The organism is Parvularcula lutaonensis (genome assembly GCF_014651915.1).
Taxonomy (GTDB): Bacteria; Pseudomonadota; Alphaproteobacteria; order Caulobacterales; family Parvularculaceae; genus Parvularcula; species Parvularcula lutaonensis.
On record NZ_BMXU01000001.1, the window covers coordinates 1301840 to 1357206 of the forward strand.

The 55367-nt window shown below is 63.5% G+C and carries 57 protein-coding genes and 1 tRNA gene (3 of these 58 only partly in view); 26 read left to right on the forward strand and 32 right to left on the reverse strand.

Translation table 11 applies throughout. The annotated features are described in order from the left end of the window. Window positions 1-273 carry the 5' portion of a hypothetical protein gene (locus IE053_RS06295; RefSeq protein WP_189573462.1) on the reverse strand. The gene continues 18 nt to the left of window position 1, outside the view, so the window shows 273 of its 291 coding nt (coding positions 1-273); the start codon lies at window positions 271-273; the stop codon falls past the left edge of the window. A 246-nt stretch (window positions 274-519) separates the two neighbouring features. On the opposite strand from IE053_RS06295, the gene radA reads away from it, so the two are divergent. The 8 genes from radA (at window position 520) to IE053_RS06335 (ending at window position 8727) form a co-directional block, all read left to right on the forward strand. Next, complete coding sequence (radA, locus tag IE053_RS06300; RefSeq protein ID WP_189573465.1) at window positions 520-1869, forward strand: DNA repair protein RadA; 1350 nt, start codon at window positions 520-522, stop codon at window positions 1867-1869. Window positions 1870-1900: 31 nt separating this feature from the next. Further along, window positions 1901-2422: a CvpA family protein gene (locus IE053_RS06305; RefSeq protein ID WP_189573468.1), complete on the forward strand. Its 522-nt coding sequence runs from the start codon at window positions 1901-1903 to the stop codon at window positions 2420-2422. Window positions 2423-2425: 3 nt separating this feature from the next. Further along, window positions 2426-3931 carry an amidophosphoribosyltransferase gene (gene purF / locus IE053_RS06310; protein WP_189573471.1) on the forward strand — a complete coding sequence of 502 codons (1506 nt, stop codon included), beginning with the start codon at window positions 2426-2428 and terminating at the stop codon, window positions 3929-3931. A 241-nt stretch (window positions 3932-4172) separates the two neighbouring features. Next, the gene (locus IE053_RS06315; RefSeq protein WP_189573474.1) at window positions 4173-6152 is read left to right on the forward strand and encodes a heme lyase CcmF/NrfE family subunit; all 1980 of its coding nucleotides are present in this window, start codon (window positions 4173-4175) and stop codon (window positions 6150-6152) included. Next, window positions 6149-6502, forward strand: a complete 354-nt coding sequence (locus IE053_RS06320) for a cytochrome c-type biogenesis protein (protein ID WP_189573477.1) — start codon at window positions 6149-6151, stop codon at window positions 6500-6502. The genes IE053_RS06315 and IE053_RS06320 overlap by 4 nt, the downstream gene beginning before the upstream one ends. Further along, entirely contained in the window at window positions 6502-7104 is a 603-nt protein-coding gene (locus tag IE053_RS06325; protein WP_189573481.1) for a YdcF family protein, read from the forward strand. Before IE053_RS06320 ends, IE053_RS06325 begins: the two co-directional genes overlap by 1 nt. Window positions 7105-7111: 7 nt before the next feature. Then, window positions 7112-7810: a lysophospholipid acyltransferase family protein gene (locus IE053_RS06330; RefSeq protein WP_189573484.1), complete on the forward strand. Its 699-nt coding sequence runs from the start codon at window positions 7112-7114 to the stop codon at window positions 7808-7810. Next, complete coding sequence (locus tag IE053_RS06335) at window positions 7807-8727, forward strand: DUF2125 domain-containing protein (RefSeq protein WP_189573487.1); 921 nt, start codon at window positions 7807-7809, stop codon at window positions 8725-8727. The genes IE053_RS06330 and IE053_RS06335 overlap by 4 nt, the downstream gene beginning before the upstream one ends. Here IE053_RS06335 and hisC read toward each other — a convergent pair. Beyond that, window positions 8724-9818 carry a histidinol-phosphate transaminase gene (gene hisC, locus IE053_RS06340; protein ID WP_189573489.1) on the reverse strand — a complete coding sequence of 365 codons (1095 nt, stop codon included), beginning with the start codon at window positions 9816-9818 and terminating at the stop codon, window positions 8724-8726. The genes IE053_RS06335 and hisC overlap by 4 nt on opposite strands. Window positions 9819-9850: 32 nt before the next feature. Further along, entirely contained in the window at window positions 9851-10603 is a 753-nt protein-coding gene (locus tag IE053_RS06345) for a methyltransferase domain-containing protein (protein WP_189573491.1), read from the reverse strand. A gap of 71 nt (window positions 10604-10674) precedes the next feature. On the opposite strand from IE053_RS06345, the gene gloB reads away from it, so the two are divergent. The 3 genes from gloB to IE053_RS06360 are packed head-to-tail and all read left to right on the forward strand — an operon-like array spanning window position 10675 to window position 12374. Then, window positions 10675-11454 carry a hydroxyacylglutathione hydrolase gene (gene gloB, locus IE053_RS06350; protein ID WP_189573493.1) on the forward strand — a complete coding sequence of 260 codons (780 nt, stop codon included), beginning with the start codon at window positions 10675-10677 and terminating at the stop codon, window positions 11452-11454. After that, window positions 11451-11852 carry a hypothetical protein gene (locus tag IE053_RS06355; protein ID WP_189573495.1) on the forward strand — a complete coding sequence of 134 codons (402 nt, stop codon included), beginning with the start codon at window positions 11451-11453 and terminating at the stop codon, window positions 11850-11852. Before gloB ends, IE053_RS06355 begins: the two co-directional genes overlap by 4 nt. A gap of 9 nt (window positions 11853-11861) precedes the next feature. Continuing rightward, window positions 11862-12374, forward strand: coding sequence for a DUF3429 domain-containing protein (locus IE053_RS06360; RefSeq protein WP_189573497.1), 513 nt, complete (start codon window positions 11862-11864; stop codon window positions 12372-12374). Here IE053_RS06360 and pdeM read toward each other — a convergent pair. Continuing rightward, complete coding sequence (pdeM, locus tag IE053_RS06365) at window positions 12371-13099, reverse strand: ligase-associated DNA damage response endonuclease PdeM (RefSeq protein ID WP_189573499.1); 729 nt, start codon at window positions 13097-13099, stop codon at window positions 12371-12373. The two genes, IE053_RS06360 and pdeM, sit on opposite strands and share 4 nt — an antisense overlap. 158 nt (window positions 13100-13257) lie before the next feature. On the opposite strand from pdeM, the gene IE053_RS06370 reads away from it, so the two are divergent. Next, window positions 13258-14499, forward strand: a complete 1242-nt coding sequence (locus tag IE053_RS06370) for a DUF2336 domain-containing protein (protein WP_189573502.1) — start codon at window positions 13258-13260, stop codon at window positions 14497-14499. Here IE053_RS06370 and IE053_RS06375 read toward each other — a convergent pair. Beyond that, window positions 14496-15281: a class I SAM-dependent methyltransferase gene (locus IE053_RS06375; RefSeq protein WP_189573505.1), complete on the reverse strand. Its 786-nt coding sequence runs from the start codon at window positions 15279-15281 to the stop codon at window positions 14496-14498. The genes IE053_RS06370 and IE053_RS06375 overlap by 4 nt on opposite strands. A gap of 29 nt (window positions 15282-15310) precedes the next feature. Then, on the reverse strand, window positions 15311-16363 hold the full coding sequence (locus IE053_RS06380; RefSeq protein WP_189573508.1) for a 2'-deoxycytidine 5'-triphosphate deaminase: 1053 nt from the start codon (window positions 16361-16363) through the stop codon (window positions 15311-15313). Window positions 16364-16484: 121 nt separating this feature from the next. Here IE053_RS06380 and apaG point away from each other — a divergent pair, with 121 nt between their 5' ends. Beyond that, complete coding sequence (apaG, locus tag IE053_RS06385; protein WP_189573510.1) at window positions 16485-16913, forward strand: Co2+/Mg2+ efflux facilitator ApaG/CorD; 429 nt, start codon at window positions 16485-16487, stop codon at window positions 16911-16913. 104 nt (window positions 16914-17017) lie between these two features. Beyond that, window positions 17018-18223, forward strand: a complete 1206-nt coding sequence (locus IE053_RS06390) for a cytochrome P450 (RefSeq protein WP_189573513.1) — start codon at window positions 17018-17020, stop codon at window positions 18221-18223. 3 nt (window positions 18224-18226) lie between these two features. On the opposite strand, the gene ttcA is transcribed toward IE053_RS06390, so the two are convergent. After that, window positions 18227-19105 carry a tRNA 2-thiocytidine(32) synthetase TtcA gene (gene ttcA / locus IE053_RS06395; protein ID WP_189573516.1) on the reverse strand — a complete coding sequence of 293 codons (879 nt, stop codon included), beginning with the start codon at window positions 19103-19105 and terminating at the stop codon, window positions 18227-18229. A 57-nt stretch (window positions 19106-19162) separates the two neighbouring features. Here ttcA and trpS point away from each other — a divergent pair, with 57 nt between their 5' ends. Next, complete coding sequence (gene trpS / locus IE053_RS06400; protein ID WP_189573518.1) at window positions 19163-20179, forward strand: tryptophan--tRNA ligase; 1017 nt, start codon at window positions 19163-19165, stop codon at window positions 20177-20179. A gap of 12 nt (window positions 20180-20191) precedes the next feature. Here the strand turns inward: trpS and IE053_RS06405 are convergent, their stop codons facing one another. From IE053_RS06405 to pyk, 3 genes are read right to left on the reverse strand one after another with little or no spacing between them, the layout of a single operon-like run. Further along, on the reverse strand, window positions 20192-20755 hold the full coding sequence (locus IE053_RS06405) for a DUF4262 domain-containing protein (RefSeq protein WP_229786078.1): 564 nt from the start codon (window positions 20753-20755) through the stop codon (window positions 20192-20194). Next, window positions 20674-21312 carry a bifunctional 4-hydroxy-2-oxoglutarate aldolase/2-dehydro-3-deoxy-phosphogluconate aldolase gene (gene eda, locus IE053_RS06410; RefSeq protein WP_189573522.1) on the reverse strand — a complete coding sequence of 213 codons (639 nt, stop codon included), beginning with the start codon at window positions 21310-21312 and terminating at the stop codon, window positions 20674-20676. The genes IE053_RS06405 and eda overlap by 82 nt, the downstream gene beginning before the upstream one ends. A 1-nt stretch (window position 21313) precedes the next feature. Further along, window positions 21314-22744: a pyruvate kinase gene (gene pyk / locus IE053_RS06415; protein ID WP_189573523.1), complete on the reverse strand. Its 1431-nt coding sequence runs from the start codon at window positions 22742-22744 to the stop codon at window positions 21314-21316. Between the two features lie 40 nt (window positions 22745-22784). On the opposite strand from pyk, the gene IE053_RS06420 reads away from it, so the two are divergent. From IE053_RS06420 to phoB, 3 genes are all read left to right on the forward strand, one after another. Then, entirely contained in the window at window positions 22785-24233 is a 1449-nt protein-coding gene (locus IE053_RS06420) for an ATP-binding protein (RefSeq protein ID WP_189573525.1), read from the forward strand. A 119-nt stretch (window positions 24234-24352) separates the two neighbouring features. Next, window positions 24353-25066, forward strand: a complete 714-nt coding sequence (gene phoU / locus IE053_RS06425; protein ID WP_189573527.1) for a phosphate signaling complex protein PhoU — start codon at window positions 24353-24355, stop codon at window positions 25064-25066. 5 nt (window positions 25067-25071) lie between these two features. Then, entirely contained in the window at window positions 25072-25782 is a 711-nt protein-coding gene (phoB, locus tag IE053_RS06430; RefSeq protein ID WP_189573530.1) for a phosphate regulon transcriptional regulator PhoB, read from the forward strand. On the opposite strand, the gene IE053_RS06435 is transcribed toward phoB, so the two are convergent. Further along, window positions 25779-27254, reverse strand: a complete 1476-nt coding sequence (locus tag IE053_RS06435; protein ID WP_189573533.1) for a TrkH family potassium uptake protein — start codon at window positions 27252-27254, stop codon at window positions 25779-25781. The two genes, phoB and IE053_RS06435, sit on opposite strands and share 4 nt — an antisense overlap. Window positions 27255-27368: 114 nt before the next feature. On the opposite strand from IE053_RS06435, the gene IE053_RS06440 reads away from it, so the two are divergent. Continuing rightward, on the forward strand, window positions 27369-28511 hold the full coding sequence (locus tag IE053_RS06440) for a patatin-like phospholipase family protein (protein ID WP_189573536.1): 1143 nt from the start codon (window positions 27369-27371) through the stop codon (window positions 28509-28511). On the opposite strand, the gene IE053_RS06445 is transcribed toward IE053_RS06440, so the two are convergent. Next, window positions 28508-28954: a M23 family metallopeptidase gene (locus tag IE053_RS06445; protein ID WP_189573539.1), complete on the reverse strand. Its 447-nt coding sequence runs from the start codon at window positions 28952-28954 to the stop codon at window positions 28508-28510. The two genes, IE053_RS06440 and IE053_RS06445, sit on opposite strands and share 4 nt — an antisense overlap. Before the next feature lie 98 nt (window positions 28955-29052). Between IE053_RS06445 and IE053_RS06450 the strand changes: the two genes are divergently transcribed. Together IE053_RS06450 and IE053_RS06455 are read left to right on the forward strand one after the other, a co-directional pair. Next, on the forward strand, window positions 29053-29850 hold the full coding sequence (locus tag IE053_RS06450) for an undecaprenyl-diphosphate phosphatase (protein ID WP_189573542.1): 798 nt from the start codon (window positions 29053-29055) through the stop codon (window positions 29848-29850). Between the two features lie 186 nt (window positions 29851-30036). Continuing rightward, window positions 30037-30273, forward strand: coding sequence for a DUF1150 family protein (locus tag IE053_RS06455; protein WP_189573545.1), 237 nt, complete (start codon window positions 30037-30039; stop codon window positions 30271-30273). Between the two features lie 51 nt (window positions 30274-30324). Here IE053_RS06455 and IE053_RS06460 read toward each other — a convergent pair whose 3' ends face one another. From IE053_RS06460 to IE053_RS06495, 8 genes are all read right to left on the reverse strand, one after another. Next, window positions 30325-30792: a PTS sugar transporter subunit IIA gene (locus tag IE053_RS06460; protein ID WP_189573548.1), complete on the reverse strand. Its 468-nt coding sequence runs from the start codon at window positions 30790-30792 to the stop codon at window positions 30325-30327. Window positions 30793-30950: 158 nt separating this feature from the next. Further along, window positions 30951-31529, reverse strand: coding sequence for a ribosome hibernation-promoting factor, HPF/YfiA family (gene hpf / locus IE053_RS06465; protein ID WP_189573550.1), 579 nt, complete (start codon window positions 31527-31529; stop codon window positions 30951-30953). A gap of 97 nt (window positions 31530-31626) precedes the next feature. Continuing rightward, a complete protein-coding gene (gene rpoN / locus IE053_RS06470) occupies window positions 31627-33048 on the reverse strand; it encodes an RNA polymerase factor sigma-54 (protein ID WP_189573553.1) in 1422 nt (473 codons plus the stop codon). Between the two features lie 57 nt (window positions 33049-33105). Beyond that, a complete protein-coding gene (gene lptB, locus IE053_RS06475) occupies window positions 33106-33879 on the reverse strand; it encodes an LPS export ABC transporter ATP-binding protein (RefSeq protein WP_189573555.1) in 774 nt (257 codons plus the stop codon). After that, window positions 33879-34352 (reverse strand): LptA/OstA family protein, encoded by a 474-nt coding sequence (locus IE053_RS06480; RefSeq protein ID WP_189573558.1) that lies wholly within the window; start codon window positions 34350-34352, stop codon window positions 33879-33881. The genes lptB and IE053_RS06480 overlap by 1 nt, the downstream gene beginning before the upstream one ends. Before the next feature lie 18 nt (window positions 34353-34370). After that, the gene (gene lptC / locus IE053_RS06485; protein WP_189573560.1) at window positions 34371-35066 is read right to left on the reverse strand and encodes an LPS export ABC transporter periplasmic protein LptC; all 696 of its coding nucleotides are present in this window, start codon (window positions 35064-35066) and stop codon (window positions 34371-34373) included. A 102-nt stretch (window positions 35067-35168) separates the two neighbouring features. Continuing rightward, window positions 35169-35795, reverse strand: a complete 627-nt coding sequence (locus IE053_RS06490) for a ribonuclease D (protein ID WP_189573563.1) — start codon at window positions 35793-35795, stop codon at window positions 35169-35171. 65 nt (window positions 35796-35860) lie between these two features. Next, window positions 35861-36106: a CBU_0592 family membrane protein gene (locus IE053_RS06495; RefSeq protein WP_229786079.1), complete on the reverse strand. Its 246-nt coding sequence runs from the start codon at window positions 36104-36106 to the stop codon at window positions 35861-35863. A gap of 70 nt (window positions 36107-36176) precedes the next feature. Between IE053_RS06495 and IE053_RS06500 the strand changes: the two genes are divergently transcribed. Then, entirely contained in the window at window positions 36177-37091 is a 915-nt protein-coding gene (locus IE053_RS06500) for an NAD(P)-dependent oxidoreductase (RefSeq protein WP_229786080.1), read from the forward strand. On the opposite strand, the gene IE053_RS06505 is transcribed toward IE053_RS06500, so the two are convergent. Continuing rightward, complete coding sequence (locus IE053_RS06505) at window positions 37088-38644, reverse strand: hypothetical protein (protein ID WP_189573568.1); 1557 nt, start codon at window positions 38642-38644, stop codon at window positions 37088-37090. The genes IE053_RS06500 and IE053_RS06505 overlap by 4 nt on opposite strands. 206 nt (window positions 38645-38850) lie before the next feature. Next, window positions 38851-38937 (reverse strand) — tRNA-Leu (locus tag IE053_RS06510). A gap of 125 nt (window positions 38938-39062) precedes the next feature. Between IE053_RS06510 and IE053_RS06515 the strand changes: the two genes are divergently transcribed. Next, complete coding sequence (locus IE053_RS06515; RefSeq protein ID WP_189573573.1) at window positions 39063-40025, forward strand: complex I NDUFA9 subunit family protein; 963 nt, start codon at window positions 39063-39065, stop codon at window positions 40023-40025. A gap of 250 nt (window positions 40026-40275) precedes the next feature. Here IE053_RS06515 and obgE read toward each other — a convergent pair whose 3' ends face one another. The 4 genes from obgE to rplU form a co-directional block, all read right to left on the reverse strand. Continuing rightward, window positions 40276-41334 (reverse strand): GTPase ObgE, encoded by a 1059-nt coding sequence (gene obgE / locus IE053_RS06520; protein ID WP_189573575.1) that lies wholly within the window; start codon window positions 41332-41334, stop codon window positions 40276-40278. Next, window positions 41334-41858, reverse strand: coding sequence for a GNAT family N-acetyltransferase (locus IE053_RS06525; protein ID WP_189573577.1), 525 nt, complete (start codon window positions 41856-41858; stop codon window positions 41334-41336). Before IE053_RS06525 ends, obgE begins: the two co-directional genes overlap by 1 nt. 157 nt (window positions 41859-42015) lie before the next feature. Beyond that, window positions 42016-42282, reverse strand: coding sequence for a 50S ribosomal protein L27 (gene rpmA, locus IE053_RS06530; RefSeq protein WP_189573579.1), 267 nt, complete (start codon window positions 42280-42282; stop codon window positions 42016-42018). Window positions 42283-42301: 19 nt separating this feature from the next. After that, a complete protein-coding gene (rplU, locus tag IE053_RS06535; RefSeq protein ID WP_189573581.1) occupies window positions 42302-42613 on the reverse strand; it encodes a 50S ribosomal protein L21 in 312 nt (103 codons plus the stop codon). A gap of 276 nt (window positions 42614-42889) precedes the next feature. On the opposite strand from rplU, the gene IE053_RS06540 reads away from it, so the two are divergent. After that, window positions 42890-43798: an NAD(P)H-dependent flavin oxidoreductase gene (locus IE053_RS06540; RefSeq protein WP_189574800.1), complete on the forward strand. Its 909-nt coding sequence runs from the start codon at window positions 42890-42892 to the stop codon at window positions 43796-43798. A 245-nt stretch (window positions 43799-44043) separates the two neighbouring features. On the opposite strand, the gene IE053_RS06545 is transcribed toward IE053_RS06540, so the two are convergent. After that, a complete protein-coding gene (locus IE053_RS06545; protein ID WP_189573583.1) occupies window positions 44044-44754 on the reverse strand; it encodes a DUF6445 family protein in 711 nt (236 codons plus the stop codon). 116 nt (window positions 44755-44870) lie between these two features. Between IE053_RS06545 and IE053_RS06550 the strand changes: the two genes are divergently transcribed. After that, entirely contained in the window at window positions 44871-46376 is a 1506-nt protein-coding gene (locus IE053_RS06550; protein WP_189573585.1) for a tryptophan halogenase family protein, read from the forward strand. On the opposite strand, the gene IE053_RS06555 is transcribed toward IE053_RS06550, so the two are convergent. From IE053_RS06555 to IE053_RS06565, 3 genes are all read right to left on the reverse strand, one after another. Further along, entirely contained in the window at window positions 46352-47857 is a 1506-nt protein-coding gene (locus IE053_RS06555; RefSeq protein ID WP_189573588.1) for a tryptophan halogenase family protein, read from the reverse strand. The genes IE053_RS06550 and IE053_RS06555 overlap by 25 nt on opposite strands. Before the next feature lie 123 nt (window positions 47858-47980). Further along, window positions 47981-50743, reverse strand: coding sequence for a TonB-dependent receptor (locus IE053_RS06560; RefSeq protein ID WP_189573590.1), 2763 nt, complete (start codon window positions 50741-50743; stop codon window positions 47981-47983). A gap of 115 nt (window positions 50744-50858) precedes the next feature. Beyond that, window positions 50859-52697 (reverse strand): alpha-amylase family glycosyl hydrolase, encoded by a 1839-nt coding sequence (locus IE053_RS06565; protein ID WP_229786082.1) that lies wholly within the window; start codon window positions 52695-52697, stop codon window positions 50859-50861. A 148-nt stretch (window positions 52698-52845) separates the two neighbouring features. Between IE053_RS06565 and IE053_RS06570 the strand changes: the two genes are divergently transcribed. Beyond that, window positions 52846-54948 carry a glycoside hydrolase family 97 protein gene (locus IE053_RS06570; RefSeq protein WP_229786083.1) on the forward strand — a complete coding sequence of 701 codons (2103 nt, stop codon included), beginning with the start codon at window positions 52846-52848 and terminating at the stop codon, window positions 54946-54948. 58 nt (window positions 54949-55006) lie between these two features. Here the strand turns inward: IE053_RS06570 and IE053_RS06575 are convergent, their stop codons facing one another. Beyond that, on the reverse strand, window positions 55007-55367 hold the 3' portion of the coding sequence (locus IE053_RS06575) for a response regulator (protein WP_189573593.1). 11 nt of this gene lie beyond the right edge of the window; only the last 361 of its 372 coding nucleotides appear in the window; its start codon lies beyond the right edge, outside the window — the gene reads right to left on this strand; it ends in the stop codon at window positions 55007-55009. Beyond that, window positions 55344-55367, reverse strand: the end of a protein-coding gene (locus IE053_RS06580) for a chemotaxis protein CheB (RefSeq protein ID WP_189573608.1). The gene runs 3543 nt beyond the window's last position; 24 of the gene's 3567 nt are visible here — the last part of the coding sequence; the start codon falls outside the window, past its right edge; the stop codon is at window positions 55344-55346. Before IE053_RS06580 ends, IE053_RS06575 begins: the two co-directional genes overlap by 35 nt.

The following is a 55367-nucleotide window of genomic DNA, read 5'->3' on the forward strand; positions in this document are numbered from 1 at the left end:
AGCGGGGCGGTGCTTGCGCAGCCATTCGCGGGCGTCGCGCTGGGCCGCGGCGACCTGGCGGGCATCCATCTCTTCAGTGATCTGCTTGCGGTAGAAGATCGCCTCTTCATTGCCCTGCAGAGCGGCGAGGTTGAACCATTTGTGCGCCGCGACGAGATCGACAGCACCGCCATCGACGCCGGTCGAGGCTTCGATCCCCATACGGTACATCTCGTCGGCGGTCGGAACCCGCTCTGCGTTCAGGATTTCTTCGATACGCGTCTCGATGGACATCTCTGTTCTCCCCGGTTTCGTGGCGCGTTTGCGTTGTTAACTGTCACCGAGAGTGTCGAGGCAGAGTGAAGATCCAATAAACAGCACCTTCACTAGATGTTCAGTGATAGGAAAGTCTCTATTAAAGTCTCCAAACGGAGATTAAGGGTTCGGTTCTGTTTGCAAAGATGAACACGGACTAAATATCCACAGGGGTGTGGAAAGCGGCCGGGCTGGCGCGGCGGCGCGAACAGGCTATGAAGAGCCATGCCGAAGAATGCCCCCTCCTTTGCCTGTCAGGCCTGCGGAAGCGTCTACGCCCGCTGGCAGGGACGCTGCGACGATTGCGGCGAGTGGAACACTGTCGAGCCCGAACAGGACGCGCTCGCCGCGCCGGGCTCGGGAAAGAAGGGAAAGGCCCGCGGCCTGCCCCTCGAGAGCCTTGCAGGAGAGAGCGCACCGCCGCCGCGCTTCAACACCGGCGCGCAGGAGTTCGACCGCGCGCTTGGCGGCGGGCTTGTTCCGGGTTCGGCGCTTCTCGTTGGCGGCGATCCGGGCGTGGGCAAGTCGACGCTCCTTCTCCAGACCGGTGCGGCGATCGCGCGGTCGGGGAAGAAGACGGTCTATATTTCGGGCGAGGAGGCTCTCGACCAGATCCGTCTGCGCGCTGAGCGTCTTGGCGTCGCGAAGGCGCCAATGCAGCTCGCGATCGGCACCGCCCTCAAGGACGTGATGCAGACCGTCAAGGCCGCAAAGCCCGATGTCCTGATCATCGACTCGATCCAGACACTCTGGTCCGACGACATCCCCTCGGCCCCCGGCACGGTGACGCAGGTCCGCGCCTGTGCATCGGAGCTCACACGCTTCGCCAAGAACGCAGGCTGCACGGTGATCCTCGTTGGCCATGTGACAAAGGAGGGCCAGATCGCCGGCCCGCGCGTGGTCGAGCACCTTGTCGATGTCGTTCTCTACTTCGAGACAGAGCCGGGGCGCAGCTTCCGTTTGATCCGTGCCGTGAAGAACCGATACGGCCCGGCGAACGAGATCGGCGTATTTGAAATGCGCGGAGAAGGGCTCGCCGAAGTCTCGAACCCCTCGGCCCTGTTCCTCGGTGATGCCGACGAGGACACGCCGGGCACAGCCGTCTTTGCCGGGACCGAAGGCTCGCGGCCCCTCCTCTGCGAGTTCCAGGCGCTGGTCCTGCCAAGCCAGCTCGCGCAGCCGCGGCGCGCGGTGGTCGGCTGGGACTCAGGTCGCCTGTCCCAGCTCCTCGCCGTTCTCTCGGCACGGTCCGGCGTCGATTTCGGCCGAGATGATGTCTTTCTTTCCGTGGCCGGAGGTTTGCGTATTACCGACCCTGCCGCCGACCTTGCCGCGGCCCTTGCCCTGATCTCGGCCAAGGAAGGCATCGCACTGCCCCAAGGCACCACGGCATTTGGCGAGATCGGCCTTTCAGGCAGGATCCGCCGCGCAGCGCAGGGGCCCCTCCGGCTCGGGGAGTCCGCCAAGCTCGGCTTTGTCCGCACGGCTGGCCCGGCGGACATCGAGAGCGATGCCATCAAGTGCATCCCCCTCGACTCCCTGCGTGCCGCGGCGGATTGGCTGACCGGCACTTGATCGAGAGCGAGAGAGCAGCAAGAGGAAGAGCGTGAGCCAGTTCGACCTCCTCGTCCTTGTCATCATCGGCGTCTCGGCCCTCATCGGCTGGTATCGCGGCGGCGTGCGCGAGGCAGTGACCCTGGGGGCGATCGCAGCGGGGTTCCTTGCAATCAGCCTCTTTGGCGGCATGGCGACGAGCGCTGTCGACGGCACCATCGGCAAGCTCCTCGTGCTGGCCGGTTTGTTCCTCGCCGGAGACACGGCGGTGTCGATTGCGGGCTCCATACTGGTGCGGAAATACCTCGGTCGCGACAAAAAGCGCGGCGACCGAATCGCAGGCGCAGCCTTCGGCATCCTGCGTGGCTGGGTCCTCGCAGCTTTCGTGCTGTTTTCCGTGCTGGTCTACCACGAAGGCGCGCCGCGGCCGCAGATGGTGGAACGAAGCCTCTTCGCCCCGGCGCTGGAGGCGACGGCTGAGGCTTTCCTTCGCAAAGCTGATGTTTCTGTCACGGAATTGTCAAAGCGGTCTTTTCGGTCCATCTCCCTCTCAGCCGAGCCCACCGGGACCTGAGCCATGCAGCATGTTTCGAACTTCCTGCGCCGCGAGCGAAACCGCCAGCGGACGCAACCCCTGTTGCCGCGCGCCCTCAACGAGGAATGCGGTGTTTTCGGGATCATCGGCCATGACGGGGACGCCGCGCCGATCATCGCGCTGGGCCTCCACGCCCTGCAGCACCGGGGCCAAGAAGCCGCAGGCATTACCACCTATCACGAAGGCCAGTTCTATTCGGACAAGCATCTCGGCCTCGTCGCCGAGCATTTCCACGGCGAGGAAGTGCTCTCCAAGCTCAAGGGCAATGCCGGGATCGGCCACACGCGCTATTCGACGACCGGCACCGGGGGCCTGCGCAATGTCCAGCCGCTCTATGCCGATCTTGACCGCGGCGGCATCGCGATCGCCCATAACGGCAACCTCACCAACGCCCGGACCCTGCGCCAGCAGCTGATCTCCAAGGGCTCGATCTTCCATACCACCAGCGACTCAGAGCTTTTCGTGCAGCTGACGGCGCTGTCCCGTGGCCTGACCATGAGCGACAAGGTCATCGACGCGGCCCGCGCTGTGGAAGGCGCCTATGCGCTGACCGTACTTACCCGCGACGCGCTGATCGGCGTACGCGATCCCGTCGGCATCCGTCCCCTCGTGCTCGGCAAGCTCGGCGATGCCCATGTGCTGGCGTCCGAGAGCTGTGCCTTCGACCTCATCGGCGCCGAATTCATCCGGGACGTGGAGCCGGGCGAAGTGGTCATCTGCGGCAGGGACGGTTCGCTGACCTCGCGGCGCCTGACCGCCGAGGTGAAGAACCCGCGGCCATGCATCTTCGAGCTCATCTATTTCGCGCGACCGAACAGCTTCGTGGATGGAGAGAGCGTCTACGAGATCCGCAAGCGGCTGGGCCGTGTCCTGGCCGAGGAATCGCCGGTGGAAGCGGACATCGTCTCGCCCATCCCGGACTCAGGCGTTCCCTCCGCGATCGGCTTCGCCCAGGCGAGCGGCATCGACTACGAAATGGCGCTGATCCGCTCGCACTATTCGGGCAGGACCTTCATCCAGCCCGACCAGAAGATCCGCGAAATGGGCGTGGCTCGGAAGCACTCCGCCAATATGGGCGTGGTGAAGGGCAAGCGCGTTGTCCTTGTCGACGACAGCCTCGTCCGGGGCACGACGTCGAAAAAGATCATCGAGATGATCCGCGATGCGGGCGCGAAGGAAGTCCACCTGCGCATTGCCTGTCCGCCGATCACGCATCCTGACTTTTACGGCATCGATACGCCGTCCAAGGAGGAATTGATGGCCGCCTCGCACACGGTCGAGGAAATGCGCGACATCATCGGCGCGGACAGCCTCTCGTTCCTCTCCCTCGAGGGGCTCTACAAGGCGCTCGGCAAGGGGCCGCGGGACAATCTGCGCCCGGCCTTCACCGACCACTGCTTCACCGGCGATTACCCGACGCCGCTCTCGGACATGGCGAACACGGCCGAGAAGATCGAGCAGCTGAGCTTCCTGCGCGAGGCACGCTAGACGCACCGACGTGGCGATGCGGCGGACATGGATCGGGCCGGTCGCGGCTTTTCGGTCCTCATTGGGGAGCAATCCCGGGATCGCGGGCGTGAAGCGGCCTTCATCGCGGCACCCGGTGCGAGCCTTTGAGAAGGAAACTCTCTCTGCGCGGGGCCGAGGGCATGGGGCTTCGCGCCAAGCGTTCTATGCGCTTCGTCGCATCCGGGTTGCTTCGGAGGGCTGACGGCGCCAATTCGGTCCTATGCAGGTCAGCCTTCTCGGAACGCTTCTCCTCGTCCTCGCCGCGGCTGCGGCCGGGGTCATGGCCGTGGCCGGTCTTGTCCCGTCGCGGGACAGGAGGGTGCACGCGATCGCGGCCAGCGCGGCGACCGCGCTCCTGATGGCCATCGGCGGAGCCTTTGCGCTGCTGATGTACGCATACAGCCAGACCGATGTCAGCCTGCTCAACGTCTTCCTCAACAGCAACTCCCTGAAGCCGATGGTCTACAAGCTGACCGGGACCTGGGGGAACCACGAGGGCAGCCTGCTGCTGTGGCTCCTGATGCTGGCCGGTTTCGGCGCAGCGATGGCCCATTCCAGGGGCGGAGCGCCGGAAATGCGCAGGCTGGCTCTCGGCATCCAGGGGCTTCTGACCCTCGCCTTCCTGCTCTTCGCGATCCTGACCTCAAGCCCGTTCGAGCCCTATCCCGCCGACTGGCCGACGCCGGTTGATGGGCAGGGCCTCAATCCGCTGCTGCAGGACATCGGCCTCGCGATCCACCCGCCCACGCTCTATGTGGGTTATGTCGGCCTTTCGGCCGTCTACAGCTTCACTATCGCGGCGCTGATCCGCGGCGAACTCGACCAGGACTGGGCCCGTGCCGTGCGGCCGTTTCTCCTGTTCGCATGGGCCGCGCTGACCCTCGGGATCGGACTCGGGGCCTTCTGGGCCTATTACGAACTGGGCTGGGGCGGGTTCTGGTTCTGGGACCCGGTGGAGAATGCCTCGCTGATGCCTTGGCTTGCCGCGACGGCACTCCTGCACTGCGTGATGGTCGTCGAACGGCGCGATGCCCTGAAGCCGTGGTGCGCGGCGCTGGCGATCCTCGCCTTCGGCGCATCGCTCCTCGGTGCCTTCCTCGTCAGGTCGGGGATCGTCACCTCGGTCCATGCCTTCGCCAATGACCCCGAGCGGGGCGTGGTGCTTCTCCTGCTCTCGGTCCTGTTCACGGGCGGCGGCTTCCTGCTCTTCGCCCTTCGCGGCTCGAAGCTCGTCAAGAACGAGGCTTTCGAACCCGTCAGCCGCGAGGGCGCGCTGGTCCTCAACAACCTGCTCTTCTCGGTTCTGTTGTTCACGGTGTTTCTCGGCACCTTCTGGCCGACGGTGGTGGAAGTTTCGTCAGGGACCCGGATCTCGGTCGGCCCGCCCTATTACAACCTCATGGCAGCGCCGCTGACGCTCGCCATGGCGGCAGCGCTGGCCTTCGGCTTGCTCATCCCGTGGCGGAAGCGTGGCCGCGGCGCCTGGGTCCGGCCCTATCAGCTCATCCTCGGCGCAGGCCTCCTCCTCGCCAGCGCCGCGACGCTGGTGCTCGGCGGCTCGCTTCTCGCGTGGATCGGTTTTGCAGCTTCGATCATCGTCTTCGGCGGCGTCGTCGCTGACCTCCTGCGCAAGGCCGGCCTGCCGGGAGCGGATGCTTCGGAAGCCCTCCGCCGCCTCGCCAACCTGCCCGGCCGCAGCGTCGGCGCTTTGCTCAGCCATCTCGGCCTTGCCCTTCTCATCCTCGGGGTGACCTCGGCGTCGCTCTTCCAGACCGAAGTGCGGACCGCCCTGCGCCCCGGCGAAAGCGCCGAGATCCGCAACCTGACCCTGACCTTCGTGTCGACCGAGATGCGGGCAGGCCGGAACTACCTCGCAGAGACCGACCGCTACACGGTCGAGCGGGATGGCAAGGTGATCGCCGAGCTTTACCCTTCTCGGCGCTATTATCCGGTGGCGGATGAAGGGACGACCGAAGTGGCGATCACCCGTGTCGGGCTCGGCAATCTCTATCTCGCCTCGGCAGGCATTCGCGAAGACAAAGACCTGCGGATGGTGCGCGCCTATGTGCATCCGCTGATCCACCTTCTGTGGTCAGGAGCCCTGCTCGTCGCGATCGGCGGCTTTGTCGCCGCCTTCTCTCCGGGAACGAAGCGCCAGCAAAAAGAGGCGGAGCCGAATGCCCCGGCGGTGCCCGCATGATCGCGCTTCTCTCGGCCCTGCTCCTCGCCCTCACCCCGGCGCAGCAAGCCCGGGCGGACGCGATCTTCAAGGATATCCGTTGCGTCGTCTGCCAGAACCAGTCGATTGCGGAATCCGACGCGGAACTCGCCAGGGTCATGCGCGCGCTCGTCGAGGAGCGGATCGCAGCTGGCGACACCGACGCCGAGGTGAAGGCCTACCTCACCGCCCGCTACGGCGAGGCCGTCCTCCTGACCCCCACGGCTTCGCCCAAGAACTACGTTCTCTGGGCAGGTCCGGTGCTGGCTCTCATGCTGGGGGGCATTTGGGCCTTCTCCCTTTTTCGGGGCAGCGCTAAAGCGCGCGAGTGATGCGTCTTCCAAGACTCGCCAGACGGGCCCTCGCGGCCGGGTTCATCTCTCTCCTCCTCCTGGTGGCGGGCTTTTTCGTGTTCGCCGCGACCCTTCCCCGGGCAGACGAGGCGCCGCTGGCAGGTCTCGACCCCGCCCGGGCGTCGGAGCGGGGGATCGTCGTCCTGACCGGTGGCGGCGGCCACAGGATCGAGGAGGGACTGGCGCTTCACGCGAGGGGCCTCGGTGACCGGGTCCTGATCTCAGGCGTCAATCCACGGACGACGAAGAGCGACCTGGCGCCGATGGGCGATCCCGAGCGGCTGGCCTGCTGTGTCGACCTCGGCCCCTATGCCCGCACGACCCGCGGCAATGCGATCGAAAGCCGGGACTGGCTGCGGCAGAACGGATACACCACGGCGCTTCTCGTGACGTCGGACTTTCACCTCCCCCGCGCGACCATCGAGCTGCGCCGGTCGGCACCTGAAATCTCCGTGATCGGGGTTCCCGTCGCTAGCGTTTCCGCGCCAGAGCAGGGATGGATGAGCAAAATCTCCGCCTGGCGGCTGCTCGTCGGAGAATATCTGAAGTATCTTGTCGTCCGCATGCGGTCGATCATCTGAGCCCCGCATGACCCGACTGCGTTCGATCCTCTTTGTCCTGCTCATGTTCCTGTTCGCGATCGTGACAGGCCTGGTCGCCTGGCCTGCGCTGTTCAAGCGCGAGTGGTCGCTTGCAGTTTCCAAATTCTGGACCCGCGGCACGCTCTGGCTGCTGAAGGTGCTTTGCGGTATCCGCGACGAGGTCAGGGGGATGGAGCACCTCCCCACGGGGCCTGCCATCATCGCCGCCAAGCACCAATCGATGTGGGAGACCCTGAAGCTCACCACGATCCTCCCGCGGCCTTGCTTCGTGCTGAAGAAAGAGCTGAAGGGCTGGCCGATCTTCTCCTGGTTCGCGATCGCCAACGGTTTCATCTTCATCGATCGCGAGGCAGGGGCCAAATCGCTCCGTGACATGACGAACCAAGCCAAGGAGCGGCTGGCCGAAGGCGCGCAGATCGTCATCTTCCCCGAAGGCACCCGGAGCGCGCCCGGAGAACGCCTGCCCTACCAGCCGGGCGTCGCGGCGCTGGCCAAGGCGCTGGACGTCCCCACCGTTCCCGTCAGCCACAATTCGGGGGAATACTGGCTGCAACCGGGGCCGATCAAGAAACCCGGCACCATCATCATGACCATCCACCCCCCAATCACGGATGTTTCCAACCGCAAGCAGTTCCTCCGCGCGGTGGAAGCGGCGATTGAGGGAGAAGAGGAGACCGCTGCATGACAGAGAACAGAGCGCCGCGCCGTATCATTGTCGGCGCATTCGCCATTTTTGCCGTCCTCGCGGTCCTTTACACGATCATGTGGAACACCGGCGCGCGAAAGATGAAGGAAGAGATCGCCGCCTTCGCAGCGCGTGAAGCCGAGGCAGGCCGGAGCTTTACCTATGACCGCATCGATGTCGCCGGCTATCCATTCACCCTGCGCGGAAAGGTACGGAACCTGATCTGGGCGAGCGATCTCTACCGTTTCGACGCAGAGGACGTGACGATCGCGACCCTGCCCTATGACCCGAGCCGCATCATCTTCGCACCGCGCGGCAAGAGAACCCTGCGGATCGGCGACGAAGCCTACGATCTCCAATCGGACGACCTGCGGTTCAGCCTCGAACCGAATTTCGTGGTGATGGAAGGCCACGGGCTGATTCTGACTGGCAAGGACCGCGCGATGGCGATCGGCGACGTGATCGCCAACTCCCGGCGCCTCGGAGGGGGGAGCGCCATCGCCGTGCAGATCAAGAACTGGTCTTTCGGCGGCGAGGCCGATGCGCGGATGACCTATTTCAACCTCGCCGCATCGCGAGAGAACGGTGTGCTGACGATCGCCGGCATGTCCGCTGGCATTGGCGAGGGCGAAGACACATCGCCCACCCAAATTCAGGGACAAGGCACGCTTTCGGCCAACGAGGAAGGCGTCCTCGATGGCCGCCTCGATCTCAAGCTGAAGAACGAACGCCCCCTGCTCACCTTGCTGGGACGCACCGCCGCGTTTGACCCGTCGACCATGGACACGGCGGCGAGCCTTCTCGGCGCCGTCACCAATCAGGGCACAAGGGAGATCGAGCTGCCGCTGGTCATCGATGGCGGCGACCTCAAGCTCGGGCCAGTGAGCCTCGGCGAGTTGCCGCCGGTCAGCCTCTAACGCGAAAAGCTCTCCGATGCTGCGAGGAAGGCGTCGTTCGCCTCCCTGCTGCCGATCGAGACCCGAACGAAATTCGGCAGGTTCGAGCTTGAAAGGCCACGCACGAGAACACCGTGATTCTCCTGGTGCTGAAGGAAGTGCTGCGCCTCGGCCGTGTCAGGGAGTTCGACAAGAATGAAATTGGCCATGGTCTCACGCACCGTGAGGCCGTGGCCGCGCAGGGCCTGGACCAGCCGGGCCATCTCGCTGAAATTGTGACGCCTGTTGCGCTCGACGAAATCCTGGTCGTCAAGCGCCGCCTCTCCCGCGACGAGGCCCGGAGCCGTGACGTTGAAGGGACTCCGCACACGGTTGAAGACATCGATCACCGAAGGCGGTGCATAGGCCCAGCCCACACGCATCCCACCGAGACCATAAATCTTGGAGAATGTCCGCGTCATGACGACATTGTCGGCGCCAGTCGCGATCGCCTCTCGCACGAAACCGGTGCCGGGATCATAGTCCGTATCGAGAAGATACTCGGCATAGGCACCGTCGAGGACCAAGAGAATGTCCTCGCGAAGGTTTTCTCTAAGCCGGCCGATCTCTTCGTTCGGCAGCAGCGTACCCGTCGGGTTGTTCGGGTTGGCGAGGAACAGGACCTTGGTCTTCTCGGTAACCGCGGCCAGCAGAGCATCGACGTCGGCGACGAGGTCGTCCTCCTCGGCCTGCACCGGCGTGCAGCCTTCGGCCATGGCGCAGAGCGGGTAGTAGCTGAATCCGTGTTTCGTCATCAGCACCTCGTCACCCGGCTCGGTGAAGCAGCGCACCGAGAGGCTGAGCAGCTCGTCAGAACCATTCCCGCAGACAAGATGATCCGGGTTGAGATCATAGACCTGCCCAAGCTTCTCCCGCAGGGCCGTGGCCGATCCATCCGGATAAAGATGAAGCTTGCCGGCAGCCTTTTCAGCCGCCTTGATCGCGGACGGTGCAGGACCGAGGGCGCTTTCGTTGGAGGACAGCTTGTGCACCTTGCCCGCGCCGGCCTTGGCCTTGCCAGGCACGTAAGGGGAGATGTCGAGAATGCCGGGGCGCGGGGTCGGTCTGGTCATGGACGGGGAATGCCTGAAAGGCGACGGCTTTTCTAGCGATCTTTGCGCCGCTCTCGTTCAGCGGCGAGCCCCGCCACCCGTCGGCCCTTGCCCGCGAGGAGCGGCTTCAGGACTTCGACCTTGCTGCCTGACGCCGGAACCGCCATCGAGCGCCGCGCCTCCACCATCACCACGCCCGCCACGTTGGGAAGCGGCACCCGCAGCGGCTCGAGCCGTTCCGCCGTCCGCTCCCACATCGGCGCGAGACGCCGGAGCTTGGCAATCGGCGGGAAATAGAGGGCGGAGGCTTGCGCCGTCGGTGCGAACATCGAACGGTTCAGGAGCTCGAGGAGCTGGCGCCGCGAATAGGCCCGGCCCGCGGCAAGCGGCGAGTTCTCGATCAGGGTCCAGAAGCCGTGCCTGTTGGCAGCGATCAGGACCAGGCGGCCATCGTCGGTGAGGACGCGCCACGCCTCGCGCAGCAGGCGATGGGGCTGCGCCGCTTCTTCAAGCCCATGCAGAATGACCAGCCTGTCGATAGAAGCCTCGCGCAGCGGCCAGTTTTCTTCCTCGACCAGCACCTCGTTCTTCCGGACCACGGCTCCGGCTGCGGCAGGCACCATGTCGATGACCCGTTCGGCGTCCGGGAAGGCATCAAGCACGGGCGCAGAGTAGCCAAAGCCAGCCAGCCGCTGGCCCTTGAGGTCACCCCACGCGTCGGTCATTCGCTGGATCAGCGTTGCCTGCGCCACCTGCCCGAGAGGGCTGGCATAGAAGCGCTGGAGCTCTGCACTCTCGGTCCGCAAGGGGGTTCGTCCTTTTTGCCGAGCGGCTTCGGCGCCGCTACGGTGGAAAACATAAGGAGAAACGTTCCGCGATGCACCATCTTGGCCCGCTTACCGTGCACCAGTTCCCGTGCCTGCAGGACAATTACGGATTCCTGGTCCGTGACGAAGCTTCGGGACAGGTCGCAACAGTCGACACACCAGACGGAAAAACCATTGCAGAACAGTCTGATAGGCTCGGATGGCGGATCGACATGATCCTCAACACCCACTGGCACCCCGACCATATCGGCGGCAATCCGCACCTTGTTGAGCGCTTTGGCTGCGACGTTATCGCGCCCGCAGCCGAGGGCGAGAAGATCCCGCACAAGACACGCGCGGTCGCTGGCGGCGACGAGGTCAGGCTGGGAGAAACCCGGTTGAGGGTCATCGACGTTCCCGGCCATACCCTCGGGCACATCGCCTACCATTCCGAAGAGGCCGGCGTGGCCTTTGTCGGCGACACGCTGTTCTCTCTTGGCTGCGGAAGGATGTTCGAGGGCGATCCGGAGACCTTCTGGGCGTCGCTGTTGAAGATCCGGGCCTTGCCTGCCGAGACAATCATCTTCTGCGCCCATGAATACACCGCGGCGAATGCCGAGTTCGCTCTCAGCATCGATCCCGCCAACCCCGCGCTGAAGGCCCGCGCGGAGGACGTCGCTGCCCTTCGTGCACGGGGGGAGCCGACCGTGCCGGTGAGGCTGGCCGACGAGATCGAAACCAACCCCTTCCTGCGCGCGGACGATGCCGGACTGGCAGCGTCCCTTGGCCTCGCCGGCGCGCCGCCCCATGAGGTCTTCGCCGAGATCAGGAGCAGGAAAGACCGGTTTTGAGCTCGCCAGAAGACCTGATCCGCCAGCACGCGCTCCTGCCCCACCCGTTCGAGGGGCACTGGCGCGAAACCGCCCATGTCAAAGGCATCCGGCGAGAGGGCCTGCAGCTCTTGACCGCTCTCGATGAGGCTGGCTGGCACGGCGTCGAGGCCGAAGTCAGCTACACGCTGGAAGAAGGCGGGCCTGTTGCGCTGAGCCTCTCGTCGAACCGGCGCACGGCCTACGGCTACAGGCTGCTCACCCCCGGTGACGCGGTGAAGGTGGGTCCGGCCGTGCTGCGCGCCATTTCGTGTCTGGGCGGCCATGCGCTCCTGCGGCTAAGGCTGGAGCCAGACGTCGCTTTGACGGACCGGCAGCTGATGCCCGATGACTGGTACCCGCAGCCTGACGGAGTGTGAGGGGGAGCTATGGTGAAAGAGGTCCACAGCAGCGTGGATACGGGCGCTCTTCGCTCGCGCTCGGCGCAATGGCTGGGATTTGCCGGGCTCATCCCGTTCTGGATGCTGCCCATCATCCAGTTTGGCGAAGCCGGGCTCGGGACGGAATGGAAGCACGCGGCGGAGACAGCCATCCTGCTCTACGGCGTCACCATCGTGTCCTTCATGGGCGGCGGGCGCTGGGTCTTCAGGATCTTCGACGTCGATGACAGCCCCACGTCCCTCTTCGGCGGCTTCCTCGCTGCAGTCATGCCCCCGCTCGTGGCCTGGGCCGTCGCCGCTGCCCCCGATATCCTTTGGGGACGGGAGTTCGGCCCCTTGCCGCGGTGCCTGATCGTCGCCTTCCTGCTCCTCTACCAGCTCGGACAGGACTGGGCGCACAGGCGGGTCATTCCGGCGTGGTACATGGAGCTGCGGATAATGCTGACGATCGGCGCGACGGCGCCGATCTTCTTCGCCCTGGTCCTCGCGCCGATGGTCTAGCCGCGCATCCATGCAGGCGGCGGGGTGTCGGAGCGCAGGCTCGCCCGCGGCACGCCGTAGACGCGGGACTTGCCGCAAAGATAGGCTTGGAAACCTTTCGGGAAGACGCTCGAAAAAGCCGCGTCGAGGACGTTGAGCCCGCCGGTAAAGGCGCCGAAAGCCGGCATCACCATGTGCGAACCATCGCTCACGAAAGCGGGCCGGCGCACGCCGCGACCATCCTTCTGCGCCACCGCGCAAGGGTGAAGGTGGCCTGCCACCTGCCAACCTTCGTGATCGCCGGGCTCATGGCTGAAGGTGAGGCCCGCGACCTCGATGATCTCTTCGGCAATACCCCTGAAACGCGCAGGCGGCTGTGGGTCATGGTTCCCGAGCACCCAGATCCAGTCCGCAGCGCGGCAAAGCGTCTCGAGCCGCGCAGCGTCACTCTCATGCATCCGCGCCTCGGCCTCAGTGTCGTGGAACGCGTCACCCAGCGAGATCACGGTCTTCGCCCGGGTCAGCCGCATCAGTCTCTCGACACCGTCCAGCGTGGCGCGGGTATCATAGGGCGGCAGGAACTGGCCCCGCTTGGCGAAATGCGAGCCTTTCTCGAAGTGAAGGTCGGAGACCACAAGCACACCGGCGTCCGGCAGCCACATGGCACCGGAGCAGTCGAGGACAACCTCGCGCGCTCCCAGGAGAATGGTCCCCGGGAGGCAGGATGGGACCGTTGTTGCCTGCATGTTCCAGCTCTTAACCATCCGGCGCTCGTCCGGGAAGCAACATCGATCAATGTGGACAAAGTGAATCGTATCCAAGCAAGGGCCGCGCTCCGCCGAATTGCCGTAAATATTTAACCTGCTTTTGCTTGGATCAGAGATCAAAGCAGGGCCGAATAACCATGATCGAGAACAGTACAGGCGACGAAGTCGTTGATCGTAATGCAGAACAGCTTCTGAACGCAGTTTCGCAGCTGCTGGTTTCGACGCGGCGGCACCAGACCCGGTCGGACCGCCAATACGCCAATGAACTCGTCGGGCGCATCATCGACGCGATGAGCCTCGAATCCAAGATCAAGGCCGCGGATATCCTGAGCCGCATGTCCGAGCCGCCCGAGGACCTGATCCGCAAGCTCGGCCTCGCCTCGCCCGAGACGGCCCGCGTCATCCTGCTTGGCCGCCACGTCACCGACGCAGTCCTCATGGAAGCTGCGTCGAAGAGTTTCGAGCTGCGCGAGATCATTGCCCAGCGTCCGCAGCTTTCCGAACCCGTGGTCAATCGCCTTCTCTTCTACGAAGAATCCAAGATCGAGAACATGATCCTGCCGCGCTCGGAATGCCCGATTTCCAACAGTCGCGCCGCGCGCCTGATCAACAGGGTCGAGGATGGCTCGACCCTCGGCTGGATGCTGTCGAAGCGGACAGACCTGTCCCCGCGTCTCTCCCTGCGCCTTTTCTGGAGGGTCGAGGGAGACAGCCGCCAGGCTATCCTGTCCCGCTTCAAGGTCGATCCGAGCCTTGCCGCGGAGGTCTTCACCCGCGTCTTCAAAACCGAACAAGATGCCTTCAGCAGCACCCCCCTCGGCAAGCTGGCCCAGCTTGTCTCCGAAGCGCGCGAATCCGAGAACGGCCCTCTCAAGGATGCTCCAGGGCCTCAGCTTACGGACGAACTAACCGCCTTTCGGACCAACGCCAACACGGCTGCCATCCAGACAGTCTCCGACGCTGCGAAGATCAGTTTCGAACTCGGCCGCAAGATTGCCGAAGATGTGCCCGGCGACGCATTCACCATCCTGTGCACTGCCCTTGGCGTAAAGGACAAGGCGTTCGGCAAGATGATGGCGATCCGCCCACGCAAGGGCGCCGGAAGCGCTCCCTATACGAATGAGGACAAAGACCGCTCGATCGCCCTGTTCGACCGGATCTCTCGATCCGCAGCCATTGGCATCCTGAGCTATTGGGAAATCGACCTGATCGAAGACATCAAGGCCAGGGCACGCGAGCAACTCGATATGGACCTCAACGCCATCAAGGAAAGGCTCAGCAGTGAGTTCGATCAGGAGACTGACGAAGAAGCTGAAGCCCGGACCGAGGCTGAAAAAGCGGCAGCCACATCGAAGAAACGCCGCTTCGGCATCTTCTAGGCCAGACCCAGGATTTCGGCGACCGTTGCCGCCTCATCAAGGAAGCGCTCCCGCCTTGCGGGGGCGTTTTCGTCGGTGACGACGATCAGGCCCGCATTCTGGTAGAAGCCTTGCTGGCGATAGCCCGCAAAGCCGCCCTCGACCCCCGTCCTGAAATCAGGCAGCGGACGAAGCCTCCCCTTGGCGGCAGCCCAACGGACCTCGAGCCCGGAGCCTTGGCACCACTCGAAAAGCGCCAGCATCTCGTTCGACAGGAATTCGTCATAGTTCACGAGCTCATCGAACAACAGCACCGTTCCCGGACGGATCGTTCTTCCCAAGCTATCGAACACCTCCGCCGCCGACGAATAGATATCGCAATCGATATGGAGGAGGGCGGCTGTCTCCTCTGCCTCGAGGTCCTGGACGAATGGCGCGAGGGTGTCGCCGAAATAGCCCTGATGAAGCCGCACGTTCGCAGGCACTTCCGGCAGTTCGGGCAGGGAGAAGTCCTGCCGCCAGTCGCCGCGGCCGTCATCCGGGAACCCTTCGAAACTGTCGAAGCCGTGGATCGTCCGTTCCGGGAAAATCTCGGCAAGCAGGCGAATCGAGTGCCCCTTGTGGACACCGAACTCAGCGATCAATCCCGGTCCGGCCTGTGCCGCCGATGCGCGAAGGATGCTGCGCATCGGCTTCTTCTGCCGCTTCACGAGCGGTTCGCGTATGCGGCGCCCCTCTTTCCCGAACCGGTCGTAGAGGTCGAGAACAAAGGCAAGATAGCCCCGCAGATCCTCGGCTGTCATCGCCGCAAGGCGTTCGCTCGCCTTCAAGGTCAGGCCCTGCGGAAATGCTTGGAGAGGCGCAGGCCCTGCCCCTGGTAATTCGAGGACTGAGCACCGCCATAGAGCATCTTCGGCACCTCGCGCAGCCGCTCATATCCAAGCCTTGCGACCCTTTGGCCGTGCTCGAGGATCATCGGCACGTCAAAACCGCGCACCTCGAGGACCGCGCGGCTCGGCGCCTCGACGCCAAAACCAGGATCGAAGAAGCCTGCGTAATGCGCGCGGAAAGCCCCCAGTTCCTCGTCGATGGCGACCATCTCCGCCGCAAGGCCAGGCGGGATCACCACCTCCTCGCGGCTTGCAAGGATGTAGAACTCGTCCGGGTCAAGAGTGATATAGCCGTCGCGAGGTGGCGCGATCGGCTCGAAATAGTCATCGGGATCCAGTGCGCCGACCTCGTCGACATCGATCAGCCCGGCATGGCGCCGGGCACGCCAGCCGGCTATTTCTCCAAGCTCCGCAGACAGATCGACGGAAAGATTGAGGCCATCCGCAACATGGGCGTCGGGACCAAGGACATCACGAAGCTCCTCGTCCGGAAGCGTGGTCACACCCTCCCTGACCCGCAGCTGGTTCAGGGACGACCCCTCGCGCACAACGATCGGGAATGTCCGTGGGCAGATTTCGAGATAGAGCTTGCCCTCGTATCCGGCGGGTACCCGCTCATAGCCCTCATGGCTTTCGGTCAGGAGGCGCACGAAGACGTCGATCCGCCCGGTGGAGCTTTTCGGGTTTGCAGTCGCCGTCAAGCTTTGCGGCAGGGCGAGCCGCTCGTTCAGCTCCACCACATAAACGCAGCCCCGTTCGAGCACCGCGCCACCGGAGAGATCGAGGGTGTGGAGCGTGAGCGCTTCAAGGCGCTCCTCAAGACTGGCGCGGTCGCTGGGCAGGAAGGCCGCCCGGACTCGCCGGGCCGTCGCACCGAGGGTGAGATCGAGGCTTGCCGGCTGGAGCTGGCGCGGACCGGGGCGCGCCTTGATCGCGCCCGCTTCGATGAGGCACCGCAGCGCCTCTCCGCTCAGCACCCCTGAACCACCGGCCATCGGGCATTCCCTTGGTTAATTGCAGCTCTGGAACGCATCGCGCGCAGCGGGCCGCTGGTCAAGCACGGTGATGCCGGGTAACACTTGACCTGATCCCCCTCCGGCGCAGAGGAGTGCCGCCATGATCGACGAGTTTGAAGAGTTCGACGAGGAGCTGGTTTCCGAGGCCGTCACCGACGGAATCCGTGTCCGGGTCTCATCCGATTACATCGAGGACGAGAGCCGTCCCGATGAAGGCCGCTACTTCTGGACCTACACCGTCCGCATCGACAACGACTCCGGCCAGACCGTGACGCTCAAGCGCCGGACCTGGCACATCGCTGATGCGCTGGGGCAGAGCTTCGTGGTCGAAGGCGACGGCGTGGTCGGCGAACAGCCGGTCCTGCTGCCTGGCGATGCCTTTGAATACACAAGCGGAACACCTCTCTCCGCCCCGTCGGGCATGATGTTCGGCGCCTATGAGATGAACCGCGAAGACGGCGCCGTTTTCGAGGCCATGATCCCGCCCTTCAGCCTCGACAGTCCCTACGACACCCGCCGGTTGAGTTGAGGCACCTATTGAGGGCTCGGAACTCGGTTATCGGGCCAGGCAGGGCACGGGGCCCCGGCAAATGGACTAGGCTCAGCGAAGCAGATGTTCTGCGGAGACCTGCCATGAAACCCACGAACGCCAGCCGAGAAATCCCCGTGAGGGCCGATTTGGATGCCTTCGCCGATGACCATGCCTATCTTCGGTCATGCCGCGAGCAGGCGCCGGTCGTCCGCGCGCCATCGGGCGTGCCGATCGTCCTGCATTTCAGGAACATCGAAAAGATGGTCGATCCGAGGACGACGCGCCAGCTCGAAACCGAGGGGCTCGCCTTCCAGGGGGTGACCTCGGGGCCACTCTACGACGTCGTGCAGCGTTCCATGCTGTTCTCGAACGGCCAGGTCCACCGGAATCGGCGCGGCGGCCTGTCCCGGACTTTCGCCTTCAAGCTGATGGAAGGCTACCGCGAAGATGTTCGCGCGCTCGCAGATCGCCTGGTGGCAGGGCATGTCGGCCACGGCCCAATGGATTTCCTCGAAGATATTGCAGGAGAGATTCCCGCACGGATCATCGCCAAGCTCCTTGGCGTGCCCGAGGACGACATCCCGCAGTTCCGCAAGTGGGTATACGCGGCTGTCCGTGGCATCGGATTCCACGGCCCGGAGGAACGGCCGGAGATCGAAAAGGGCGCGCGTGCCCTTCAGGCCTATGTGGATGCCCTGCTCGACGGGCCCGCCTCAGAACGAAGCTTCATCACTCGTTACGTCCAGGACAACCGCGAAGAAGGAAGTCTGACCGAGGAGGAGATCCGCGGCCAGATTATCACGCTCATTATCGCGGGATCGGACACGACGCGGCTCGCGCTCTGCTCGGCCATGCATCACCTCCTCCGTCATGAAGACCAGTGGCGGACCTTCTGTGAGGCACCCGAGGAACTGAAAAAGCCGGTCGTCCAGGAGACGATGCGCTACGACCCCTCCGTTGCGAGCTTTCCCCGTGTCACCCTCGAAGAGCTCGAGATCGACGGCTATGTCATCGACGCAGGGTCCTTCGTCGGCGTCTCGACCATGTCGGCCATGCGGGACCCGGAAGCCTACGCAGATCCCGACCACTTCGACATTCACCGCACGGATCATCCGAAGTGGCATCCGGTCTTTGGCGCCGGGGCGCATCGCTGCCTCGGGGAAGCCCTCGCCCGAGTCGAACTGGAGGAGGTGCTCGCATCGCTCGCCACGCTGGCACCGAACAGCGCCCCGGCAGGCCAACCACCGAAGATCAGCGGCCTCGCTGCGGTGCGATCAATCGACCAGATGGCGCTCGAGCTGCGCTAGCCCTCAAAGTCTCTCGAAATCAAAGATCCGCTCGTCCGCCAGATGGCTCGGCCTGACATTCTGCAAGGCACGGAACATCACGTCGCGCTGACCGGGCTTTTTCTGCTCCCAGCCATCGAGGAGCGCCTTCATCGCCATGCGCTGGAGTCCTTCCTGGGTGCCGCAGAGATTGCACGGGATGATCGGGAACCGGCACAGCTCGGCAAATTTCGCAAGGTCCGCCTCTGCCGTGAAGATCAGGGGGCGGAGAACGTTCAGGTCGCCCTCGTCATTCCGGAGCTTGGGCGGCATCGCCGCGAGCCTGCCGCCGTGGAGCAGGTTCATCATGAAGGTCTCGAGGCTGTCGTCCCGGTGATGGCCGAGGACGATCGCATCACACCCCTCCTCCCGCGCCACCCGGTAGAGGATGCCGCGGCGCAGGCGTGAGCACATCGAGCAGTAGGTCTTTCCCTCGGGCACCTTCTCCGTGACGATGGAATAGGTGTCCTCTGTGATGATCCGGTGCGGAACGCCGAGGCTTGTCAGATATTCAGGCAGCACATGCTTTGGAAAGCCCGGCTGGCCCTGATCGAGATTGCAGGCGACGATGTCGGCTTTCAGCGCGCCCTGCCATTTGAGATCGAGGAGCGCTGCGAGCAGGCCGTAGCTGTCCTTGCCGCCGGACAGGCAGACGAGCCATTTCTGTGGCGAGCCATCTTCCCGCGGCGTGTCCATTGCGAATTTGCGGATCGCTTCCTGGGTCTCGCGCAGGATGCGCTTGCGCAGCTTCTTGAACGCCACGGAGGACGGCGCGTGACGGTAGGCGGCCAGCTCGGGCTTGATCCCCGAAGCTTCCTTGTCCTCTGCCACGCCGGTGTCGATATCGGTGATGCCATCAGCCATGGTTCTTCATTCTCCAAGACTCGCCAGAATGGCAAGCGTGCGCTAACGGCCCGCCCCATGAGCAAGCATACCCAGCGCGTTTTCTCCGGCGTCCAGCCCACCGGCAACCTGCACCTTGGCAACTATCTCGGCGCGATCTCGAAATTCGTGACGATGCAGCACGACTATGAGTCGATTTTCTGCGTCGTGGACCTTCACGCCATCACCGTGCCTCAGGACCCGGCAAAGCTGAAGGCGCAGACCCGCGAGGTCGCGGCCGCCTATCTCGCCGCGGGCATCGATCCCGAGAAGTCGATCATCTTCCAGCAGTCGGCCGTGTCGGCCCATGCCGAGCTCGCCTGGATTCTCGGCTGTATCGCGCGCATCGGCTGGCTCAACCGGATGACCCAGTTCAAGGACAAGGCTGGCAAGGACAAGGAGAAGGCCTCGGTCGGCCTGTACACCTACCCGGTCCTGATGGCCGCGGACATTCTCGCCTACAAGGCGACGCACGTCCCTGTGGGCGAAGACCAGAAGCAGCACCTCGAGCTTGCGCGCGACATCGCGGCCAAGTTCAACAATGATATGAACGCGGAAAACTTCTTCCCGCTGCCGGAGCCGATGATTCAGGGGCCGGCGACGCGCGTCATGTCATTACGCGACGGCACGGCGAAGATGTCGAAGTCCGACCCGTCGGACCTCAGCCGGATCACCTTCACGGACGACGCCGACGCCATTGCGAAGAAGTTCAAGAAGGCGAAATCCGACCCCGATCCTCTGCCAACGGAGAAAGAGGGCCTCGAAGGCCGTCCCGAGGCGAAGAACCTTGTCGGCATCTATGCTGCGCTGGCTGGCACGGATGTCGAAACCGTGCTTTCCGAGTTCGGCGGGCAGGGCTTCGGCGCGCTGAAACCGAAACTGGCCGAGCTCGCGGTGGAGAAGCTCTCCCCCCTCTCCGCCGAGATGCGCCGCCTGATGGACGACCCTTCGCACATCGACAGTATTCTGACGAACGGTGCCGAGAGAGCGGAGGCCATCGCGGCACCGATCCTCAAGGACGTGAAGGACATCATGGGCTTCCGGCCGCGGGGTTAGTCGCGCGGACCATCAGTTGCAGCGTGCCTGCGAATGGTCAGGCTGGGCGGCAGTGATCGCATCGCCACTTCCGTCTTCCCACGGGAAGAAGCCCGTCCCTTTCTCAGGCCAGAACATTTGCATGGCCCGGTAGGTTGATCGTTCCAAGCCCGCCCACTTGCAATACCAGAGCGAGTAATTGACGTGTCCGGCATATCGAGAGGGATGGATTTCGCGAAACGCGCAGTCATAGCCCTTGATGAGCTCGGCTATGCAGTCGCCGTGAGAAAGCTTCAACCCATTCTTCAGCCTTGAGAATAAATCCGACAACAGCGCGTGGGCAAGCTCCGAAGGCAAGCCGAAGACAAGCACGTCCGGTTGGTTGACAGTGACGGGCCATCCGATGGAATATGTGAAGCCGGGGCCATTTTGATCGCCCGAGACCGAAAGCGCCTGCCAACCGTGCTCGTGCACGTCTTCAATGCACTTAAGGTCCATCTCCGTTAGATCGCTGCTCAAAGCGCTGCCGCTTCCCGCGCCAGCGCCTCGACGCCGGCCCAGTCCTTTGCCTTGAGAAGGTCCTTCGGCGTCAGCCATGATCCGCCTACGGTGAAGACGTTCTTGAGCTTCTTGTAGGCTGGCGCCTTGTCCGGCGTGATCGAGCCGGTGGGACAGAATTTGAGCCGCGGCAAAGGTCCCGCAAGGCTTGCGAGATAAGGCGCACCGCCCGCCGGCTCTGCGGGGAAGAACTTCAGCCGCTCGAAGCCTGCTTCCTCGGCACGCATTGCTTCGGACGCCGTAGCCACACCGGGCAGGAGCGGGCATCTGTCCATATGTTGTCCCGCTGCGGTGGCGAGGATCGTGGTGAGGCCCGGACTGACGCAGAATTGCGCGCCCGCGTCGATCGAATTCATGAGGTCCTTCTCTGTAAGGACCGTCCCCGTACCGATAATTATGTCCTTGCGCTCGGTCGCGATCGCCTTGACCGCAGGCAGCGCCGCTGGCGTGCGCAGCGTGATCTCCACCGCATGGATGCCGCCAGCCACCAGCGCATCGGCCAGCGGCAGGGCGTCCGCCTCGTCCTCGATGACGAGGACCGGCATAACGGGTACGGAAGAAAGGAGCTCGTCAATCCGTTCGGCCTGGCTTGTCATCTCAGTTTTTCCCCAGCTTGATAAGCTTCATCGTGTTGGTCCCGCCCTTCACGCCCGACGGAATGCCGGCAATCAGCACCACGCGTCCTTCGTCGGAAATATCGAGCTGCTCCCGCGCCACGCTTGCCGCCTTGGCGGAGAGTTCCTCGAAACTCTCGTCGCGGTCGGTCAGGACGGGCTTCACGCCCCAGGCGAGGGCCATCTGCCGTGCCGATTGGGCATTCGACGTGATGGACAGGATCGGCACCGGCGGCCTGTTCCGGGCCACCGCGTAGGCCGTGCCTCCCGAAAGCGTCGCGGCGATGATCGCACCCGCCCCGGACTTCTCCGCCGCCCAGGCCGCCGCTGCAGCGATCACTTCGCTATCGCTCTCGGGCGCCCTGGTCTCCGCCGCAGCCTTGATTTCCGCCTGCGCGCCCTCGTCCTCCGAGACGGCCTTGAGGATCCGGCTCATGATCGCGATCGCCGCTTCAGGATGGCGGCCGACAGCGGTTTCTGCACTGAGCATCACCGCGTCAGCGCCAAGATAGGCGGCGGCAGCGGTATCGGAGGCTTCCGCTCGGGTCGGGGTTGGCGAGTCGATCATGCTTTCCAGCATCTGGGTCGCAACGATCACCGGCTTTCCGGCATTACGCGCCATGCGGATGATCGTGCGCTGTGCCCGCGGCACCATCTCAAGTGGCAGCTCGACGCCGAGATCGCCCCGCGCGACCATCAGCGCGTCGGCTTCGGCGACGATAGCTTCGAGCTCGTTCATTGCGCCCGGCTTCTCGATCTTGGCAATCAGCTTGGCTTTGCTGTCACCCATCCGCGCCCGCGCCTCGCGCAGATCGTCTGCCGTCTGGACAAAGCTGAGGGCGACGTAATCCGTGCCCTGCGAGATCGCGAAATCGAGGTCCGCGGCGTCCTTGTCAGTCAGGGCCTTCAGCGGCAGCCTGCGGCCGGGGATATTGATGCCCTTGTTGTCGGTCAGCTTGCCCGGCACCTCGCATTTCAGGACCATGCGGTCCTTCCCGGCCTCGGTGACGACGAAGCGGAAGGCGCCGTCATTCATCATCACCACGTCGCCTTCCTGCAGGGCGTCGAACAGCTCCTGGTGCGGAATGGGGATCACGCCCTCTTCGGCGGTCTCACCGAGCTTCGCCTCGTATTCCTGGTCATAGGAGAGGTTCAGCGCGCCTCCAGACAGCTTTCCGACACGAAGCTTCGGCCCTTGCAGGTCAGAGACGATCGCGACCTGCCTGCCGACCTTGTCGGCGGCGGCGCGCACGGCCTCGAACCGCTCCTTGTGGTCGTCATGGCTGCCATGGCTGAAGTTCATTCGGAAGGCGGAGGCCCCGGCGCGGATCATGGCTTCGATGCGGTGCGGCGCACTCGATGCAGGACCCAAGGTGGCGAGGATCTTCGTCTTGGCGAAAGCGGGTTGGGTCATAGGGGGAATTCCCGTCTCTCTCTAGCAAATCGGAACAAGGGTGGCGTTGCAGCGCCAAAGCCCTACAAGCCTGCCGATGGACGTGCAGGCCAACAAGGACGATGTGAAGCCTTCCGCTGCAGAAATGCGCAGGAAGCCGCGCGCGCTCGGCGATCTCGCCGTCGCTGCGGGCGTGGTGTTTCTTGCCCTCAGCCTCGCTCTCGTCCTGGGGTTGGTGCCGCTCGAAGGCGCGCTGCTGGTCGGCGGCATCACCTTCGTCACCCTTGTCATCCGATATGTGGTTCCCCGCCCCGGCGAGATGTTCCAGGCGCTGACCGAGGAGGAAAGCGAAGAGGTCCGGCGCCTGCAGCGTTACTCGATGCTGCTCGACTCCCTGCCCCAGCCGGTCATGCTGCTCGATGGGCAAGACCGGATCGAGCTTGCCAACGCCGCCTGCTCGCGGGTCTTCGGCCAGGCCATCGACGGAAGCCATATCGCAAGTCTCATCCGCGCACCCAGTGCCCTCGGCGCCCTGCGCGAGGCCCGGCACGACAACCTCGCCAAGGAAGCCGAGTTCACCATGGCCGGAGGGGCACAGGAGCTCTCGGCCCTGTTCTACGTTGTCCCACTCGACCCCGAGCACAGCGGCACCGACGGCGAGATGCTCATCATGGTCCGTGACCGGACGGAACAGCGCAAACTCGAACGCATGCGAACGGACTTCATCGCCAATGCCGGCCATGAGCTGCGCACGCCGCTGACTTCGATCCTCGGCTTCATCGAGACCCTTCAGGGCCACGCCAAGGACGACCCGGACGCCCGCGAGCGCTTCCTCAAGATCATGCAGGCCCAAACAGAGCGAATGCTTCGCCTCGTGAAGGACCTCGTCAGCCTCTCGGCCCTCGAACTCAATGAGCGCCGCCTGCCGGAAGACGTGGTCGACCTCCGCGAGGTGGCTGAGACCGTCTGCGAGATGATGGACCCGGTGGCGAAGAACGCCGGCGCCGAGATGGTCCCCGGCCCGCTCGATGGCCCTGCGCGGATCACCGGCGACCGGGACCAGCTCATCCAGGTCGCGCAGAACCTCGTCGATAATGCCCTCAAATATGGCGAACGCCCCGACGGCACACCGACCAAGGTGCACGTCTCGGTGGGCAGGGGCCCCAGCCTCGCTTTCGAGAACGCCGACCGCAGCGGCGACAGCCCGGAGCAGATTGCCGTCAGGGCCGGCTGCCGCCCCGACGACCTGCGCTTCATCCGGGTCCGTGACGAGGGGCCAGGCATCGATCGCAACGACCTTCCCCGCGTCACCGAGCGCTTCTACCGCATCGACGTCGAACGCAGCAGCGCGAAGAAGGGCACCGGCCTCGGCCTCGCCATCGTCAAGCATATCGTCGGGCGCCACCGCGGCGGGATCCAGATCGAGTCGGCGGAGAATCGTGGTGCGGCCTTCACCTGCTACTTCCCTCCGCAGGTGCACTCGGAAGCCGAAGCACCCGCTCAAGACTAATTCTCTGGGTCCGGGCACAAATCGTGCTTAAAATAGCGAAAAAGTTCGGCGAGCCGGCGTAGCTACAAGATTGTGTCACACAAATCGGGCAGCAGGGCGCGCCAAGAGGAGTGTGGACTATGCCATTCGGCATCTTGAGACAGCAAGCCGACCGCATCGAAAAGCTCGATGTCGCCCTCGCCACCATGGGCGGGCTGGTCGAGCAACAGCTGACGGATGCTCTGGCGGCGTTCGAGCAGCGCGATGCGTCCCTTGCCCGGGGCGTGGTCAAACGCGACGCCGAAACCGACCGCTATGAGCGCCAGATCGAACATCTCGTTGCCGATCTCTTCCATGAGCGTCGCCGCGACCAGAACGAAATCCGCCGCATGATGGCCGCTGTCCGCATTGCATCGGAGATGGAGCGCGTCGGCGACCTCGCGAAGAACGTCTCGCGCCGCTCGATCATCATTGCCGAGGCCGACGACGACGGCGAGCATTCCAAGCATGCAGGCGTTGTCCGCATGGGTCGCATCTCGCTGCGCCAGTTTTCCGAAGCGCTCGATGCCCTCTTCCGCCGCAATGCCGACGCCGCCCGCGCGGTGCGCAATGCCGATGACCAGGTGGACGATATCTATAACTCGGTCTTCAGCGAACTGATGACCCTGATGAACCGCGTCCCCGGCATTGCGTCGACAAGCACGCACCTTATCTTCGTCGCCAAGAATTTCGAACGTATCGGCGATCACGCCACGAACATCGCTGAGCGGGTGCACTATGCCCTCACCGGCGAAGAACTCACCTCGGACCGGATCAAGACGGACGTGACCAGCACGCTGATCGCTGCGGAGTAGGAGCCATGGCCGCTGCCACCATCCTCATTGTCGAAGACGATGAGTCGCTTCGCACACTGATGGAATACAACTTCGGCAAGGAGGACTTCGAAGTCCTCACGGCGAAGGATGGCGAAGAGGCCCTGCTCAAGATCGACGAGGAGAAGCCCGACCTTGTGGTCCTCGACTGGATGCTGCCGAGCGTTTCCGGCATCGAGATCTGCCGCCAGCTGCGCCAGAAGCCCGAGACCAAGGGCCTGCCCATTATCATGCTGACCGCGCGCGCCGAGGAAAGCGACCGTATCCGAGGCCTTGATACCGGCGCTGACGATTACGTCGTGAAGCCTTTCTCGATGGAAGAGCTCGTGGCGCGGATCCGTGCCGTGCTGCGCCGCCTGCGTCCGACCCTCGTGTCGGATGTCGTGACCTGCGGCGATATCGAGATCGACCGTACGGCGCACCGTGTACGCCGCAATGGCGAAGAGGTGCACCTGGGCCCGACCGAGTTCCGTCTTCTCGATCACCTGATGCAGAATCCGGGCCGGGTCTTCAGCCGCGAGCAGCTCCTCAACGCGGTCTGGGGGTCGGACGTCTTCGTCGAGGCACGCACCGTGGATGTCCATATCGGACGCCTTCGGAAGGCTCTCGGCAAGCATGGCGACAAGAACCCGATCCGCACGGTGCGCTCTGCCGGCTACTCGATCGAAGGCCAGCAGCCCGACGAGCGGGCTGGCTAACGCACCCAGAAGCTCGGCACGAACAGCACCAGCACCGTGAAGAGTTCGAGCCGTCCCAGCAGCATGGCTGCGGACAGGATCCACTTCGCTCCCGCAGGAAGCGTCGCGAAATTCCCTGCCGGACCGACCACGTCGCCAAGGCCGGGGCCGACATTGGCAATCGCCGTGCCGGCCGCCGACAGCGCCGTCACAGGATCGAGCTGGAACAGCGACAGGGCCACGGCGACCGTCGCGAAGATCGTGAAGTAAATGAAGAAGAAGATCAGCACCGAGCGGAAAACGCTCTCATCGATCGCCCGACCGTTATAGCGCGCCACCGTCACCCGGTGAGGATGGCTGAGTTTCTGGATGTAGACCGACACGGCGGAGAACGCGACCTGCAGACGGAAGATCTTGAGCCCGCAGGACGTCGAGCCCGCGCAGCCGCCGACGAACATCACGCAGAAGAAGAATCCGAGCGCGAACGGTCCCCATGCATTATAATTCGCGCTGGCATAGCCCGTTCCGGTCATGATCGAGACGATGTTGAACGCTGCCGTCCTGATCCCGCCCGAGACGTCATAGCCGAGGGTCGAGATGATCCTGAAGGCGATGATGGCCGTGAAGACCACCGCCGCGGACAGGAAGAACTTCACCTGGCTGTCCGAGAAGATCGCGCTCGCTTTGCCCCGCAGGGCGAGGATGTAGAGACCGAAAGGCAGCGAGCCGAGGATCATGAACACCACCGCGACGACGTCGATCGGCCCGCGCGCCACCCCGGCCGAGACGAAATAGGCGAAGGAGCTGTCCTTGGTCGAATAGCCGCCCGTCGCGACGGTCGTCATGGCATGGTTGACCGCATCGAAGGCGCTCATCCCGAAGAGCCAGTAGAGGAAGAAGCACGCCGCCGTCATCGAGACATAGAGGGTAAAGATCGACGCTGCGAGGTCGTCCGCGCCGGGAAGGACCTTGTCGGACTTGTCGGAGCTCTCGAGACGGAAAAGCTGCATCCCTCCGACCGAGAGGAAGGGCAGGATGGCGATCGCCATGATGATGACACCAATGCCGCCGATCCACTGCAGCATCGAGCGCCATATCAAGAAGCCCGGAGGCCTCGTGTCGAGCCCCGTGACCACGGTCGATCCCGTGGTGGTCAAGCCGGACATGGCCTCGAAAAAGGCATCGGTCACCGACAGCCTGCCCTCTCCGAGGGCAAGCGGCAAGGCGGCCGCAATGACGAGCGTCACCCAGCTCGCCGTGGTGATGAGGAAGCCTTGCCGGGTGGTGATCGTCTCCACCCGGCCCCAGGCGCCTGCCGCCATACCTGCGCCGAGGGTCATGCAGATCACGGAAGATGCAAGGAAGGCCAGCATGTCGGCCCGCGCCGCATCCCCTTCCGCTGCCCAGTCGACCAGCACAGGGATAAGCATCGTGGCGCCGAGGGCTGCCACGAACAGGCCGATGACCAGGAGAACAGGACGAATGTCGCTCATGAACCCTTTGCGATACCCCGATCAGCCCGGACGTCAAATCTCTCCGCGCTGCATTCTGCAATGGTCAGGGTTTGGGATAGGTTTCACCAACCACCATCGTGGTAGGAGCGGGGCATGAGCGAGAACGCGGCAACGGTTGGGTTGGTCCTTTCAGGCGGCGGCGCACGCGGCGCTTACCAGGTGGGCATCCTGAAGGCCCTGGCGGAGGCCTTGCCCGGCCCCCTGCCCTTTCCGGTGGTCACGGGCGTTTCCGTTGGTGCCATCAATGCCGCGGTGGTCGCCGAGGGAGCGGATGATTTCCAACAGGGGGTCGCGCGGCTCGAGCGGCTCTGGCGCAGCCTCAGCTGCGCGCAGGTCTACCGCACCGATCCTGCGCATCTCTTCGGACGGCTCGGCCGTTGGGGCCTTGCCATGGCGTTCAGCTGGGCCGGCGCAAAAGCACCCCAGTCCCTGCTTGATGCCGACCCGCTCAAGGATCTCCTCTACCGCGAAATCGACAGCCAACGGATCACCCGGATGGTGGCCGAGGGTCACCTGCGCGCCCTCGCCGTGACGGCTTCGTCCTATGTGACCGGCATTTCGACGACGTTCTTCCAGGGGACCCAGCCAATTCTTCCGTGGAACCGTGCGCGACGGAAGGGAGAGCGTGCCATCATCGGTCCCCAGCATATCATTGCCTCCTCGGCGCTGCCCGGCGTGTTCCAGGCCCGGAAGGTCGGCGATGAATGGTTCGGTGACGGCGCCATCCGCCAGACCGCTCCGCTATCGCCCGCGATCCACCTCGGCTGTGACAGGCTTTTCCTGATCGCCGCGCGCGACGGCACGCCCGATGACCCCGCGAACTACATGCTGGGCACGCATGATTACCCCACCCTCGGTGTCCTCGGTGGCCACCTCCTCGACATCGTCTTCAACGATAATCTCGATGCAGACCAGGAGCGCCTCGAGCGCATCAACAGGACGATCGAGATCATGATCCCGGAACGGCGGGCGCAGACGAACCTCCGCCGGATCGATACGCTTATGGTCAGGCCGTCGGAGGATGTCCGCAAGATCGCAGGCGAGCATATCGACGAGATCCCGCGCACGGTGAAGACGCTCCTCGGCGCCATAGGAGGCCTGCGCGCGCCATACGTGCTACCGAGCTATTTGACCTTCGAGACTGGTTTCATCGGTGCCCTGATCGACCTCGGTTACAAGGATGCCAAGAACGATATAGGCAGGCTCTTGCGTTTCGTCCGGGTCGGGAATGTCTAGAACGGCACCACACCTGCGGGATTGACCGGGCGGCCATTGATGCGAAGCTCGAAATGCAGGTGATGGCCCGAGGCGCGGCCGGACTTGCCGACCCGGCCGATCTTCTGACCGCGTTTCACCCTGCGGCCTTCGCGCGTGTTGAAGCCTGAAAGATGGGCGTAGTAGCTCTCGACGCCGTTGCCGTGGTCGATGATGACGAGACGGCCATAGCGCTTCTTCCTTCCGCGGAAGATGACCCGCCCTTTCTGGACGGCCCGCACCTCGGTTCCGCGCGGAGCGGCAACATCGATCCCCTCGTGGAAATTGCGCTTCCGGGCACCGTAGTTCGAGGTCACGGTGCCGTCGACCGGCGACACATAGGCTCCCTTGGGCGCCGAGGCGCAGCCGGCAGCCAGAAGCAGCAGGGCCGCGCCGAGAATGATCCTGATCCTTGCGCCGTCCACCGCTTTCGTCCCCCTCCGTAACCAACTGCCAATGTGTTCATACTAGACAGAAGATCCTTTGTGGGCAGTGAAGAGCGTTCCATGATAGCGGCGGCGGCATGACCATTCTCCAGCTCGTCATCCTGGCGATCATCCAGGGCGTGACGGAATTCCTCCCGGTTTCCTCGTCCGCGCACCTGATCCTGCCCTCGGCGCTGATTGACGGCTTTGCCGACCAGGGCCCGATGCTCGACGTGGCCGCCCATGTCGGCACGCTGGCGGCGGTGATCCTCTATTTCCGCCGCGATGTCGGACGGCTGTTCGTCGGCGCAGGCGATTTCGCCCTGCGCAGGAATTCGAGCGATCGCAGGCTTTTCGAGGTCATCACGATAGCAACGATTCCGTTCCTGATCGCTGGCACGCTGGTGGCGCTGACAGGGCTCAACGATCACCTGCGCAGCCCGGTGGTCATCGCCTGGGCCTCCATCGGCTTCGGCATCCTTCTCTGGGTGGCGGACAAGCGGCCCCAGACCAGGGATGGCGACATCTCGACCTTCGGGGCTGCGCTTTGGGTCGGGCTTGCCCAGTGCCTCGCTCTCATCCCCGGAACATCGCGGAGCGGGATCACGATCACGGCCAGCCGGATTCTCGGTTACGAGCGCCGGGATGCCGCACGCTTCTCGATGCTGCTGGCCATACCGGCCATCGGCGCCTCGGGGCTTTATGCAGCCTATGACCTCATCAGCGAGGGCAATCTCGAGAACCTCAAGGCAGCAGGCCTGATCGCCCTGCTCTCGTTCCTTGCCGCGCTGGCCGCGATCGCGCTGTTCCTGAAGGCCTCAGAGCGGTTCTCCTTCACGCCCTTCGTGATTTACCGCATCGCTCTCGGGATCGTGGTTCTCCTGCTTGTCACATAACCGTCATTGAACGGCGCCCTGTGAGCGTTATGTTAGCACTTCTAGGGCAATCATCTCCCCGTGGGGCACGGGGGCAGAAGCGATCTCTTAATAATTTGTTCACCGATCGCGGACGACCCTAGGACCGAGAAATCCAGTAAAAACTGGAACTCGGCGTCGAATAGTAGTGGCAGAAAGGAAGTCTAAATGACGACTTCGATTGACAGTACTGATCGTCGTGTTTGTTACGTCCGGGAAGTTCTAGCGAAGGACGTTCGCGAGGACATCGAGCGCGAGCTCGACGCGACCTATGCTTTTGACGACGACAGTGTTCTTTACGCACTTCACGCCGATGACGGATCCCGCATCGCGCTGATGAGCGATCGCGAGATCGCGTTCGCTGCCGCACGGCAGCACGAAATGACCCCGTTCAGCGTCCACTGACGCTGGCGACAGGTCGCCTTTCCTTAGAAAATCAGGATGGAGGAAGCAGCGTCAGGCTGCTTCCTGATCGCTTTCGGACAGGAGTGCCGCATAGGCGACTTCCGGGTCATCGGCGCTGCGCAGCGCCCGCACCACGCCGGGCATCCGGAAGGTCCTGGCAACGCGGGACAACGCCTTGAGATGGCTTGCATTGTCCGCTTCGGGAGCGAGCAGCAGGAACACGATATCCACGGGCTCATTGTCGATCGCTTCGAAGTCGACCTTGTCCCTCAGCCGCAGCACGATGCCCTGGAGTTCATCCACATCGGCCCGGGCATGCGGAATGGCGATTCCGTGCCCGACCCCTGTCGAGCCGAGACGCTCGCGCTGGATCAGCTTCTCGAGCAAGGCATCCCGGTCGAGTCCGAAACGGCTCGCGGCCAGCCCTGCGAGGCGCTCCAGCACCGAACGCTTGCAGTTTGCGGGGACGTCGAGATGGACGTCCTCGGGCTCGATCAGCCCACGCAAAGATTTCGTCATAACATTCTGCGCCCTCGCGAGCGCACCTTAGCCTGTACCACGGCAACGCAACCCGCGTGGCGGTCGTTGCCCCTCATGCGGGAGCCGTGCCAAACGGCGCCCGCTCCCATCCGCGGGTCCCATAACGGCACGGGGGAGCAAGCGAAAGTGACCAAAGGTTACGCTTTTGCAGCGGCCTCTACCCATCCGATATTGCCATCTTCGCGACGGTGCACAACGGAAAGAGCGCCATTTTTCGCGTTCCTGAAGACAACGACAGGTGCTTCGCCCACATCGAGCTGCATCACCGCGTCGGTGACAGTCATCGAGCGCACCGAGGTTTCCGCCTCGGCGATCACCAGCGGGGCGTCGTCGCCCACTTCCTCGCTGTGGTCGAAGCCATTGGGGCTGCGCAGGACATAGCTCGACGCCATCTCCGCGGGCAGCGGGGTGCGTTCCTTCGAATGGTGGTCCTTCAGGCGGCGTTTGTAGCGTCGGACGCGCTTTTCGAGCTTCTCCATCGCCTCGTCGAAGGCAGCATAGGCGTCGTCGCCCTTCCCGTTGGCTGCCAGGAAGACCCCTGATGCGAGGTGTACCATCGCCTCAGTGGTGAAGCGGTTGCCGTCCTTGCCGAAATTGACGGTCGCTTCGGCGCCCCTGTCGAAATACTTGTGGACCCCGGCGCTGACATTATCGCGCACATGCTCCTGGAGAGCTTCTCCGAGATCAATGCCTTTGCCGGTGATTTGGACGTCCATGATTACCTCCTCGCTCTGACGCAGCGGTTCGTGTGAGACGAACTTAGGCCTCCCGCGCCGCGGGTTCCAGCAATCGAGGCTGTGTTCGGGATATCCCTTACAGTGCGGACTTCGCCGCGCGCTTTCGTTCCACGGACGAAGGCACGCCAAGGCTCTGGCGGTATTTCGCAATCGTGCGCCGCGCGATCGCGATGTCGAGATCAGCGAGCGCCGCGACAAGCTGGTCGTCGCTGAGCGGATTGAGCGGATCTTCCTTGTCGATGAGATCCTTGATGACATGGCGAACGCTCTCGGCCGAATATTCGACCTCTCCGCCCGAAGACGGGATCGCGGCCGTGAAAAAGTACTTCATCTCGAAGACCCCGCGGGGCGTGTGCATGTACTTGCCCGACGTCACCCGGCTCACCGTGCTTTCATGCATGCCGATCGCCTCGGCGACCGTCTTGAGGTTGAGCGGCCGCAAGTGGCGGATACCATAGGCGAAGAAGCCGTCCTGGTACCGCACGATTTCGCTGGAAACCTTCAGGATCGTCCGTGCACGCTGGTCAAGGGAGCGGACGAGCCAGTTGGCGTCGTTGATCTGCTCCTGCAGGAAGGTTCTCGATTCCTCTCCCTGCTTCTCCCGCGAAAGCTCGGCATAGTAAGCTTCGTTGGCAATCACCTTGGGCAGGGTGGCCGCATTGAGCTCCACCTTCCAGCCGCCGTCGGTGTTCTCGGAGACATAGACGTCCGGCACGACCACCTGCACCGGGTCGCCGCCATAGGCGAGGCCCGGCTTCGGGTTCAGCTTCCTGATGATGTCGAGGGCCGAGGCGATACCCTCCTCGTCGAGGCCGGTTTTCTTCTTCAGCTCACTGAGCTTCCGCGCACCAACGAGATCGAGATTGTCGAGAAGGGCACTGATCCCGCGCTCGAGAATTCCCTGGTCCTCAAGCTGCAACCGCAGGCATTCGCTCAGGGTCCGCGCGCCGACACCCGCTGGCTCGAACTTCTGGATGACATGGAGGAGCCTCTCCGCCTCGGAGACCGGGCAGCCGAGGCGTTCCGCCACCACGTCAAGGGGCGTGCCGAGATATCCGGAGTCCTCGATCAGGTCGATGAGGTACCGTCCGAGGGCCTGATCGACGGGATCGCGCACGGCGATCACCAATTGCTCATTGAGGACTTCCGTGAGGCTCTTCTCGACGGTCACATTGGCGGCCGCGTCATAGTCCTCATTGCCCGCACCTGAGCCGGCAGAAGAGGCGTTCTCGCGGATGCGGTCGCGCTGCACCGTGGGCGGCTCGTCGCTGCCATCGGCGGGACCGCTGTCGGCCTCGCCCTTGGTCGCGTCCGACCCTGCTGCGTCGGTGTCGGCTTGCTCATTGCGTTCGAGGAACGGGTTCTCGAGAAGGCGCTCCTCGACATATTCCTGCAGTTCGAGATTGGACAGCTGCAACAGCTTGATCGCCTGCTGAAGTTGCGGCGTCATCGTCAGCTGCTGGTTCTGCCGTGCCTCTAAGCGGCCCGTCATGCTCATGGAGCTGTCCCCCGACCGGGCGGTGCCTCCGGCACCCCCTACCCGGACGGGATGACCCTAGCCGCTATACGTTTCCCCTAAGTATACTCGGCGGACATCTTCGTTCGAGATCACCTCGTCCGGCGGGCCTTCGAACAGCACGCGGCCTTCATGAATGACGCTCGCCCGGTCGATGATGTCGAGGGTATCCCTGACATTGTGGTCCGTGATCAGGACACCGAGCCCGCGCTCTTTGAGCTGGGTAATCAGGGCCTTGATGTCGGCGATGGCCAGCGGATCGATGCCTGCGAAGGGCTCGTCCAGCAGCATGTAGTCGGGACTGGTGGCCAGGGCCCGCGCGATCTCCAGGCGCCGCCTCTCACCGCCCGAGAGCGCCGTCGCCATCGAATTCCTGACATGGGTGATGTGGAACTCTTCGAGCAATTCCTCGATCACGGCCTTGCGCTTGTCCCGGTTGGGCCAGGCAAGCTCGGCCACGGCCTCGATGTTCTGCTCCACCGTCAGGCCGCGAAAGATCGAGGCCTCCTGCGGAAGATAGCCGAGGCCCAGCCGTGCGCGCTGGTACATCGGCAGGCCCGTGACATCGTAGCCGTCGATGGTAATCGTGCCGCCATCGGCCTTCACGAGGCCCATGACCATGTAGAAGCAGGTGGTCTTGCCCGCGCCATTGGGGCCGAGCAGACCCACGACCTCGCCGCGGCAGACCCGGAAATTGACATGGTGGACAACCCGTCGGCGGCGATAGGACTTCTGCAGGTTCTCAGCCACGAGCCCCGTCGTGGTGTCGGGAGCGGGCGTGCCTTCGAGCTTCGACGCGACGCTGCCTTCCATCAGCTCTCGCCCTGCTGCTGGAGGAGCCCGCGGACGCGGCGGCCATCGCCACCGGTCATCACCATGGCGCCGGTTTCAGTGTTGTAGGTCAACTCTTCGGCCGTTGCGACCTGGCCCTGCTGGAGGACCACGACATTGCCCTGGACCACCAGACGGTTCTCGGTCGCGAAGTAGATCGCGCGGTCCCCGGCAATCGCGTCACCCGTGACGGCGGCGTAGCGCACGCGCCCCGCTGCCTCGACGCGCTGCAGATCACCATCGGCGTCGCGGAAGACGTCCATGCGGTCGGCGGTCAGGATCACGCCGGGCTGGCTGATCGAGACATTGCCTTCGAGGATGACATGCTCGCCGCCTCCGAGGAGTTCGGCGCGGTCGCCATCCACCTCGGTGGGCTTGTTCGGGTCGAAGCTGACCGTCTGGGCCTCGGCCGCCGTGAACAGGAGGCCGGCAATGATGAGAGCGCGAATGAGCACGCGGGCTGTCGTCCTTCGTTAGCTACCGTCGGTTTCGGCGTTGGAGGCGTCCTCCTCGCCGTCATCCTCGGCTGGCTCAAGGGTAATCTTCACGCCGCCTTCGAGCACGATGCGGTCCTCGCCCTGGTAAAGCGTGCCGCGATCAGCGCGGACTTTGCCGCCCTTGCCTTCGCCGGTCACCTCTGTTTCGGAGCTGACGACCTGGTTCTCTATATCCATGGTCGCAGCATCGGTGCGGAGGATGAAGCTGCCCGAAGCGCCCTGTTGTTCAAGCTCGACGTCATTGCTGAGGTCCACGCGCTTGGCCGTCTGGTCGTAGAGGCCGTCCCTGGCACGCACGAGGGTCGCCTGGCCATCGGGCCGGACCCGCCTGGCCTCAGGCAATTCAAGCCCCACGCGCTCGTCATTGTCGCCGGAACGGGTGGCGCTGTTCGCCGCGATCTCGAAGGGCTGCCCTTCGAGGTCTTCCCCGGCATAGCGCGGCTTGGCCAGCTTCACGCCGTCCTCGGTTTCCTCGATGGCGGCGAACTGGTCGATGAACTCGCGGTCGACCTGCGGCGGGGTCGCCGAAAGGGCGTAAGTAATGATGAGCCCGACGGCGAGAGCGGGAACGGCAAGCCTCAGATGCCGGACGACGGCGGTGTGACGGCTCACGCGGGCTGCCACGTCGCTCAGCGCAGGTTGTTGGTTTCGCTGGCTTAGTTCCTCAGCCATGCCGCCTGCGCCGCTCCTCTCGTGTCACACTGTACCGCCTTAGATGGCACGTGAAACTTAAGGATAAAAGACGTGATCGCTGGGCAGGCCGTGAAAACCTGCTTAGCTGTGGGAGAAAATATCGGTCTCGGACCAGCCCAGGAGGTCGAGATCGGCGCGCGTCGGCAGGAAACGGAAGCAGGCTTCCGCGATCTCTTCCCGCCCCTCGCGCCGCAGGCGCTCGTCGAGCCAGTCCTTGGCATCGTGGAGATAGAGGACATCCGACGCAGCATAGGCCTTTTGCGCGTCAGTGAGGTCATCGGCGCCCCAGTCGGAGGACTGCTGCTGCTTCGAGAGGTCGACGCCGACCGACTCCCGCACGAGATCCTTGAGGCCATGCCGATCGGTATAGGTGCGCACGAGCTTCGAGACGATCTTGGTGCAATAGACCGGCGCGGTATCGACGCCGAGATAGGCCTTCATCACCGCTACGTCGAAACGGGCGAAGTGGAACAGCTTCGTCACATTCTCATCGGCGAGAAGCGCCTTTAGCCGCGGCGCTTCGTACTGGCCCGGCGCAAACTGGACGAGATGGGCCGTGCCATCGCCGAGGCTGAGCTGCACGACGCAAAGCCTGTCGCGGTGCGGGTTGAGGCCGAGGGTCTCCGAGTCCACCGCCACGGAAGCATCGCGCGCACCTGACCAGTCGAAATCCTCGGGCAGGTCGCCGCGGTAGTGCTTGATGGCCATCGAAATCTCCGTTCCTGATCGGCGGGGTGTCGGGCTCAACGTCCTATTCGTCAAGCGTTCGCAGGTCAGGCGCTGCGGCGGGAGCGCAGGATCTTGGCGATGCCGTAGAGGCTAATCGCGATCCAGCAGATCTCGATCACGAAGCTTGCGAGATTGAACGTGTGGATGAGCGAGATCAGGATCAGCACCGCGCCGACGAGGTTGAGCACAGGATAGCGCAGCTCGTCCGAGCGGATCTTCTCCGTCTGGAGGAGGAAATACGCCGCGAGGATGCAGAGCACCCCGATGATGCCGATCGTGTCGAAGATCAAGGGAATGTCCTTTCTGGCTGGGACGCGGGCACCTATGGGTGATTGCGCGGAGGAGCAAGAGGAGGCGAACGTGACCGCGACGATTACCGTCAGGGTGCATGAGGCGCAGGAGGAGAACCTCGTTCGATCCCTCGAAGCGCTGGACGCGCCGCTCAAGGTTGTCCGAGGGCCGACGGAAGGGGCGGAGGGGCCCCGCGTCCTGATTGCCTTCCGTCCGCCGGGGGACGAGGATGTCACGGGTTATGACTGGATCCATCTCGCTGGTGCGGGGGCCGATCACATGGCGCCAGCGCTCAAGGGGGCGCGGCGCCTTCCGATCGTCACCAAGACCGTCGGAGCCATGGGCCGTCAGATGGCCGAGTATTGTCTCTCCTATGTCCTCGCCGATCTCCAGCTTCACGCAAAGCGCGCCACGATGCAGCGCGACCACCGCTGGTCGCAATCCGAGGGCGAGCCGCATTTCCTCTTCGATCGGAGCGTCGCGATCATCGGCACCGGCGCGATCGGTAGCGCCATGGCCACGGCGATCGCGCCGCTGGCGAAGGAAGTGATCGGCTACTCCCGCAGCGGCAAACCGGCGGGAGGCTTCACAAGGACTTCACCGCTCGAAGCCTTCGAGGCCGCGGACATCGCCATCGCCGCCCTGCCCTTAGCCCCCGGCACGAAAGGGGTGATCGGCGAGAACGTCCTTGGGCGGATGCAATCAGGCCTCTTCATCAATGTCGGCCGCGGCGCCACCGTCGATGAAATCGCACTCCGCTCGGCGCTTGCCAGGGGCGCGGTGCGCAAGGCGGTGCTCGATGTCTTTGCTGAGGAACCCCTGCCGGAGGATCACTGGGCCTGGGAGCATCCGGACGTGGTGGTCACATCCCACGTCTCAGGCGTCACGCGGGAAGAGGACACCCTCGCGGCCTTCAGGGACAAACTGCCTGGGTTCCTCGACGGGACCCTGAGGAGCGACATCGACATCGAGCGGGGCTACTAGGCAGCCAGGCACCCTGCCGGAAGCTGCTCACGCACCTTGTCCAGCCGGGCCTCGAACTTTTCCCAGGCTTCCTTCACCGGGTCCGGATCGGTGTCCCGGGGCGGCACCAGCCACGGCTCGATCAGCCGGACCCGCTCGCAGGCTGCTTCGGCGAAGCCGCCGAGCAGGTAGAGCTCCGCAGCAGTCAGGTGCGTGTCCGTGAACGAAGCATTGCGCCGCAGCGAGATGTTGAACGCGGCCGCATCCATCGCGAGCTGGTCGGGCCGGTGACCGAGCAGTGTGAAGGTTTCGACGTAATGCGCATTGGCGGTCGGGTTCTTCGGGTCGACCGCGAGTTGCTCCGCAAACAGACGGCGCGCCTTGATGAGGTCCTGCCTGTCGGCTTCTTTCTCATCATCCGCCGCGGCGGCCTGGTAGCGGTGGAAATGGGCATCGCCGGCAATCCGCAGCGCCCTTGGCTCGCCGGGATAGAGCGCCAGGGCTTCCTCGCCCCAGGCCACGGCAGCGTCATGGTCGTCGCGCGCCATGCTGAGGGCGAGGTAGCCGTCGAGGACCTCCATCGTTTTCCCGTCCTGCGCCAACGACTTTTCCAGCTGGCGCTCCATCCACCGCTGGTGCCGCTCATCGGCACCGCTCACGAAAGCCGACATCGCCCGGAGCTGGGCCCGCAGCGTTTCGCCGGGTGTCAGTGTGCGGACCGCAATGTCCGGCTCCGGGAAGCTGTCGGCGAAGCGTAGCTGCGTGATCGGGTAGTTGTCGCGGTTGAAGTAGCGCCGGATGTCCTTCTCGAACGCGTCGAGCGTGATTTCGAAGCCTTTTTCGAAAGCCTCGACACCATCGACCCGGTTGTTGATGAGCGCGAGGTAGTTGCCGAACTTGCCGCTCATCTCCGGGGTGAACTGAATATAGTGCACGGCCAGCCAACTCTGCCCGTAGAAATATCCCGGCCAGTATATCCGGCTCGAACTCGACCAGTCCGGATACCGCACCACTGCGCCGAAGACCTCCTCCCAGGGCATCCAGTCGCCATAGCGCAGGCTGTTCGCGAAACTGATCCGCGGTGTACCGAGCGTCACCACATCGCCGTCCGCGCGAAAACTCGACAGGAATTCAGCGAAACCCTCATTGTACCAGCGGGGAATGAACTGGGCTGACTTCGAGTTGATGATGTGGTGGGCGAATTCGTGAAGCGCCGTGCTTCGGGAATCTTCACCGGGATCGAGGCCATCGCGGGTATCGAGAAGGAAGACCGGGCCATCCGTGGCCTGACGATAGACGCCTGCGATGCCGCGCGAGCCAGAGAGCTTCTCCATCCCGCGCTGCCCCCGGATTCCGAAGACCTCGACCGGATGGACCTCGGGGCCGGTGTCATACCGCAGAAGGCTCAGCACCGCGAAGCGGTAGAGCTCGAGCTCACGGACCAGCTGGACCGCCTGCTCCTCTGAAACCTGTCCCGCGAAGACGAAATTCTCCGACCGCGCCTCGGCCCATTTGGCAGCCAGCGGCGTCCACGGCGCAAGGACGAGAAAGAGCGCCGCCGGACGCATGTTCATGAGAATGCCCCAAAATGCCCGTTCGCACGGTACATCCCCGGGAGCGAGAAGTGAAGGTATTCCTTCAACGCACTGTTCTAGTGAGAGGGAACCTCAGAGCTGGCCAAAAAAAGCCCGCCAGAAGCGGGCCATTTGCTTGGTTCGGATGAAAGGTCTGACCTCGAGCCGCACGGCCACAAATCGCGAAGCGGCAGGCCAGAGGAAAATGGTGCCCAGGAGAGGACTCGAACCTCCACGTCCATACGGACACCAGCACCTGAAGCTGGCGCGTCTACCAATTCCGCCACCTGGGCTGGTGAGGAAGGCGCGCCATAACTTCTCACCCGATAGGCCGTCAAGAAAGATGTGAGCGGTCTGGGCAAAAGGCTTCCCATGCCCTATCGGGCGAGCCGAGAAGACCCTTCGAGGAGAAGACCAAATGGCGAAACTGGTGACGGTGTTCGGAGCATCGGGCTTCCTGGGCCGGCATGTGGTGCGGGAGCTGGCAAAACGCGGGCACCGCGTGCGTGCCGCCGTGCGCCATCCGCACCAGGCGGTGTTCCTGCAGCCGATGGGTGTCGTCGGGCAGATCCACCTGTTCCAGTCGAACATCCGTTACCGCCACTCCGTCGCCGATGCGCTGGCGGGCGCGGACGCCTGCGTGAACCTGGTCGGCATCCTCGCCCCGAAAGGGAAGCAGAAATTCGACACGGTGCAGGCGAAGGGCGCGGAATTCGTCGCCGAAGAATGCGCGCGAGAAGGCATCACGAACCTCGTGCATGTCTCGGCGATCGGCGCCGACAAGGACTCCGACAGTGACTACGCCCGGACCAAGGGCGAGGGCGAGGAAGCTGTGCGTAGGAACGTGCCGGCCGCTTCGATCGTCCGCCCGTCAATCGTGTTCGGGCCGCAGGACGAGTTCTTCAACAAGTTCGCCGCCATGGCGCGAATCTCGCCTGTCCTGCCCCTGATCGGGGGCGGCAAGACAAGGTTCCAGCCGGTCTATGTGGACGACGTCGCCGATGCGATCGTGAAACTGATCGACGGCGAAGCACCCGCTGGCGAGATCTACGAGCTTGGCGGGCCGGAAATCCTGACCTTCAAGGAATGCCTCGAGCTGATGCTGAAGATCATCGACCGCCGACGCCTTCTGGTGCCCGTGCCTTGGCCGGTGGCAGAAGCGATGGGCGCGGCGGGAAGCCTTGCAAGCAGGCTCCCCTTCGTGGAAGCTCCGATCACGGCCGATCAGGTGAAGCTTCTCAGGAAGGACAACGTCGTGGGTGAGGGCGTAAAGACCTTCGCCGATCTCGGGATCGAGCCGGAGACACTGGACGCGATCCTGCCGACCTACCTGTTCCGCTACCGGAAACACGGGCAGTTCTCGCCGGAAGTGCCCGTCTGAGGCGGGCCTCTGCACACTGACTTTCAGACGTAGGCGTCTCGATCGGAGAACCGGGACGCACTCTCCGGCCGTCGGCCACGCCAAGGCGCTTTCCACGGCCCCGCCGCGGCACCCGGCTCCTGAATGCGACGGCCCTGCCGCCCGCGCCGAGTCCTGTCATGCCGGGGCAGGCGACGCCTGAGCCCGGAACCCAACAGTGCTCCCCATGGCTTTGGAAGGCGAGCCCCGGCCAAACCGGGACGATGGCGGATCAAAGCTCGGGCTGCCAGCCGTCGTCCTCGCTCTCTTCCTCCGGCTCCGGAGCATCCTGGGAGGGCTTGAGGTGGCTGCACTTGTCCCAGGCTTCTCTCAACACGGGGTCGATGCCTTCTTGGGCGACGGCGGAGATGACGTAGACGTCGCGGCCGGCGGCCTCGGCGAGGGCCTTGCGCTTTGCTTCCAACTCATCCTGCGGAACCGTGTCGGCCTTGGAGAGGACGAGGACTTCTGGCTTGTCTGTCAGGCCATGGCCATAGGCTTCGAGTTCGCGGCGCACGGTCTTGTAGTTAGCGACAACATCCTCCGCACCCGCATCGACGAGATGGATCAGGGCCGCGCAGCGCTCCACATGACCGAGGAACCGGTCGCCGATTCCCGCGCCTTCATGGGCGCCCTCGATGAGGCCGGGGATATCCGCGAGGACGAAGCTCTGCCCCGGCCCCAGGCGGACGACGCCCAGCTGGGGAACAAGAGTCGTGAACGGATAATCCGCGATCTTCGGCTTGGCCGCCGAAACGACGGAAAGGAAAGTGGACTTGCCCGCATTGGGCAGGCCGACAAGGCCGACATCCGCAAGCAGCTTGAGGCGCAGCCAGACGGTGCGCTCCTCCCCCGGATGGCCGGGATTGGCGCGGGTCGGGGCCTGGTTGGTCGACGACTTGAACCTGAGGTTGCCCCAGCCGCCATTGCCGCCCTTGGCAAGGAGGACTTCCTTACCCGGACGGTCGAGATCGGCAATGAGGGTTTCCTCGTCTTCCTCGTAGATCTCGGTGCCGGTGGGAACGAGGATGACCACGTCGTCGCCGCCTGCGCCGGTTCGCTGGCGGCCCTGCCCGCCCTTGCCGTTCTGGGCCTTGAAATGCTGTTGGTAGCGGTAGTCGATCAGCGTGTTGAGGTCGTCCGTAGCCCGCGCAATGACGTGACCGCCCTTGCCGCCGTCACCGCCGTCAGGGCCACCGAACTCAATATACTTCTCGCGTCTGAAGGAATGCGCGCCATTGCCGCCATCACCAGCCTTCACATAGATCTTTGTACGGTCGAGAAATTTCATCAGTGAATATCCACCAGATCGAGGACGAAGCTATCATGGGCGATCTCGCGGCGGTGAGCCTGCGAGTAACCCGCAAAGGTGCGCCCGGTGGGACGGAAGCCGTTCTTCAGCAACACACGCCGCGAGCCACTGTTCCAGACCGCAACGTCGGCTGTGATCTGCTCGAGACGGAGCTGACGGAAGCCAAAGCGGGTCATGGCGCGAACGAGCTCCGTGGCGTAGCCCCGCCCCCAGTGTTCCCGCCCAAGCATGTAGCCGAGCGAGAAAACGCTTTCGGTCTGGCGGTGAAGCCCGATCGAGCCGATGGGGCGGCCTGCGAGTGTCGGGTAGAAAACGTAGGCGCCCTCATCCTCGAGCCAGGCCTTCCTGAGCATGAAGACGGTATGGGCGTAGCTGAGCGGATAGGGCCAGGCGCTAGTGTTGCCGAGCACGTCCCAGCCGCGGACCTCATGCCAAAAGGCCCGCGCACCGCGCAGGCCTGCTGGTCGAAGGACCAAACGTTCCGTTCGTATGGTGTGCGGCATGGTCCTTTCCTCGTCATCCCGGAAGGCCAAAGGCTCATCCGTGACCCAGGGACCAGCGGCTCCGATGCAAGCGCGGCGCCTGCCGCCCGGCTTCCGGTCCACGGGTCCCGGCTCTTTGCGCGGTTGCGCTCCGGCCGAGATGACGGACCGGAGAGCGTTACTCGGCGGCTTGCGCCGGCTCGACGGAGACGACCTTGCGGTCGTCCTTGATCGTGCGGAACTTCACGCGGCCTGCGATCTTGGCAAAGATCGTGTGGTCCTTGCCAAGGCCAACATTGTCGCCCGGAAAGATTTTCGTGCCACGCTGGCGGACGATGATGTTGCCGGGGACGACGGCTTCACCACCATATTTCTTGACGCCGAGGCGGCGGCCTGCGGAGTCGCGACCGTTCCGTGACGAGCCGCCTGCTTTCTTGTGTGCCATCTCTCAATACCCTCGCGTCTTACGCGTTGATGCTGTTGATTTTCAGGGTCGTCAGCTCCTGACGGTGACCCTTCTTGCGGCGGTAGTTCTGGCGACGGCGCTTCTTGAAGACGATGATCTTCTTGTCGCGCATCTGCTCGAGAATTTCCGCCTCGACCGAGGCACCATCGACGAGGGGGGCGCCAATTTTGACCTTGTCGCCGCCGACCATCAGAACCTGGTCGAGTTTGATTTTGTCGCCGGCTTCACCGGCCAGTTTTTCGACGGCGATGACGTCGCCGGCTTTCACGCGGTATTGCTTACCGCCCGTCTTGATCACTGCGTAGCTCATGGCTTCTCCGCTAAGTTCTCGTAGTTGGTTTTGAGACTTTGCCTTTTTGGCCCGGAGTTCTGGTGCACCGGCGAAGGGCGGCAGCTACGGCTGGACGGCGCGGGAGTCAAGCAAAGAGCCCTGTTGCCGACGGTGAAACTTGCGGAAGGCGCACGCGCTGCGTTGACGGCCTCGCCCCTATCGGGAACTGTCCCCGGCAACAACGACAACACCCACACAGGAGGACCTCCCGTGGCCAAACGTTCGCCCGCCGAAGCGCGGAAGCATTTCAAGGACATGATCTCGAAACAAAAGGTGCCGGTGGTCGCGGCACCGATGTTCATCGTGTCAGGACCGAAGCTGGTGAAGGCCGAGTGCGAGGCCGGGATCATCGGCTCCTTCCCTGCCCTCAATGCAAGGCCCGCCGAGATGCTGACCGAGTGGATCGACGAGATCAAGAAAGTCGGCAAGCCCTTCGCCGTGAACCACATCGTCCACCGCTCGAATGACAGGCTGATGCATGACCTCGAAGTGACGGTGAAGCACGAGGTGCCGATCGCGATCACCTCGCTCGGCGCGCGGCCCGAGGTTTTCGAGGCGACCCAGAGCTATGGCGGGCTCTGCTTCCACGACGTCATCAACAACACCTTCGCGAAGAAAGCGGTCGAGAAAGGCGCCGATGGCCTGATCCTCGTCGCTGCCGGGGCTGGCGGCCACGCGGGCACGCTATCGCCCTTCGCCTTTGTCGCCGAGGTGCGCGAATGGTTCGATGGCCCGATCCTTCTCTCCGGTGCCATCGCCACAGGAGCAGGAATCCTCGCGGCGCAGGCGGCAGGCGCGGATGCGGCCTATATCGGCTCGGCCTTCATCGCGACCGAGGAAGCCAATGCTCCCGACCCGTATAAAAAGGGTATCGTGGAAGGCGACATGGAAGACATTGTCTACACGAACTATTTCTCGGGCGTTCACGGCAACTACATGAAGTCGTCGATCCGCGCGGCGGGCATGGATCCGGACAACCTTCCCGAGGCGGACCCCTCGAAGATGGACTTCAAGTCCGGCGGCGAGGGTTCGGCCAAGGTCTGGAAGGACATCTGGGGCGCAGGCCAGGGAATCGGCAGCGTGAAAACCGTCGGCACCGTCGCATCGGTGGTGGACCGTCTGGCTGCCGAGTACCAGCAAGCGAAGGCCGCGCTGACCGCCTGAGCCGCCCGGCGAATGCGTTCGCGCATCCGCTGGTCGACATCGACGCCGCGAGCCCCGGCATTTCCCCGGGATCTGCGGCGTCACCTTCAGCATCGAAGCGAACAGACCGGAAGCGGCCATCGGTTCCGGCGCACCGCGGGCGGGCCTTGCGACTGTAGTCGCGAATCTTCACGCATAGCACGGCGAGTGCATGGATAGCCTGCATTCCAGCGAAAGGCACACGGGCTTTTGAGCGGCTGGCCAACTCAGGAGCGGTAGTTCAGGAAAACCGTCGCCATGAGCCTCCCCAAGCGGGGATCGTCCGGAAACGGTCCTTCTCCCATGATATGGCCGGAGTGGAGGCTGTTCGAGAAATAGGCGATCACGCGATTGAAGCGCGGCTCGACATGGGCGATACGCTCGAAGAACTGATCCGAACCCCTCATATATCCCTGGGGCTGGCCCACCTTCTGAATCTCCTGGACGAGCGTATGGGTGTAGGGCCGGAAGCGCTCCTTGGAAATTCTCTCGAAGCCGGTCGAGCGGTGGCGGTAAAAGTCCGTGCCGCCCTTATCGTCCTCGGTCAGGTACTGGAGCAGCGCTACCTGCTGCGTCTCGAACGTGTCGAAATGAGGGACCTTCTGCGGGAGGGCGAGATCTTTCCCGGCGGTTGTCACCATCTGGATCGCATTGAGGGCCACCCTCGGCTGGGCTCCGGGCTCGAGACCAAAGGCGGGCAGGTGCGGCTCGAGCAGGCGCTGCATCGCCTCGGCATAGGCGCCTGGCGCAGGCGCGCGGACGCCGGGGAAGTGGTTGCCGCTCCCCTCGATTCTCACAAAGCCTGCCTTGTGGGCGAGGGAGACGAGCGCCTCGGGCGTCTCGAAAGCGTTGTCGATGACCACCAGCGGCGCACGCTCCACGCCGATCTCCTGCACGGAGATCGAGAGCGAAGGGTGGAGCGCGAAACGGTCAGGCACGACCTTCCTCACCATAGCCGCAGCGCGGCGACAAGACCGCCTGCGGGGCTTGGCTTTGCCTTGTTTCGTCCTCCCACGACCGCCATGATGAAGGCCCACCGCGCAGGAGGCAGGGCATGGGCCGGAAGCTCGACAGGATCGCAATCATTGGCGGCGGGTCAGCCGGCTGGATGACGGCTGCAGCGCTGTCCTCCGCGATCGGGCGCTCATCGCAGATCATGCTTGTCGAGAGCGAGGCGATCGGCACGGTCGGCGTCGGGGAAGCGACCATCCCGCCGATCCGCTATTTCAACGAACGCGTCGGGATCGACGAGCAGACATTCCTCAAGGAGACCCAGGGCTCGTTCAAGCTCGGCATCGAGTTTGTAGACTGGGCAAGGAAGGGTGACGCCTATTTCCACCCCTTTGGTCAGCATGGGGCCGAATTCGACCAGGTGCCGTTCTACCACTACTGGATGCGCGAATACCTGGCCGGCCGTGCCGAGAAGATCGACAACTACTCCATGGGCTGGGGCGCCGCCGAGGCGGGCAAGTTCGCCCACCCTTCGCGTGACCGGCGCCAGATCCAGGCGACCTTCGACTACGCCTATCATTTCGACGCTGTCCTTTACGCGGCCTATCTGCGCAAGTTCTCCGAAGAACGGGGCGTGACGCGGCATGAGGGCCGGATCGGCAAGGTCAGTCTCCATCCTGAAAACGGCTTTGTCCGATCCGTGACGATGGAAGACGGACGAGAGATCGAGGCTGATTTTTTCGTCGATTGCTCGGGCTTTCGCGGGCTGCTGATCGAGGGTGCTCTTCACACGGGATATGAAGACTGGTCGCACTGGCTCCCCTGCAACAGGGCCGTGGCTGTTCCCTGCGCAAAGTCAGGACCGATGATCCCCTATACGCGCGCCACGGCGCGGGAGGCGGGCTGGCAGTGGCGCATCCCCCTCCAGCACCGGACAGGGAACGGCTATGTCCACTGCGATGCCTTCATCTCCGAGGAGGAGGCGGCGAAGACGCTGCTGGCCAGTCTCGATGGCGAGCCGATGGCGGATGTGCGCACCCTGCGGTTCACCACAGGACGCAGGCGGAAATTCTGGCATCGGAATGTTGTTGCCGTGGGCCTGTCCGCAGGGTTCATGGAACCTCTTGAATCGACCAGCCTCCACCTGATCCAATATGGAATCATGCGCCTGCTGGCGCTGTTCCCGGACAAGCAGATGTCGCCGCTTCTCGCCCAGGAATACAACCGCCTGACGGTGCAGGAATATGAGCGCATCCGGGACTTCCTGATCCTGCACTATGTCGCGACGGAGCGCCGGGACAGCGAGCTGTGGCGCTACTGCGCGCACATGGAGATCCCGGATACGCTGCAATACAAGATCGATCAGTTTACGAATTACGGAATGATCGTCGCCCATGACGGCGAGCTTTTCCGCAACCCGAGCTGGCTGGCGGTCTATCTCGGCCAGGGGATCTTGCCCGAGCGTGCGCCAGTAATGACGGAGCTGCGCGAAGGCGTTCCCGCTGCGGAGCGGCTCAAGGATGTGCGCCGTGCGGTGCGCGAGGCAGCTGCGGCGATGCCAACGCATCAGGAATTCGTCGAGCGTTATGCGCCTGCCGCGCAATTCTGAGCGATGAAATCGGCGTGGTCCGGCAGGGCATCGACAGCCTGGCCGATAATGCGCTCGACGCTGGCGAGGAACTCTCGCAGCTGGTCCTTGGACGGACGGTCTGCCATGGGATGGTAGCCTTCGGGCATCAGGTTCTGGCCGATCATCACCTGCAGCCAGCTTGCTTCGCGGAAAAGATCATCAGCCTCGCGGAAGATCACACCTGATGCAGCGAAGAGGCCCATCTTCTCCTTGAGGCTGTCGGGCGCCTCCATGTTCTTGCAATAACGCCAGAACTCGGTGTCCTCACGCTGGGTCTGGTGGTAGTGGAGGACGAGGAAGTCGCGGATCAGCTCATACTCCTTGCCGACGAGACGGTTGTACTCGCCAATCGTCTCTTTACGGAAGGACTTGTCGGGAAAGAGCTCGATCAGGCGCGAGACGTTGGACTGGATGAGGTGAATCGAGGTCGATTCGAGCGGCTCGAGGAAGCCGCTGGAAAGGCCGATCGAGACACAGTTCTTGTGCCAGAAAGCCTCGCGGCGCCCCGTGGTGAAGCGCAGCGGGCGCGGCTCGGCCTGCGGCTCGCCATCGAGATTGGCGAGAAGCGTTTCAGTCGCAGCGTCCTCGGTCGTGAAACTGTCGCAGAACACATGGCCGTTGCCGGTTCGGTGCTGGAGCGGGATGCGCCACTGCCAGCCTGCGTCATGGGCGGTGGCCTTCGTATACGGAAGGAGAGGCTCGGTGCGCGCGCAGGGGACGGCCACGGCGCGGTTGCAGGGCAGCCATTGTGACCAGTCACGATAGCCGACGCCCAACGCCTCGCCAATGAGAAGGCCGCGGAAACCCGAGCAGTCGATGAAGAGATCGGCGGCGCGCGTCGCACCGTTTTCGAGGGTGACGCTGGCGATGCGGCCGGTTTCGCCATCGAGTTCGACCTTGCTGATCCTGCCTTCGGTACGGATGACGCCGCGCTGTTCTGCGTAGCGACGGAGGTATTTCGCGTAGAGCCCGGCGTCGAAATGAAAGGCGTAGGCAAGCCCAGTCATCGGCGTCCGGCCGACCCGCTCCATGGGCGCGAATTTGCGCTCGTCGCACGCCTTCTTGTGCAGGGAGTATTGCCAAAGGTCAGCGTTAGACCCTTCCGCCCTCGCACGAAGCCAGTAGTGGTGAAAGCCAAGGCCGGCGAAGGGCATCCCGACGTCGCCGAAGGTGTGAATGTAGCTGTCGCCCTTCCCGCCCCAATTGTTGAATTCGATGCCGAGCTTGAAAGTGCCTTTCGTCTCACGGACGAATTCGGCTTCGTCGAGGCCGAGCATCATGTTCAGCCTACGGATCTGTGGGATCGTCGCTTCGCCAACGCCGACGGTGCCGATGGCATCGCTCTCGATGAGCTCGATCCCGATGCTCTCGGGCAGGAGCTTCGACATGGCAGCGGCAGCGATCCATCCGGCCGTTCCGCCGCCGACGATCAGTACGCGCTCGATCGGCTGCCTCGTCATCTGCACTTCCCTCCGTGAACCACGCGTCCGCGGCCAGTCCGTTCTATCCTAGCATGAAAAAGCCCGCCAGGAGTGCGACCTCCTGGCGGGCTCGAAGTGAAGCTGATCCTCACGCCGGAGTTCTTAGAACTCCTTGCGGATCGTCAGGTTGAAGGTCGTGCCGTAGTTTTCGTAGCGGCTCGGGAAGGTCCCGATCTGACCTTGGGCCGGATCCTGGTTCAGGAACAGGTCGTTCTGCGTGACGAACGGCTCGTCCGTGATGTTGTAGGCCTCGAGGAGGATGCCGAAGCCCTCCAGAGGACCGGAGTCGAAGTCGTAGCCGATCTGGGCGTCGAGGATCGTCTCCGCCTGTGCGTCAGCACCGGAGAGCGAGCCGTCGAAGTTCTGGACTTCCGACAGGAATTCCGAACGATTCCGGGCATTGAGGCGCGCGCGCCAGCCATAACGTTCGTAGTAAATGTCGCCGGACCAGATCGATTCCGAGTAACCCGGGATCGGCGTGGTGTCGCCGTTCTGGTCCTCGAGCTGGTTGTCAGCATAGGTGTAGCTGGCGTTGAAGCCGAAGCCTTCGAGCGCCGGGAAGAAGTCCCCGAGAGACGATCGGAAGGTCGCTTCGAAACCCGAGATCGAACCTTCGGCGAAGTTCACCGGACCGTTCACGACACCGATCGCTGTTTGCGGGTTGGCGTCGAGGAAGGCGCCGGCACCGCGGGCCTCGATCTGCTGGGTCAGGTCCGCAACCGTGTTGAAGTCGATGACCCAGTCGCTGAGATCCTTGTGGAAGACAGCAAAGGCGAATGCCGTGGCCGATGAGAAATACTTCTCGAAGGACAGGTCGAAGCTGACCGACTCATAGGGCTGCAGGTAGGGGTTGCCGCCACCGGTGCTGAAGCACGGGTTAGTCGGTATGCTGAACTCGTTCGCGTCAAAAGTATCCGGAATACCGTCGTTCGGCGTGGAGGTATCCTGGCAGACCTGCGGGTTGAGGTTCAGGCTCTGGTTTGCGGCCAGCTGGTCGAGACGCGCCCGCGTGATCGACTTGGCAGCGGCGAAGCGGAGGAACGTGTCCTCGGCCACTTCAAGAGCGAGGTTCATGCTCGGCAGGAAGTCCGAGTAGTCGTCCTCGATCGTCTGGAGACCCGCACCTGCGAGGGTGCCGGTCGATGCCTGCTCGGTCTCGACATACTGGAAGCCGATATTACCGCGCAGCGGCATCGCGCCCAGCATGTGGTCGACATCGAGCATGGCGTAGAAGGTGTTGACCTCTTCCTCGACGGTCCACTCAGTGTCGAAGGTCGCCTTCTCCACGTCATAGGTGCCATCGGTCAGGAAGCTCGACGGATCATAGGCAATGATGTCGAAACCGAGGCTACCGGTGTCCGTCTCGCCAACGATCGAGTTGCTCGGGATGGCGAGCGAGCCATTTGTGAACGCGGCCGAGGCACGGAGGAAGGCTTCATTCGAGTCGAAGTTCTTCTCACGCTCCGTGTAGAGATAGCCGAGTTTCAGGTTCGAGAACGGACCTTTCTCGAGGGCATAGTCGGCCTCGAGGCGAATCTGGTTCAGCTCGTCCTCGATCTTCGGCTCCTTGATGAAGCCGACCTGGCCCCATCCGCCCGGGTCGGTGAGCAGCACCGTGCCCGGATCGGTGTAGTCGAGCTGGTGGAAGACCTGGAAGTCGCCATCGTCGCGGAGGTTGAACGTCAGGCTGTCCTGCGCACCCGAACGGGCCGGGCCGGTTCCTGCGTAGGACTCGTAGTCGATGTCGTTGCGGTCGAGTTCCGAACGACTGACGTCGAGCATGAAGCTCAGGCGCTCGGTTGCCGCGAAAGTGGTATTCCAGCCCAGCGACGTGATCTCGGCGGTGTTGCCTTCCGTATCGGTCCGCAGGATCGGAACGACAGCATCGAAGCTGGCCGTATCAGCGAAGACGCCGTTGCCGGTGGTCTGGTTGAACTGCGCGCCCGACCAGCTGGCGATCGGGGTTTCAACACCCCGGAAGATGCCCTGGTCTTCCGTATCCGTATAGAACGCGTCCACGACCGTCTCGAAACGGTCGTTCGGCTGCCATTGCAGCGTACCGGCGACCGAGGTGCGCTCGAAGTCGCGGCTGACGGCGCCGAAGCGCGGGTTGTCCGAGGGGTAGACGAGGCCGGTGGCCGGGTCGGTGGCGACCTGGAAGCGATTCGTCTTCAGCTCCCGCGAGATGAACTGCGTCGGGTTCGACTGGACCGTGACGCCGAGCGACACACCGAAGCGGCCGTCAGCAAACTGATCGATATACGATCCGAACAGGCGGTAGCCATCACGGTCGAAATCGGGGTTGAGCTGGTCCTGGTCATTGAAGACGTAGCGGTAGTTCGCGTTGATCTTGCGCTCGGAGTAGTCGAGCGGACGCGCCGTGCGCAGATCGACCGCGCCGGCGATGCCGGTGGCGGCGAGCGTTGCGTCAGGGGTCTTGTAGACGAGGCCCTGGGCGATGAGCTCCGACGGGAACTGGTCGAACTCGATCCCGCGGTTGTTGCCGGCCGACACCTGCTCACGGCCATTGAGGAGCGCGATCGAGAAGTCCGGGCCGAGGCCGCGGATCGAGATCTGCTGCGCGCGGCCACGGACACGCTGGGCGGTCACGCCCGGAAGGCGCGCCAGCGAGTCGGCGATCGAGACGTCCGGCAGACGGCCGATGTCTTCTGCCGAGATGGCCTCGACGATCGAGTTGGATTCGCGCTTGGTATCGAGCGAGTCCTGGATGGATTTCTTGATGCCGCGAACGACGATGACATCGCTATCGTCGTCGACGTCGTCCTGAGCATAAGAAGTGGAAATGGCGAGTGCCGGAAGTGCGGCACAGCAAAGCAGCATCGCTTTGCGATTCAATTTGGGCATCGATGTCCTCCCTAGCAGTGCATGCCGAAACTGCGCTCGGCTTGCCCGTCGGAGATCGTTGCCCAGATCGTTAATCAATCGCAAGCGTTTGGGTGCGCTTCGTCATGGATCGAATTCACGACTGTGACTTACAAATCACAGCCGAAAGCGCCGGAACGGTGACGCGATAACTCGCCTGAGCCTGCGCCAGATTTCCGCAGGATCCTAAAAGGCTAGACCATTCACTGCTTTCGGGCTGAACGCGGATCTGTTCGGTGCGGTCTTCCGTGCCTGCATTGATGACGGTGAGGATTTCCGAGCCATCCTTACCGAGGCGTGAAAATGCGAAGAGACCGCCATTAACTTCTTCGAATCGCGTGACCTGCCTGCCGTGCCGGAGAGCTTCGTTGTTCTTGCGAATGTCCACGAGGTCCCGGATGAAAAGGTAAAGCGGGTGCCCAGTGTCGAAATTGTCCTCCGCCGTGGTGGCATCGGTGCCCAGGAGATCGTTGTCGTTGTAGATCGCGACCTGGCTTTCGAACATGTCCTCGCGTGCGCCCTGGTCGCCCTCGTCGCTGACGAAGCCCTGCTCCGAGCCTGAATAGAGCGTCGGCACACCGCGAGCGGTCATCAGCAGGACATGCGCCACCTTGAGGCGGGCCAGCATCTCCTCCTCCGATGCGTCCGGGTTGGCTTCTCGAATGAACTGGCTGAACCGGCCCATATCGTGGTTGCCGAGGAAGGTCGGCAGCCTGCGCGCCGCGGCGCGGCCGCCCCGGTAAAGCGTATCGGCTTCGAACAGGCGGGCAAGGCGGCGGGTGCCCTCGCCTTCCGCCACCACGTCACGGACGGCGTCCTGAAAGGCGAAATCGAGGGTCGCCGGGAAGCGATCGTCCCAGGTGTGCCGGGCAAGGGCTGCCGGGTCGGGGTCGAAGACCTCGCCGAAGATGTAGAAGTTTTCCTTGCCGATGCCCTCTGCCTTCTCGAGCATGGCGGGGACGAAAGCCCGCCAGAAGCTCGGCTGGATATGCCGCGCAGTGTCGATGCGGAAGCCATCGATCCCGAAATCTTCGATCCACGAGCCGAAGATCTCGATCATCCCGTTGATGACCACCGGGTCCTCCGTCATCAGATCATCGAGGCCGAAGAAATCGCCAAACAGGAAGGTCTCGCCCGGATCGGTGAAATTACCGCGATTGTGGTAGTGGATGGGGTCGTTGAGCCAAGCCGGGTTCTTCACGTTCGCCTCGGCCTCGGGAACGAACGGCGTGTAGGCCCAGTCCGCGCGCTCCAGCCGGGCGAAATTCTCCTCGGTCTGAATATCGAGCCCCATGAAGCCTTCATTGATGGTCTCGCCGGTGGCCGGGCCCCGAGTGGTCATGGGGTAATCCGCAAGGTTGCGATAAGGGCAGAAACCCTCGACCGGATCGTCGCCGTCATATTCCGGGTCATGGCATTCGCGCATCTGAATGACGTCGGCGGTGTGGTTGGTGATGATGTCGAGGATCACCTTCATGCCGCGCGCATGGGCAGCATCGACGAACGCCTCGAGGTCTTCGCGGGTGCCAAGATGCGGATCGACATCGAGAAAATCGGTGATCCAGTAGCCGTGATAGCCTGCGCTCTCGACACCTTCTCCGCCCTGGACAGGCTTGTTCTTGTAGATCGGGCCGAGCCAGATCGCGTTGACGCCCATGCCTTCGAGATAGTCGAGCCGCGCGGTCAGACCCTTGAGATCGCCGCCGTGATAGAAGCCCTTGTGGGTCGGATCGAAGCCGTGCTCCAGCCGCCCCCCGTCCATGCCGCCCGTGTCGTTCGACGGGTCACCATTCTCGAAGCGGTCCGGCAGCATGAAATAGATGACGTCGTCTTCCACGGGCCTGTCGAGGTCCTTCGAGACCTGGGCCGATGCTGCAGCGGTCATTGCGGTGGCGGCGAGAAGGCTCGCGGCGAAAGCGGCCATATGTCTGGTCATTGTTGTGGTACTCCCTAGCGCGGTGGAACTTGCGAGGAGGCGCCGCTTGCGTCAACGAAAGCTGTCGGTGAGTTAAATGCGTCCCGTGCTGGTGAAATCCAGCGCAGGCCGCTAAGCCACCGGGCGCGCAGCTAGGGAGGGACCAACGATGTTCCGCACTATGATGATAACCGCTTCAGCGCTGGGACTGGCGCATGCGGTCGACGAAATTCCACCGATCAGTTTCGATCGCGACGTCAGCTATTCGGTGACCTCGCCGGACGGCGATATCGAGATCACCGCTTTCACGAACGCCTATGGCGAGCCGATGTACGAAGTCACCTTCGAGGGTGAAGCCGTGATCGAGCCCTCGCGCCTCGGCATGCGCTTCGCCGATCACCAGCAGTTCAAGGATGGCCTGCTGATCGGCCAGAAGAGCACCAACAGCCATGACGAGACGTGGGAACAGCCTTGGGGCGAGCGGCGTTTCGTCCGTGACCACCATAACGAAATGGTCGTCACCTTCCGCGACGCCGACGACGAGCGCCGGAGCTTCGATGTACGGTTCCGTGCTTTCGATGACGGCATCGGATTCCGCTACGAGTTCCCGAAACAGCGCTCCTTACGCGGAGAGCTTGCGATCACCGACGAGCTGACGGAGTTCCGTATCCCGGCCGAAGACACGACGGCCTTCCATATCGGGGCGCGGCTGTGGAACCGCTACGAGTATCTCTACGAGACGACGCCGGTGTCAGGGATGCAGATGGTGCATACGCCAGTGACCTTCGAGCTGGGGTCCGGCGACCATATTGCCATCCACGAAGCGGCACTGGTCGATTATTCCGGCATGTCGCTCCTCCTTAAAAGGGGCAATGTCCTCGAGGCGGATCTCGCTCCGCGCTCGGACGGGCCGAAGGTGAAGAAGCGGGCGCCGTTCAACACGCCTTGGCGAACCGTTCAGATTGCGGAGGATGCACCCGGTCTCGTCAACGGCACCGACATCTACCTCAACCTGAACGAGCCGAATGTCCTGGGCGATGTGTCCTGGGTTGCCGAGGATCTCGGCGTCTACACCGGCATCTGGTGGGACATGCATATCCGCACCAAGACTTGGGGCTCGGGCCCGTTCCATGGCGCGACCACGGAATATACGAAGGAGATGATCGACTTCGCCGCGGAGAACGGCATGGTCGGTGTCCTCGTCGAAGGATGGAATGAAGGCTGGGACGGCGACTGGTACAATGCCGGCGACGTCATGGACTTCACCAAGCCCTATCCCGACTGGGACATCAAGGAAGTCACCGACTACGCACTCTCCAAGGGTGTACGGATCATCGGTCACCACGAGACCGTGGGCAATATCGGGCGCTACGAAGACCAGCTTGAAGAGGCGCTCGACCTCTATCAGGAGCACGGCATCACCCAGGTCAAATCGGGCTATGTCGCCGATGCGGGCAACCTCAAATGGACCGACAGGGACGGCATCGAGCATTTCGAGTTCCATGACGGCCAGAGGAACTCGAACCACCACATCAAGGTCCTGAAGGAAGCGGCGGAACGCAAGATTGCCATGAACCCGCACGAGCCGATCAAGGACACAGGGCTTCGCCGGACCTATCCCAACTGGATCACCCGAGAGGGTGCCCGCGGCATGGAATACTCCGCTTGGGGCGTTCCGCCGAATGTCCCCGAGCACACGGCAATCCTTCCGTATACGCGCCTGCTGTCGGGTCCGATGGACTACACGCCGGGCATCTTCGACCTGAAGCCGAACATCAATCCGAACTACGTGCGGGTATCCCAGAACTCGCCCGAATCGGAAGTCCAGACGACGCTCGCCAAGCAACTTGCGCTTTATGTGGTCATCTACTCACCAATCCAGATGGCACCTGACCTTCCCCAGAATTACCGCGCACGCCCCGACGAATTCCAATTCATCAAGGATGTGCCGACGAATTGGGAGGAGTCGATCGCCTTGGCAGGCGAAGTCGGGGATTACATCGTCCAAGCCCGGAAGGACTGGGACAGCGATGACTGGTATATCGGCGCGGTGACGGACGAGAACGAACGGACGGTCGAGATCGACCTCTCCTTCCTCGACGACGGAAAAACGTACACGGCGCAAATCTACCGGGACGCCGAGGACGCGCACTGGGACGACAATCCCTATGCCACGGTGATCGAGGAGCGGGAGGTAACCTCCGAGGACGCGATGAGCCTCTACATGGCACCGGGCGGCGGGGCTGCGATCAGGTTCAAGGCCGAAGGCTGAGCCTCCGCTTTTTGAAGACGGGAGAGCCCGCGCCAGGACCGGTGCGGGCTTTTTCTTGTCAGGCAGGCTCGCCGTGGAGCTGCCGGTGCGCGGCGAGGACGACGTCTCTCAGCTCTTTCTCTTCATACGGCTTGCGCAGGATCTCGCATTCAAAGCCTTCGAAAAGCTGGGGATCAAAGCTGTACCCGGTGGCGAAGATCACCTTCGCCCCCTTTGCGATCATCCGCTCCGCCACGCCGAACGAGGTGACGCCCGCGACGTTCACATCGAGGACGCCGATATTGAAGTCGCGCTTGTCGAGTTCGGCGTTCGCCTCTTCAATATCCGTCGCATGATGTACCTCACCGATCGAGAGCCGCTCCAGCGAGTCGACGAATGTCAGCGCAAGGATGATCTCATCCTCTAGAAAAAGGATCCGG

What these genes read in the sequence shown, in the direction of transcription:
- IE053_RS06380 (WP_189573508.1), bottom strand. Translation starts at nt 16,363, where the DNA reads ATGGCCGGTGGTTCAGGGGTGCTGAGCGGAGAGGCGCTGCGGTGCCTC.
- ttcA (WP_189573516.1), bottom strand. Translation starts at nt 19,105, where the DNA reads ATGGCTGATGGCATCACCGATATCGACACCGGCGTGGCAGAGGACAAG.
- IE053_RS06565 (WP_229786082.1), bottom strand. Translation starts at nt 52,697, where the DNA reads ATGACCAGACATATGGCCGCTTTCGCCGCGAGCCTTCTCGCCGCCACC.
- IE053_RS06555 (WP_189573588.1), bottom strand. Translation starts at nt 47,857, where the DNA reads ATGACGAGGCAGCCGATCGAGCGCGTACTGATCGTCGGCGGCGGAACG.
- gloB (WP_189573493.1), top strand. Translation starts at nt 10,675, where the DNA reads ATGCACCATCTTGGCCCGCTTACCGTGCACCAGTTCCCGTGCCTGCAG.
- hisC (WP_189573489.1), bottom strand. Translation starts at nt 9,818, where the DNA reads ATGACCAGACCGACCCCGCGCCCCGGCATTCTCGACATCTCCCCTTAC.
- IE053_RS06505 (WP_189573568.1), bottom strand. Translation starts at nt 38,644, where the DNA reads ATGAACATGCGTCCGGCGGCGCTCTTTCTCGTCCTTGCGCCGTGGACG.
- IE053_RS06455 (WP_189573545.1), top strand. Translation starts at nt 30,037, where the DNA reads ATGACGACTTCGATTGACAGTACTGATCGTCGTGTTTGTTACGTCCGG.
- purF (WP_189573471.1), top strand. Translation starts at nt 2,426, where the DNA reads ATGCAGCATGTTTCGAACTTCCTGCGCCGCGAGCGAAACCGCCAGCGG.
- phoU (WP_189573527.1), top strand. Translation starts at nt 24,353, where the DNA reads ATGCCATTCGGCATCTTGAGACAGCAAGCCGACCGCATCGAAAAGCTC.
- IE053_RS06370 (WP_189573502.1), top strand. Translation starts at nt 13,258, where the DNA reads ATGATCGAGAACAGTACAGGCGACGAAGTCGTTGATCGTAATGCAGAA.
- rpoN (WP_189573553.1), bottom strand. Translation starts at nt 33,048, where the DNA reads ATGAGCATGACGGGCCGCTTAGAGGCACGGCAGAACCAGCAGCTGACG.
- IE053_RS06405 (WP_229786078.1), bottom strand. Translation starts at nt 20,755, where the DNA reads ATGGCTGACGCCGAAGGACCTTCTCAAGGCAAAGGACTGGGCCGGCGT.
- IE053_RS06515 (WP_189573573.1), top strand. Translation starts at nt 39,063, where the DNA reads ATGGCGAAACTGGTGACGGTGTTCGGAGCATCGGGCTTCCTGGGCCGG.
- IE053_RS06325 (WP_189573481.1), top strand. Translation starts at nt 6,502, where the DNA reads ATGCGTCTTCCAAGACTCGCCAGACGGGCCCTCGCGGCCGGGTTCATC.
- radA (WP_189573465.1), top strand. Translation starts at nt 520, where the DNA reads ATGCCGAAGAATGCCCCCTCCTTTGCCTGTCAGGCCTGCGGAAGCGTC.
- IE053_RS06315 (WP_189573474.1), top strand. Translation starts at nt 4,173, where the DNA reads ATGCAGGTCAGCCTTCTCGGAACGCTTCTCCTCGTCCTCGCCGCGGCT.
- IE053_RS06320 (WP_189573477.1), top strand. Translation starts at nt 6,149, where the DNA reads ATGATCGCGCTTCTCTCGGCCCTGCTCCTCGCCCTCACCCCGGCGCAG.
- IE053_RS06560 (WP_189573590.1), bottom strand. Translation starts at nt 50,743, where the DNA reads ATGCCCAAATTGAATCGCAAAGCGATGCTGCTTTGCTGTGCCGCACTT.
- IE053_RS06460 (WP_189573548.1), bottom strand. Translation starts at nt 30,792, where the DNA reads ATGACGAAATCTTTGCGTGGGCTGATCGAGCCCGAGGACGTCCATCTC.
- IE053_RS06540 (WP_189574800.1), top strand. Translation starts at nt 42,890, where the DNA reads ATGATCTCGAAACAAAAGGTGCCGGTGGTCGCGGCACCGATGTTCATC.
- rplU (WP_189573581.1), bottom strand. Translation starts at nt 42,613, where the DNA reads ATGAGCTACGCAGTGATCAAGACGGGCGGTAAGCAATACCGCGTGAAA.
- eda (WP_189573522.1), bottom strand. Translation starts at nt 21,312, where the DNA reads ATGACAAGCCAGGCCGAACGGATTGACGAGCTCCTTTCTTCCGTACCC.
- hpf (WP_189573550.1), bottom strand. Translation starts at nt 31,529, where the DNA reads ATGGACGTCCAAATCACCGGCAAAGGCATTGATCTCGGAGAAGCTCTC.
- IE053_RS06335 (WP_189573487.1), top strand. Translation starts at nt 7,807, where the DNA reads ATGACAGAGAACAGAGCGCCGCGCCGTATCATTGTCGGCGCATTCGCC.
- apaG (WP_189573510.1), top strand. Translation starts at nt 16,485, where the DNA reads ATGATCGACGAGTTTGAAGAGTTCGACGAGGAGCTGGTTTCCGAGGCC.
- pdeM (WP_189573499.1), bottom strand. Translation starts at nt 13,099, where the DNA reads ATGCAGGCAACAACGGTCCCATCCTGCCTCCCGGGGACCATTCTCCTG.
- trpS (WP_189573518.1), top strand. Translation starts at nt 19,163, where the DNA reads ATGAGCAAGCATACCCAGCGCGTTTTCTCCGGCGTCCAGCCCACCGGC.
- IE053_RS06435 (WP_189573533.1), bottom strand. Translation starts at nt 27,254, where the DNA reads ATGAGCGACATTCGTCCTGTTCTCCTGGTCATCGGCCTGTTCGTGGCA.
- IE053_RS06490 (WP_189573563.1), bottom strand. Translation starts at nt 35,795, where the DNA reads ATGGCCATCAAGCACTACCGCGGCGACCTGCCCGAGGATTTCGACTGG.
- IE053_RS06525 (WP_189573577.1), bottom strand. Translation starts at nt 41,858, where the DNA reads ATGCCGCACACCATACGAACGGAACGTTTGGTCCTTCGACCAGCAGGC.
- IE053_RS06570 (WP_229786083.1), top strand. Translation starts at nt 52,846, where the DNA reads ATGTTCCGCACTATGATGATAACCGCTTCAGCGCTGGGACTGGCGCAT.
- lptB (WP_189573555.1), bottom strand. Translation starts at nt 33,879, where the DNA reads ATGGAAGGCAGCGTCGCGTCGAAGCTCGAAGGCACGCCCGCTCCCGAC.
- IE053_RS06450 (WP_189573542.1), top strand. Translation starts at nt 29,053, where the DNA reads ATGACCATTCTCCAGCTCGTCATCCTGGCGATCATCCAGGGCGTGACG.
- IE053_RS06360 (WP_189573497.1), top strand. Translation starts at nt 11,862, where the DNA reads ATGGTGAAAGAGGTCCACAGCAGCGTGGATACGGGCGCTCTTCGCTCG.
- obgE (WP_189573575.1), bottom strand. Translation starts at nt 41,334, where the DNA reads ATGAAATTTCTCGACCGTACAAAGATCTATGTGAAGGCTGGTGATGGC.
- rpmA (WP_189573579.1), bottom strand. Translation starts at nt 42,282, where the DNA reads ATGGCACACAAGAAAGCAGGCGGCTCGTCACGGAACGGTCGCGACTCC.
- IE053_RS06330 (WP_189573484.1), top strand. Translation starts at nt 7,112, where the DNA reads ATGACCCGACTGCGTTCGATCCTCTTTGTCCTGCTCATGTTCCTGTTC.
- IE053_RS06550 (WP_189573585.1), top strand. Translation starts at nt 44,871, where the DNA reads ATGGGCCGGAAGCTCGACAGGATCGCAATCATTGGCGGCGGGTCAGCC.
- IE053_RS06375 (WP_189573505.1), bottom strand. Translation starts at nt 15,281, where the DNA reads ATGACAGCCGAGGATCTGCGGGGCTATCTTGCCTTTGTTCTCGACCTC.
- IE053_RS06390 (WP_189573513.1), top strand. Translation starts at nt 17,018, where the DNA reads ATGAAACCCACGAACGCCAGCCGAGAAATCCCCGTGAGGGCCGATTTG.
- pyk (WP_189573523.1), bottom strand. Translation starts at nt 22,744, where the DNA reads ATGACCCAACCCGCTTTCGCCAAGACGAAGATCCTCGCCACCTTGGGT.
- lptC (WP_189573560.1), bottom strand. Translation starts at nt 35,066, where the DNA reads ATGGCTGAGGAACTAAGCCAGCGAAACCAACAACCTGCGCTGAGCGAC.
- phoB (WP_189573530.1), top strand. Translation starts at nt 25,072, where the DNA reads ATGGCCGCTGCCACCATCCTCATTGTCGAAGACGATGAGTCGCTTCGC.
- IE053_RS06440 (WP_189573536.1), top strand. Translation starts at nt 27,369, where the DNA reads ATGAGCGAGAACGCGGCAACGGTTGGGTTGGTCCTTTCAGGCGGCGGC.